The sequence below is a fragment of the Thermodesulfobium sp. genome (genome assembly GCF_053498235.1).
Genome location: NZ_JBRCUV010000038.1, coordinates 1 through 57,671, shown reverse-complemented (window position 1 = coordinate 57,671; position 57,671 = coordinate 1). Strand labels below are relative to the sequence as shown.

Here is a 57,671-nt window from a genome sequence, read left to right as displayed (position 1 = left end):
GTAGATTCAATTAGCGGTATGGTTGCAGCACCATTTGAGATGGATAAGTGGAAGGTAGATGTTGTAGCTGCAGCTTCTCAAAAGGCATTCGGTTGTCCACCTGGTATCAGTCTTCTTGGAGTTTCTAAAGAAGCTCTGAATAGGGCAAACAATTCGAATTTACCTAGATTTTATTTCGATGTGAGGAAGTATCACGAATCGTATAAAAAGGGACAACCACCTTTCACTGCACCGATTTCCCTTTACTTTTCACTTGAGGAATCAATTAAGATGATCTTTGAAGAAGGCCTTGAGAATTTTCAAAAGAGACATATCGTACTAAGAGATGCAGTAAGGAGTGCTGTGAAAGCTCTTGGTCTAAAACTTGTATCAGATGATAAATGCGCAAGTCCAGTAGTTACTGGAGTTTTTTCTCCGGAAGGCATAAAGCCACAAGATATTATAGACAATATGAGAAAGGAATTTGGGATAGTTCTTGCTGGTGGTCAGTCACAGTTTAAGGGTAAAATTTTCAGAATTGGGCATCTGGGATTTATAGGAGCGACTGAAATATTTGCAACCTTTGCTGCGCTTGAGTTGACGCTTGAAAAGTTGGGATATAAATTTGAAAAAGGAATATCAGTTAAAGCGGCACAGAAAGTGTTTGAGGAGAACATGTAAATGAATGAGAAGATATTAATAGCTGATGAAGTTTCTCAACTCGGCATAAGAAGATTAGAATCTGCAGGTTTTCAAGTAGACGTTAAAACTGGTCTTTCCGAAGACGAGCTTTGTGAAACTATAAAAGAATATAACGCTATTATTATAAGATCTTCGACAAAAATTACAGAGAAAATTTTGTCAAATGCAAAAAATCTTAAAATCATTGGTAGGGCTGGTGTAGGGGTAGATAACATAAACGTAGAAGCTGCGACGAAATATGGGATAGTTGTAGTTAATTCTCCTGAGGGAAATATTATATCTGCAGCTGAACATACATTTGGTTTAATTATTTCTCTCCTTAGAAACATTCCGCAAGCTGATCGGTCTGTAAGGAATCTTGAATGGAAAAGAAATAAGTTTACAGGTCACGAGCTTTACAGGAAAACAATTGGTATTATTGGTCTCGGGAAAGTTGGCAGTAATGTAGCAAAATATGCAAAAGCATTTGGAATGAAGGTTATAGGTTACGATCCTTATATAACCCTTGATAGGGCGAGAGAAATGGGTATTGTGCTTATGCCTCTTGATGAAGTATTTAAGGAAGCAGATATTATAACTGTTCATGTTCCAAAAACTAAAGAGACTTATCATCTTGTCAACGAAGAAAGAATTCAACTTATGAAAAAGGGATCATATATAGTTAACGCTGCAAGAGGAGGAGTTGTTGACGAAAATGCAGTTGCCAAGGCTCTTAGATCAGGCCATCTGGCGGGTGCTGCATCTGATGTTTTTGAAAATGAACCTATTGTACCTGATAATCCTTATATTTCAATAGAAAATACCGTTTTGACCCCTCATATAGGTGCCGCTACCAAGGAGGCACAGGTAAACGTTATTCTTGATGTGGTAGATCAAATAATTGCTTTTTTCGATGGCAGGATTCCACATGGTGCAGTTAATTTGCCAGCTTTTAGAGGTGTGTCGGATGACTTATTGCCCTGGATTGATTTGGCAGAAAGACTAGGCAAATTCGTTAAAGACCTGGTTGCTGATAGGGTAAATAAAATTGAAATTGTTTATTATGGTGATATTGCAAAGAAAAACGTAAATTCAATTTCAATTAGCGTGCTTAAAGGTTATTTGATAAAGGTAAAGGGTAACTATGTTAGCTTTGTTAACGCATTAGCGCTTGCGAACGAACTTGGAATCAGGTATACCGAAATTAAAGAATCTGTGGATGTTGACTTTAAGAGCATGATAACTGTTAGAGTGCTAACAGACTCAGGTATTAGATCGGTTTCTGGTACTATATTGTCTGATCAAAAACCTAGAATAATCGAAATAGATTCTTATCGAGTTGATGCATTTCCTGAAGGTTACCTCTTAGTATCTAGACACAGAGATAAGCCTGGTATAATAGGGAGGTTTGGAACTATTTTGGGAAAGAATAACATTAACATTGCAGGTATGCAGCTTGGAAGAAATCTGTCGAGCGGTTTAGCGGTAATGATCTTGAGCGTTGATTCAGAGGTAAATGATGATGTTTTGGAGGAATTGCTCAGTAAAGGGGATATTGAAGAATTGAGGTCAATTTACCTTTCATGAAGATATATTTAATTAGACATGGTGAGACTAAATGGAATAAAGAAAGCAGATATCAAGGAGTAAAAGACGTTCCCCTTTCTGAAAAAGGAATTGAGCAAGTAAAAAGGTTAGGTCGATATTTTTCAGGATTACCTCTTGATATAATAGTTTCATCTCCTCTAAGTAGGACAAAGGAAACTGCAGACTATATAGTTAACTTTTATCCAAAAGAACTTCAAGTTTTCTATGATAAAAGATTTTTAGAGATATCTCATGGATTATGGGAAGGGAAAGTAGTAGACGAAGTAAAAGAGGAATTTAAAGAGATTTACGATTTTTGGAAAACAAAGCCCTATGAAGCAAAAATGCCAGAAGGTGAAGGCTTACATGACGTCTCTTTGAGGGCTACCAGCGCCTTTAAGGAATGGGTTGGTAAGTATAAGGGTAAGGATATTGCATTTGTTACACATGATGTAGTGATTAGAGTTATTATGATGGATATCTTTTCCCTTCCATATGATTTCTTCTGGAAATTTAAACTTGCTAACGCTGGAATTAATATTCTAGAATATGAGCAAGATTATAAGCTCTTGTCAATAAATCTTGTTTGCCATCTAGAAGAATTTAGCGCAGAGGGCGTGATTTAGTTAAGATTTCATAGAACTTCACTGTTATTAGGTGAAGATAATATAAAAAAAATTAGAAGATCAAAGGTAGTAATTTGTGGTCTTGGAGGGGTTGGAGGATTTGCTCTGGAGGCACTTGCTAGATTAGGGGTAGGGAACTTTTTTCTTATAGACTACGATAGATTTGACTTATCTAATCTTAACAGGCAAATATTGGGCGAATTTAACAATATTGGGCTCTTAAAAGTTGATGCTGCGTTGAACAGGTTGAAATCTATTAGTGATTCTAATGTTTTGGTGTCTCAAAAAAGAGTTCAAGAAGCTTTAGTTGAAATTGAAAGTTTTAAACCAGATGTAATTGTTGATGCTATAGATGATTTGGAAGCTAAAATAATTGCTTATTAAACACTTTTATAAAAAAACTAACATTATAGTTAGCGCGGGGGCGGGCAACAGAGTAGATCCAACAATGGTTACCTATGCAGATCTATCAAAAACCTCTAATTGTTCAATTGCTAAAATTTTGAGAAAGAGACTTAAAGGTTTAGGAATTTTTTCTGGAATTGAAGTTGTTTTTTCTAAAGAACCCCCAAAAAAAGAGTTTAACAACTCTAATATTATTGCAAGTGCGGTTTTTGTCCCAATGAGCTTTGGTTGTTTGATATCTTATTTGTCGTATAAATTTATTTGTAATAGTATGGCATGAGCTATTTTTTTTCTAATGTGATATAATCACTTTTTGTGATTCAAAAGTTACAGGAGGTAAAAGATTTGGAAGCAATGGGAATGCATTACATTGTTGAGGCTTCTGGATGTGATCCTGTTATTATAGGGGATCCAGTAAGAGCCAGGGAAATTTTTTTGGCTGCCGCGAAGGTTGCAAATATGGATGTAAAAGCTGTCCACTTTTACAAGTTTTTCCCATCAGGAACTAGTGGCGTTGTAGTAGTGTCGGAGTCACATATTTCTGTACACACGTGGCCAGAAAATGGCTATGCTGCGCTAGACGTGTATACTTGTGGCGATAAAGCACAACCTGAAAGGGCAGTGGAGTTTATTTTGCAAGCATTTCGAGTTAAACATGCTCACATTACAGAAGTTCAACGCGGTGTAAAGGACGAAGATATTTATACTCACACTACAATGACGTGGGAGGAAGACTATTCGGAGGATTAGTTCCCTTAACTTAATATTTGTTTGCTTTAAAGAAATAAGTCAGCTTGATTTTTTTGCTTTATGTTTTTATTTAGCAAAAAAATCAAATAGGAGGAATTCTTTTATTAATTCATCGCAAAGGATATCTAGATCCTTTACGTTGCCTATTTTTTCATATAAAATGCCCTTAGATACTTGCCAGGGCCTATATTCTGACAACTGTCTTCTATAAATTTCCAAGTCAGCATCACTAGATGTGTTTCTTTTTGCAGCTCTTTTGGTTAATCTCTCTTTAACAATTTCAAAATCAGCCTCTCTTTCAATTAAGAACATATCAACTCCAAGATTTTCTTGTAAATCCATGATCTTTTTCCTATAAAAATCTGAATTAAAGGTGGCATCAATAATTACAGACCTATTTGACTCAATCTCCAACTTTGAAAGTTCAAATATTTTGTTATAAACTTTTTCTGTAAATTCATGAGAATAAATACCTTCATTGTAATTGGCTTTTGCGCTCTCATACTTTGGAATTCCTGCTAACTCCTTTCTTATCTCATCTGAAGAAAGTCTTTTTATATTCGTTTTTGCACTTAATCTTTTGGCAAGTGCGCTCTTTCCTGTACCTGAAAGCCCACAGATAACAAATATAGAAGGTAAAGTATTGTCAAAATATTTTGCAGAAAGCCTAAAATACCTTCTTAGCGTTTTTTCAAGTTCCTTGTTCTCTGGTTCATTTAAGAAAGAAAATGATAAAACCTTTCCCCTTACATATGCAAGATATGATTTGAAAAAATTCAAATATGGCATAATTTCTTTGTTGCTTAACTGTTGGTATGTATTTATGTAAATGGATGAAAGATCACTTCTGTTATTAAAATCTAGGTCCATTGAAAGAAATGAAACTTCAGATGCTATGTCTTGAATTCTGAATCTTTCATTAAATTCAATACAGTCAAAAATATAGATATCATCAGGCATTATTGAAATATTCTTTGAATGTAGATCACCATGTCCATCAACGAACAGATTACCTTTCATCCTATCCAAAAAATCAGATCTATGCGTTTCAAAGAAATTTAAAGAGCTCTTCTTTATTAGGTTGTAATTGTGTTTTGAGATTAACCAATTTACGATATTTTCAGTCTGTCTAAAGTTTTCCTCGAGATTATATTTAATAGAATCAACAAATTGGATATCTTTTATCTTGTTAGCTATTTTATGGAAGTCTACGACCTTTTTAGCTATTCTATTTATGTCTTGTTGTGATACTTTATTTTGAAGTAATAAATTCGACATCAAAGATTCTTGTGGTAATTCAATCATCTTAATGCAGTATTCAACTATATTTTCCGTTGAATTTAGAATATATGAGTTATTTATTAAGCTAATAGGTAAAACTCCTAAGTATAAATTTGGATTTATTCGTGAATTTAATAAAATCTCCTTTTCACAAAATTTTTTTCTGTTTTCAAGAGTGGAAAAGTCTAAAAAACCAAAATTGACTGGTTTTTTTATTTTATAAACGTATTTTCCTGTCAAAAAAACATAAGATATATGGGTAGTGATAAGTTTTACCTCTGCCTTATGAGGATAAAAGGCTGGGTCTGACATTGCTTTTATTAGGTCTGACATGTTTCCTCCTAATTTAAAAGATAAAATCTTGTAGTTTATAATATTTTTTGTAAAAAAAAAATCTAACTTTATAATACTTAACTATTATATGCTATCCTTTAACAAAATATAAAAAACTTTTTAGTGGAAGTTCTATAATAACTTTGTTTTAAATAAATTACGGAGGTTGTTATATGTCGTTTAAGGAAGACCTGAAAGAGGTAGCTGCTTTTAGATTCAAAGATGAAAACTTAATGCCAATACATAACGTTGGGTCTTATGACTTAGAAAAGTTTTTAGGTATAGATGAACAAATTAAAGTTTTATTAAAAAATACTCTTAAATTTGTAAAAAAGTTACCGGCAAGCGATGTTCTTTTGTGGGGAGAAAGAGGAACTGGTAAATCAAGTCTGGTTAAGGCAATGCTGAGTAAATTTTTTTCAGAGGGTTTAAGAATTATCCAAATTTATAAATCTCAAATAAGCGATCTATCAATTCTTTATGGATTATTAAGAAATGAGGACTATCGCTTTATACTTTTTTTTGATGATTTGTCATTTACTGTTGGAGAGGATTCTTGGATGGTTTTAAAGGCATTGCTTGATGGGGATATTGAAGAGAGACCTTATAATGTTTTAGTTTATGCTACTTCAAATAGAAGGCATTTGACAAAAGAAGAAGAAACAAATGAAAAATTCGAAAATGATACGTATAGAGAGACCATTTCCTTGATTGAGAGATTTGGTATTAGGCTTTCTTTTCCTTCATTTAGTAAGGAACAGTATTTGGATATTGTCAAAAATTATGCAAAACTAAGGGGATTAGAAATTGACGAAGATACCCTAAACAAGAAAGCTTTAGAATGGGTGCAGATGGGAGGGAGTTTTACAGGCAGGTCTGCCTTTCAGTTTGTAGAATATCAATATGGTGAGGAGATGTTGAAAAAATTAGACTTTGAGTATATAATTAATAAAAAATATATAAATAGTTAGGGGTGTTTAAATGCCGATATTTGAGTATTTTTGTAAAGATTGTGGTGCAGATTTTGATATCTACCTGCCGTCTTCTTCTGATGGCAGAAAGGTAGTTTGTCCAAACTGTAATTCTGAAAACGTAAGGAAGGTTTATAGAGTTAATCACTGGGCAAATGCTAGTAGCTCAGATGATGGCGCAGATTCTGGAAGTTGCTTTAGTGGTGGCTGAGGATTTTAAAAAAAGCTCAGTTTGAGCTTAAAAAGCCTGCTTATGCAGGCTTTTTTTATTTTTTATCTATAATGAAAAATAAGAATTATCTTAGGAGGTAAACTTACATGGATGTTTTTTCTCCTTTTAAAATTAAGAACTTGATTTTTAAAAATCGATTCATCAGATCTGCAACGCATGATTGGATGGGAAACGAAGACGGAACGATTTCTGATAGGCAATTGGCTTTGTATAAAGAATTGGCAAGGGGTGAAATAGGTTTTATAATATCTGGGCATTCTTGTGTGGAATTCCCACGGGGCAGGGCTGGAATAAGGCAAAATAGAATAGATGACGACAGGTTTATAGATGGATATAAAAAATTAGCTGATGTAATACATGAAGCCCGTTCGCTGTTTGCGATTCAAATTTCCCATGCTGGTTTGCAAACGAATACAAATTTTACAAACGGTGTAGAGCCAATTGACCATAACACTATTGATGCAAATGATATCGGCGTTTTAGTTGATGCGTTTACAAGAGCAGCTGTAAGAGTAAGACTAAGTGGTGCAGATGCTGTTTGTGTTCACATGGCTCATGGTTACTTTTTGTGCAGAACCCTCTTTTCTGACTCAAATAAGAGAGAAGACGAGTATGGAAGGAGTATTGTAAATAGGTCAAAAATTGCTCTTGGAATAATTGACTCTATTAGAAAAGCTGTTGGTCTAGATTTTCCGATTTTTGTAAAATTAAATTCTACTGGTGGTGGTGATAAACACATAGAAATAGAAGAACTTGTCGCTGTATCAACGCTTCTTGAAGAACACGGTGTAGACTTAATTGAAATCAGTGGCGGTGTTGTTGGCTCAAAGGATAATCCTATTGACAGACTTAATATTATAAGAATTGAAGATGAGGGTTATTTCTTGGAAAGAGCAAGGGTTGTTAGAAAAAATGTAGGCACTCCCCTAAGCGTTGTAGGCGGCATAAGATCTTTATCTTTGATGAATGAAATCATTAAAAGTAATATTGCTGATTTTGTTTCATTAAGTAGACCCTTTATTAGAGAGCCAGATCTTGTTTTAAGGCTTAAAAATGGACAGGAAAAAGCTTCGTGCATATCGTGTAGCAAGTGTAGAAATTTTGATGGAATAATGTGCGTGTTTAATAAATAAAAATTTGACAGTTTCTTATTAATATTATAAAATTAACCGTCTATGAAATACTTATGGAGGTTTCAATATGGCTAAGGCTGGTGCAAAGGAAAAAAGGATAAGAATAACTTTGGCTTGTCAAGAGTGTAAGGAAAGAAATTATCACACTCAGAAAAATAGGATAAACGATCCAGATCGTTTAGAATTGAAGAAGTATTGCCCTAGATGTAATAAAATTACTGTTCACAAAGAAACAAAATAGTATTATAATACTCTTGTTTTAGGCCAGTAGCTCAATGGCAGAGCACCGGTCTCCAAAACCGGGGGCTGTAGGTTCAAGTCCTGCCTGGCCTGCCATTTTTATTTGCGTAACCACATCGCCTGTTGTGGGAGCATAAAGCTTGTTTAATTTCTTGATACCTCTTGGAGGTGTAATTTGTTATCTTTTAGCGATCTGAAACAAAAAATTAAGACCTTTTATTCGGAAGTTAAAGTTGAAGCCAAGAAAGTAAGTTGGCCTGACAGGAAAACAGTGCTTTCTGCTACTGGTGTTGTTTTAGCTTTTAGCTTGATTATTGCTGTTTTTGTAGGAACAATCGATGCAATTTTCACTGCCATTTTTAACTTTTTGATATCGACATTTGGACACTGGACGTCTTCATGAGAAATTCGAATCCTAATTTAAAATGGTACGTTATCACAACTCTTTCTAATTATGAAAAAAGGGTTGAAGAGGCAATACTAATTAGAGCACAAAGAGAGGGTCTTGAGGATAAGATAACAAGAGTCCTCATACCTGTTGAAAAAGAAGTTAAAATGATAGGACACCAGAAGAAAGAAAGCTCAAAAAAGGTTTTTCCAGGCTATGTTTTGGTAGAGATGGATCTTGATGACGCAACGTGGAACCTTGTAAGAACTACTCCAGGCGTTACAGGCTTTATAAGTAGTAAAAAGAAACCACTTCCGCTTAGTCCAGAGGAAGTTGAAAAGATCATGATGTATGCAAAGTCGGACAAACCTGTAATAAGAGTGGAATTTGAGAAGGGTCAGGTTGTACGAGTTACAGCTGGACCTTTTGCTGAACAAACTGGAGTAATTGACGAAATATTTCCTGAAAAGGGAACTGTTAGACTTGTTATAAATCTTTTTGGTCGTGATACTCCGGCTGAAATAGCTCTAACGCAAATAGAAAAGGTTTAATTTTGATTAATTGATGGAGGTTGTGATTAATGGCTGCTCCTAAGAAAAAGAAAAAGAAGATTGTTGGAGTTGTTAAATTAGCGTTGCCTGCTGGTAAAGCTAATCCAGCTCCTCCTGTTGGGCCTGCATTAGGTCAATATGGCGTTAATATAATGGAGTTCTGTAAGGCTTACAATGCGCAAACTTCTTCTCAGGAAGGGACTATAATTCCAGTTGAAATTACAATATATGAAGATAGAAGTTTCGATTTTGTGCTAAAGACTCCTCCTGCTTCAGTTCTTATTAGAGAGGCTCTAAAATTAGAAAAGGGTAGTGGTGAGCCCAATAGAAAAAAAGTAGGGAAAATATCAAGATCTAAGCTTGTTGAAATAGCTCAAAAGAAACTAAAAGATATGAATGCGAACAGCGTTGAAGGTGCGGTAAGAATGCTAGAGGGTACCGCGCGCAGCATGGGCGTAGAAGTAATTGAAGGGTAGGAGGGTAAGAATGCATAAGAGAAGTAAAAGATATATCCAAGCTTTAAGTCTTTTTGATAGAAAACAGAAATATGATCCAGATCAAGCTTTTGAAATTATACAAAATAGCCCGAAGGCAAAGTTTGATGAAACCGTGGAAGTTTCTGTTAGGACTGGTTTGGACGTAAAGCATGCTGATCAACAAATTAGAACAACGGTTTCTTTGCCTGCTGGAACAGGGAAAAATGTAAGAGTTCTAGTCGTTGCAAAAGGCGAAAAGGCTAATGAAGCTAAAGAGGCCGGAGCCGATTATGTTGGGGCTGAAGATGTTTTACAAAAAATTCAACAAGAAAACTGGTTTGATTTTGATGTAATTATTGCAACTCCAGATATGATGGGTGCACTTGGTAAATTAGGAAGAATACTTGGTCCAAAAGGTCTAATGCCCAACCCTAAAACTGGTACAGTAACTTTTGATATCGCGAAAACTGTAAAGGAGTTTAAAGCAGGTAAAGTAGAATTAAGAACCGATAAAAGCGGTATTTTGCATATTCCGATTGGTAAGGTTTCTTTTTCTAAGGATAAATTGATAGCAAATTTTGCTGCTGTAATGGATACTGTTTTGAGATCAAAGCCATCAGCTGCAAAGGGCACTTATTTAAAGAGTATTACTATTTCTTCAACTATGGGTCCCGGAATAAAGATTGATACAAATAAAGCAGTCGAATCCGTAAAGAAAGTAAACCTTTAAAAAAAGAAAAGAAAACAAAACTTAATAGTGGCCAAAGAAGCAGGTAGGTTTTTCATAAATCCTGCGGAGGCAAAGGAAGATAATACCCAGGTATTGCCTTTGCCTGGGTATGTTTATAATTAATAAGCTTTATTGAAGGGAGGTGAACTAGTGGTAAGTCAAATAAGAAAAAAGAAAGAGGATACCGTTAATAGGATTTTAGAAGATCTTTCCAATTCATCTGCTATTTTTTTGGTTGATTTAAAGGGAATGAACGTAAAAGAAAGTGTTGAATTGAGAGATAGAATAAGAGAAACGTCTTCAAAGCTTAGAGTAGTAAAGAATACTTTACTTGCCTTAGCTCTTGATCGAATTGGTAAGAAATCTTTAGTAGAAAATTTGTTATTTGGACCAACTTCAGTTCTTTTTGTACAGGGAGACGTTAGTGCTGCTGCAAAGGTTTTAAAGTCATCATTGAAGGAATTTGAAAAAGGGACAATTAAAGGTGGCTTTATAGAAAATAAAGCTCTTAGTGCCGCAGAGGTTGAGGCACTTGCAGATATTGAACCAAAGGAAGTGCTTTTGTCAAAACTTTTGTATCTCTTACAGAGTCCTTTGTCAAGATTTGGAGGAGTGCTTGGAGCAGTTCCAAGAGATTTTCTTTATGCTTTGCAAGCACTTAAGGATAAAAAAGAGGCTTCTTGATTATTTTACTTTGGAATATAAATTAAAATTTTTAAAAATTTGTAAAATTTAGGAGGATAAAATGGCTTTGAGTAAAGAAGAAATTTTAGAAGCTATATCTCAAATGACTGTTCTTGAACTTTCAGAACTTATTAAGGCTTTTGAGGAAAAATTTGGCGTTACAGCTGCTGCTCCAGTTGCAGTTGCAGCAAGTGCTGGGGTTGCTGCAGCACCACAGGAAGAAGTTGAGGAACAAACTGAGTTTGATGTAATACTGACTGACGTAGGAGCAAAGAAGATTGATGTCTTGAAGGTAGTGCGTGAGATTACTGCACTTGGGTTAAAAGAGGCGAAAGAGTTGGTTGATAATGTTCCAAAGCCTATCAAAGAAAAGGTGAAAAAAGAAGAGGCTGCTGAAATTAAAGCAAAGATCGAAGCAGCTGGCGGTAAAGTTGAAGTAAAGTAGTAAATATTAGTTGAATGATATTTTGGTCGGACTTAGGTCCGACCTTTTTTATTTTGAAAAAATAATCTGGCTTTTGTAGCAAATAGAATAAAAAAATCTATAAATGTCTTTGTATCAATCCTTTATGGGCTTTTATTTTTACATAAAGTTGTTGCATATTCAGGGTTTCTTTGTGTTTTAAAAAATGATCTTAAGTTTTAACTGCAAAATTTAGGATAATTAATTGTATTTTATTGACAAATATAAATTTACAACTAAGCTATTTGTATTATGGTAAGGCGAAAAAATACTTTAAATACAATGAACACACTTAATCAGAAATTTTATCCAGTTTTAATTGCAAGTGTTGCATTTTTTTTGAGCTATTATACTAGGCTTACATGGAGTATTTTGTCTGTTTATGTTCCTTTTAAACCATCTGTTAATCAAGACGCCCATATTTTCGCTATATATTTTTTCAGTTATATTATTATTCAAATTCCAGCTGGTTTTTTGTCTGATAAATACTCAGGCGGGAGGATAGTCTTTTTTTCATTAATTGGGTTGGCAATAGCTTCTTTTATGTCGGGGCTTGCTTTAAATATAGAACAAGAGTATATTACAAGTTTTTTGATGGGGTTTAGTTCTGGTTGGGTTTACCCTGCAACTATAAATATTATGAATTATTATTATAAAGAAGATAGGTCGATATATTTGGGTTATTATTCAGTAGCTTGGCCTCTTGCTATTGTTATAGCTGGGATTATAATTGCTCCAATAGCAATATATTTTAGCTGGAGATGGGTCTATTTTCTATCTGGATTTTTTAGCATAATATTTGCAATTTTGTCTTATCCGTTAAAGACCGATTATCAAGAAAAGAAAATTGATTTATCCGTTATCAAAGATAAGAATGTTATTTTAATATCTATAGCTGGTTTTTTGTTCTTTTTTTCTTATTGGTCAATTGTTTTATATGCCTATAAATATTTTGTGTCAATTGGTATAGATAAGGTAATAGCTGGTTTTATTTTTTCAGCTATGGCTCTTGCAGGCTTATTTTCTTCTGCAATTTCTGGTTTTATTATAAATAAATTTGGGTTAATGCGCACAATGGTTTTAATGTTGTTTTTGTATTCAATTCTAACCGTTTCTTTTGCTTTTACTGCTTCTGCTATTATGTTAATAATTATTTCTTTATTAATGGGAATTGCAAGATTTTCATTAGTCCCAATACAAGCAAATTTTTTAACCATAATAGGAAAACAAAATACTGGCAGTGTTACAGGTATTGCGAATATGTTTTGGCAATCGAGTGGTATTTTTGGCCCACTATTATCATCATACTTAATAAAAAGTATGGGCTTTGAGTATTTTTGGATAGTTTTGGGCATAATTGTTTTAGTATCGATATTTTTTTATAAAGCAATTAAAATTTGTTAATAGTAAATTATTCGAAAAAGTTTAAAAACTTAAAAGTATTAAAGAATCTTTAGTTCAAATCAAATCAAAGATCGAAGCAGCTGGCTGTAAAGTTGAAGTAAAGTAATAAATATAAGTCAAATGATATTTTGATCGAACTTAGGTAATCTTTTTTTTTATTTTCAAAAAATGTTAAACTAATATGAAATATATAACTTGAGGTGTATTTAATGGAATATAGAAGGTTAGGAACGTCCGATATTATGATTTCTGTAATAGGTCTTGGCACGTGGGCTATAGGAGGATGGTCTTGGGGTGGGACTGATGTTGAAAAATCAATTGAAGCGATAAGGGCATTTATCGATAATGGTGGTAATTTCATTGATACTGCTCCTGTTTATGGTTTGGGACTTGCAGAAGAGATTGTTGGAAAGGCTATTAAAGGCAAGCGGGAAAAAGTTATCTTGGCTACAAAATGTGGATTAGTGTGGGATACAGAGAAGGGATCGTTTTTTTTCCAGGAGGAAGATAAAGGTGTACATAGATATCTTGGTAAAGAATCTATAAAGAAAGAGGTTGACGAAAGTCTCAAAAGGTTAAATACTGACTATATAGATCTTTACCAAATTCATTGGCTTGATAGAACTACCCCTGTTGAAGATATTGTTGATGCACTTCTAGAGATTAAAAAGGCAGGAAAGGTTAGAGAAATTGGAATTTGCAATGCTGGAACCTTGGAAATTGAAGAATTTATAAGGCATATAAAAATTCAATCGGATCAAGAAAAATTTAATATGATTGATATGGAAGCAAGGTTTGACAATATTCCTTATTGTGTAAAAAATAATATTTCTTTTATAGCATATTCTCCTCTTGAGAAAGGGCTCTTGAGTGGAAAAATTACTATGGATAGAACTTTTCCAAAAGAAGATGCTAGATCTTATGAATCTAGATTTAGTCCACAAGTAAGGGGGAAAATTTTAAATTTGTTGAGTGAGTTTGATAAGTTAAAAACGAAGTATAATATAACAACAGCTCAACTTACTTTAGCATGGACTAGAATGATTCCTGGAGTTTCGTGTTTGCTTGTCGGGGCAAGAAATGTTGAACAAGTTTTAGAGAATTTAGGTTCTTCTGAGGTTTTTCTTGAACAAAAAGATTGGAACTATATATTTGATTATATAGAGAGAAAGGCTGAAAGTATACTTTAGAGGATGGGTGATTTGGGAAGGGTAGAGATCGTTAAAGATAATTTAAAAAAGGTTGTTCTAGAAAAAATTAAAGATATGCCTGTATATTCTTGGGTTGATAGCTTTCACGATGTATTTAGTTCTTGGGATGAATTTTTTGAAGCTTTAAAAAGGTACGATAAAAACATTTTGCCTATTATCAAGGATCTTACAAGCGAAGAGTTGGAAACTATAGAGAAAGAGATTGTAAAGGTATCGGTAGAGGCATTAAAATATAGAATTAGAGAAGAAATTGAAAGGGAACTTGCCAAAGTAGAAAGGTTTTGGATTATTGTAGACAAAGAAGGCCTAAAACTCCCAAGATTTATCGTTTATGACGATAGTGAGAATAAGAAAAAAGACTTTAACGTTTTTGATTGCTTGAGGGCATATGGGTTGCACCCTGAAGGAGGTAGTTCTTGGGAAGAAGTTGCAAGGGCGATTTTGTACTCTCAACAGAATAAAGAAGAATGGGATTTAGATCTTTATGCTACCTATCTTGAAGCTGAAGCTCAAGAACTAAATGAAGTTCAAAGCTGCTCTACAAAATATATGAATATGGTCTAATTTTTATAGTCAAAATATATAATTAAGCTAGGGGGTAATATGAGGCTTTTACGTATTTTCTTAAATGCTGCCCTTCGTAAAAAGATGGGCATAATGGTTCTCTTTAGTTTCTTTGTTTTTGGTTTGCTTTTATCGGGTGGTGGATTAGTTCAAATTTATAATTTTAGTAATGAGATTCTATTTAACGATATAACTAGTGCTTCTAAAGGTCTTAATTTCTTTCTTGACTCAAAAATTGCTGATTCAAAAAGAATTGCTTTAATTCTCTCTGATGAACACGAACTGATTAATGCTATAAAAAATAAAGATTTTGCTTTACTATCATCATTTATTGAGAAATTTTCCCAACTTTATCCTGGCTCATACATAACTATTACAGATTCAAATGGCATTGTTTTGGCCAGAAGCGCTAATTCTAATCTTAAGGGCGATAATTTATCTGATTTGCCGGAAGTTGCTAGTGCTTTAAACGGTAAAGTTGAGTCTGGTATTGCAAAGGGGCATGCTGCTGGTTTATCAGTTAGATCTGGAGCACCAGTTAGGGACGAAAGAGGAAAAATTATTGGAGCTATTTCAACAGGCTTTAAGATTGCTGGTACTAAAGATATTGTAAATCAGATTATGAATAATTTGGGAGTAGAAGTAGCCTTTTTTGAAGGAGATAAAATAGTTTCTTCATCTATCAAATCCAATGAATTATCTTCCTTTAGTAGATTTTTTAATCCGTCTATTTACAATCCTGTTTTGTATGAGGGGAGACCAGTTAGTTACGGAAAACCTCAGAATATATCAGAACTGTTTAGTTTTGCAAAGGAAATTTTATTTGGAAAACCTTATTTTGCTTATTATTATCCTTTGAAAGATGTTAATGGAAATGTCATTGGAATGTATTTTATAGCAAAAGATACGTCGTTTTATAATAATATGTTAAAAAGATTTACTATAATGCAAGTTGTCCTAAATATTGTCGCTATCATAATAGGAATAATTTTACTGTTGTTATCGATGGAGTTTTTCTTTATGAGGCCGATTGGACTATTAGTTAGAGACATTAAAAGAGTTGCATCTGGAGATTTAAGTCAGCCATTAAACCCAGTCTTTAACGATGAATTGGGAGTTGTTGTTAGGGCTGTAGAATCAATAAGGTCGAATTTTATTAACGTCATTGGAAAGATTAATTACGCGATTAAAGATTTAACTAACGTCTCAAACGAGCTTATAGTGGTTTCTTCTTCTCTTACAACCTATTCAAAAGAGGTTTCAGATTTATCTGAAATAAATACTAAGGGTGCTGAAAGCTTATCAGATATTTCTTCTAAATTAAATGAAGATAAAGATGTGCTCATAAAGAGTATCCAGGGTATTTCTAAAGGTGTAGAGGAACAAGCAGTTGCTGCTTCTAGTATTGCTCAAAATGTTAATAAAATAGCAAAGAGTATAGAAGATTTTACTGCCAGACTCAAAGACTTAAGTGATATTTTGTTCCAAGTAGATGCTAAAATTAAAGATATAGAAAAAGGTATTTTTGAAAAAAAGGTTGTTGTAAAAGAAGTTGTAGATATGATGTCTAATATAGATAGTTTCTCTCAGACAATAAAAGGAATCTCTGAAAAGATAAAGATCTCTTTAATTCCTATTCAAACGCTTGCAAACCAAATCCAACTATGGTCTAATAATGCTGTAATTGAGATTTCAAAATTGGGCGATCAAGGAAAGGTCTTTAATACAATTGTAGAAGAGATAAAGGGCTTATCTGAAAAACTTTTGTATATTTCAAATGAAACTTCTAGTAATCTGGCTGATAACTTTTTTAAATTTGGTAATTTTGACCCTAATCTCGACAAAAAAGTCGTAAATAGTGAGGATGTCAAGAATTACTTTTCTGAAATTGAGAATGCTGTCGAAGTTTTAAAGAATAATATTAGTAGTTTGTATCAGAAATTTGAAAGTATTAAAAATGAGGCCTTAGAGATAGTGTCTTCAAAGGATATCAAGAACATTGAAATAAGTTTAAGCAATCTTGCAGCTTTAGCAGAAGAGGATCTTTCTAATATACACGATCTTAATAAGGCATCTTTAGATGTTCAAAGAGCAATTGAAAATTTAGCTGAGATTTCGAAAGAAACCGTCTATTCAACAAATAATATTTCAGAAAAGGCTGTTCAACAACTAAAGGAAGCTGGTAAACTGGATGAGATATCAAATGATATTAAAATAAAGTCAAACGAACTTGAAGACGAGATTAGAAAGTTTAAAATATAGAAGATGATTTAAGGAGAAGGTAGAGTGCTAAAGGTAAATCTGAAGACTCATAGGAAGAGGTTGTTAGCAGAAACTGCTGGACAGAAGCTTTTTGTTTTGCTCAGCATTGAAGCAGAAAAAATTTTTGAAGAACGTGGGAAGCTTTTTATTTCCTTTGTACTTGATACCTCTGGCTCAATGAAAGAAACGGTAAACGATAAATCGAAGATCGAAATCGTCATTGAGTCTTTAAAAAAGATATTCGAATCTAATATTTTAAAAGATGAAGACGAGATAAGTATTGTAACTTTCGATGATGAAGCAAGGGTAGTCCTACCATTTACTGAGGCAAAGGAAAGAGATAAAATTTTTTCATCCTTTGAACTAATTAAGACGGGGACGGTTGGTACAAATCTTGGTACAGGAATGCAGCTTGCTTTAGAACTCCTTAAGGAAAAAAATGGTATAAAAAAGATGGTCGTTTTGACTGATGGGAACGTATTTGATATGGATTTAGTTGAAAAGATTTTAGATGAGCTTGTCTTTTCTAATATCTCAGTAATTTCTGTTGGAGTTGGAGATGAATGGAATGAAGACCTTCTGTGCAGGATTTCTGATAGAACTTTAGGCAAGCCACTTCACCTTTGTGATAATGAGACTAATTCTATGTATTCAAATGGTATTAGCGTTAGTAAATTGCCTTATGTTTTTTTGAATGAGTTGGGTCACGTAACTCAGGAGGTAATTACGAACCTTGAACTGTTAATAGAGTTAAAAGAAGGTTTTTCTCTTGAAAGAATAACGAAAATTTTTCCTGTTCAATATGAAATTATGACCGAATCACAGCCATATTTGTTGGGAAATTTGGAAGCGAGAAGAAAAAACGTTTACCTTTTAGAATTTGATGTCCCTTCTATGCCGGTTTCGAAGGTAGAGGTAGCAAGGATCGAAATGTTTTACCAAATTTCAAATAGCAATACAAGAGAAAAGGTTGATCCAATGGAAATTAGTATTGAATTTACAAAGGATCAACTGTTAGCTGTTCAAACTGATCAAGAGGTTATGGATTGGGTTCAACAAAGAAATATTGAAAAGATTGTGAATCAAGCAATTAACCATGCTCTCAAATCCCCTGAAGAGGCTGAAAAAATTTTGGCTTTAGCAAGAAGTCTTACTATAAAGTTGAGAAATGATGATTTAACGGCTTTAATAGATAAAGCAATTGAAGAGATAAGAGTTAAAAAGTATATAGGTTCAAATATAGCTAAGACGCTTAAAATTGGAACAAAGACCCAATTGTTGGATCATTCAAAAGAAGACGTACCTACAGATGATGATATAAGAAAGGCGACAGGTAGATAATTTGGCTAAAAATTTGGAGAAGTTGTATGGACGATGAATACTTTAAGAATTTAGATTTCAGGAAAATAGTAAATTATTTTAAAGTAATTGAGGTTTTTGGGGATGGTTGGAACAAATGTGAATATGATTCTAAATTTTTTCTTCTCTATAATGGAGATAAGACTAATCTTTATGAAAAGTTACTAAAAAATACGAATATTTTTCCTGAAGTAATTGATTGTTTTGAAAATAATATAATCTGCAAGTTTTATTCAGATATGAAAGTTAATTTGCCTTTACTTCCTGAGCAATCCTTATTTTTTATAAGGGATATTTGTGAATCCTTTATTTTTTTAAAAAAAGAGGGATTCACTTTTAAAGAGATTAACACTGACGATATAATTAAAACGAAAGATGGATTAAAATTTTCAAAAATTCCACCCATTGTGAGCTATAACCTCCTAGATTTTGAATTTACAAATCAAAATAACGATATTGAAGATTATGGAATTAAATTATTAGGTTCTCTTTTGTATGAATTATTAAGTGGTATGTCTATAAAAAACGGTTTTGATATCAAAATTATTTCACGTTATGATATACCAGGAATTCCTCAATTTTTGTCATTTGCTCTTCCAGGCAGCAAAGAGAAACTGTCACTAAATGACGCTCTTAATATGTTAAATCAAATTTGCTCTACAACTGAAATGAATCGTTGTAAATATAGTATTGGTTCAGCTTCTACAATAGGTTTGAATGTTTCAAGGTCAATTAATGAGGATTCTTATGGATATGCCCAGATGTATTTTTATAACCATTTTGGGAAACATAACGTATTAAAGGCGTGTGTTGCTGATGGTATGGGTGGAATGGAAGCGGGAGAAATTGCTAGTAAAGCAGCTGTGGACGCATTTTTAACTGAAGGATTCGAATTAATCGATGATGACGAGTATATCTCAAATCAAACGATCGAGCTTGCATGGAAGGCAAATAAAGCAGTTTTAAATAGTTTGAACGGAAAAAGTGGTGGTTGCACTTTCAGTGGAGTTTTCATTTATGACAACAAACTTTTTATGGCTCACGTTGGAGATACGAGAATTTATCTATATAAGGACAAAAGGCTTGAGAGATTGACAAATGATCACTCGCTTGTAGAAACATTAATTTTGGGTGGAATTATGACAAGAGAAGAGGCTTTAAATAGTCCTGATAAAAATAAACTTTTAAGGTCTATGGGATCTTTATTTGAAAGACAAGAGAATTATATTGATGGTTTGTTTCAAAAATTTGGAAAGCATTCAATTCAACTGGTTAAAGGAGACCTTATTTTGATTGTAACTGATGGAGTATGGGGTGAATTAGCTGACGATGAGCTATATTCTATAGCAAGTTCTTTGACGAATAGACCAGATGATTTGGTTAACGACCTGATCTCTATTGTTTTGAAAAGAGGGGCGCCTGATAATGCTACTGCATTAGCTATTTACAAAGAATTTTAATAAAAATTTAAGGAGAGGTTATGATCTTTTGTAGAGTTTGTGGGTACGGACCTATATCGGAAGAAGTAAAGGTTTGCCCAGTTTGTGGGACAACTATAAATGAGAAGACTTTTTCTGGAACAAGAACTCTTTCAATAATGTCATTGGCTTCTGGTACAGTTCTTCAAAGTGGCAAATATGTGATTGAAGACGTAATAATACAAGGTGGTTTTTCTTTTACTTATTCTGCTATTCAGACCCTGCTGGATACGAAAGTTGCTATAAAGGAATTATTTGCTTTGGGTGCTACGCGACAGGGTAGTGTAGTGATTTTTGAGGGCGAGGCGTCTGAAAGCATTGGCGAATTTTTAAATGAGGGAAGAATCCTTGCGAAACTAAATCATCCAGGAATTGTAAGAGTTCTTGATTTTTTTGAAGAAAACAATACTGCATATCTTGTAATGGAATTTCTAGATGGGGAGCCTTTATCGTTGCTTATTAATAGGGTAGGAAAGGTGTCGGAAGATGAAGCTTTAAATTATATAAAACAGGTTGCTCAAGCTTTAAAGGTAGTCCATGATGCTGGATTGTTGCACCAAGATATTAAACCTGACAATTTGATATTGACAAAAGAAGGAAGGATCGTAATTATAGACTTTGGATCGGCCAGACAATTTATTGCAGAAAAGACTGGTAATTATGACAGAATAGTTACTCCGGGATTTGCTCCTTTAGAACAATATGGTCAAAGAGTAAGAAGAGGGCCTTATACAGATGTTTATTCTCTTTGTGCTAACTTTTATACTTTAATTAAGGGTTTTCCTCCACCACCAGCTCCTGATAGATTGCAAACTTTAAAAGAGTTGGATTTATCTGGAATTAGTCCTAAAATTGCTAAAATTATTTCTAAGGGATTAGAGGTTAACGTAAACAATAGGATCAGGTCGATGGATGAACTTCTGTCAATGATCTATGAAATAGAGAATAGTAGTCTTTTAACAAAGGAAGACATCTCAAAGGATATATTGCAAAGAGTAGAAAGTTTAAGCTCAAATGAAGAAAGATTGAATTTAAACAAAGATAATATTACAGTTCTAGGAGATTTAACTAATATTGATATTTTAGATATAGAAGGTCAAGAAGACGCAACATTGCTTCATGAACTTGGTTCGAAATACTTTTTGGGTTTTGGCGTAGTAAGAAATTTTGATATTGCCTTTAGGTGTTTTAAAAAGGCTTCAGAAAAAGGTAACGCCGATGCAATGTATCATCTTGGACTTATGTATCTTCACGGTCAAGGCACATCTCAAGACGATAAAATGGCCTTTAAATACTTTAGAGAAGCTTCAGAAAAAGGTAATGCCGATGCAATGTACAGGCTGGGTTGGATGTACGAATATGGTAGAGGCACATCTCAAGACGATAAAATGGCAAAATATTGGTATGAGAGGTCAAAGGATTTGGGAAACATTGACTCAAAAAATAAACTAGAAAGTTTTTTGCCTGGATTAAGTCCAAAAAGGAATAAAGGTGGATTTTTTGGAAAAATATTTAAAAATATTTTTGGAGGTTAAGCTTTTTAATTTTAGAAAAGTTTGACAATTTAAATTTAAGGTTTATCATATATAGAATTAATATATTGAAAACCTAATACAGTTAAAGGCTAAGAACAGGAGTAGTAGAAAGCTTAACTTTTTAAGAGAGCCGAAGGTTGGTGCGATTCGGTAAAGGGCGCTTTCGAACTCGCCTGGGAGCTTTTCTGGTGAAAGTAAGTAATCAGAAACGTGAGGCTGCGTTAATGCTTTGAGTGAACCATCCATTTGGATGGTTAATCGTGGTGGTACCGCGGAATTTCCCTCCGTCCTCGTGATGTGAGGGTTTTTTTTTAAACAATCTTGGAAGGAGGGATTTTATATGAAAATGAGAGGAACTGCTGCAATCTTAAAGGTTCTTGAGTCACAAGGCGTTAAAAATGCATTTGGCATTACTGGTGGGGCAATAATGGGTCTTTATGATGAACTTTACAAAAATCCAGTTTTTAAACATTATATGATGAGGCATGAACAAGGGGCAGCCCACGCTGCAGATGGTTATGCGAGAGCTTCAGGTGAAGTTGGAGTGTGTATTGCCACTTCAGGGCCTGGAGCGACAAATCTTGTAACGGGAATAGCAAATGCTTATATGGACTCGATTCCTATTATTGCGTTAACTGGTCAAGTGCCGACAAGCGTTATGGGTACCGATGCGTTTCAGGAAACCGATATATTTGGTATAACTTTGCCTATTGTAAAGCATAGCTATATTGTTAAAAATCAACAAGAAATACCTACTATTTTTAAAGAAGCTTTTTATATTGCGTCTACAGGAAGGCCTGGACCAGTACTTATCGATCTTCCAAGAGATATTTTAATGAATGAAAATGAGTTTAATTTTAATAAACCTATTAACATTCCTGGCTATAAACCAACGACCGAAGGACATCCTTTACAGATTAAGAAAGCAGTTAAAGTTATACAAAAATCAAAAAGACCAGTACTTTTAGTTGGTGGTGGAGCAAGGGATTGCGTTGATGAGATTAAGGAATTTGTTGAAAAAACTCATATTCCTGTAGCTCATACATTGCATGGCAAGGGTGTCTTGCATCCTGATTCTGTTTATCATCTTGGGATGCCTGGTATGCACGGTTTGCCCTGCGCTAATAAGGCACTAATGGAATCTGATTTGATCATTGCAGTTGGAGCACGATTTGACGATAGAGTCACTGGCCATCTTGCTTCGTTTGCACCACACGCAAAGGTGATTCATATTGACGTTGATCCAGCTGAAATTGGGAAAAATGTTCCGGCATTAATTCCTATAGTGGGGTTAAGCAAGAATGTTTTAGCACAATTAAATAAAGAACTTGAGCAAATGCAACCAAAGAACGAGTGGATGAAACATATTGAAGAATGGAAAAAAGAGTTTTGCCTTGAATATAAACCACCTAAAGCTCACGATGGTATTTATCCGCAAGAGTTTTTTTATATTTTTAGTCAGATTTTGGATACAAACGGTATTGTTGTAACCGATGTTGGCCAGCATCAGATGTTTGCAGCCTTGTATCTCAGAAGATTTGATCCAAGGACATTTATTTCTTCAGGTGGTCTTGGAACTATGGGATTTGGACTTCCAGCTTCCATAGGTGCCCAGGTTGCAAAGCCAAATCAGCTAGTGGTTTGTATTGCTGGAGATGGTGGATTTCAGATGACTATTCAAGAGTTGGCTGTTTTAAACTCTTACAAATTGCCGGTGAAGATAATCATTGTTAATAACGGTTATTTAGGAATGGTTCGTCAGTGGCAAGATTTGTTTTTCGAGAAGAGATATGCTGAAACAGATCTAATATCTGGAAACCCAGATTTTGTAAAAGTTGCTGAGGCTTATAGCATTCCAGGAAGAACTGTGAAAAAAAATACTGAACTAAAGGAAGCAATTGAAGAATGTCTCTCTTCTTCTGGTCCCTACTTATTAGATGTTTGGGTAGAGAGGGAGGAGAACGTCTTTCCAATGGTTCCTCCAGGTGTTGATATAACAAAGATGATTTTTGGGAGGGAAAGCAAATGAGACACACTCTTAGTTTGGTAGTTATTAACAAAGCAGGTGTTCTTGCAAGAGTTGCTGGATTATTTGCTAGGCGCGGTTACAATATTGAGTCTTTAACTGTAGCTCCTATGGAGAATGAAGGCTATTCACGAATGACAATACTAGTTGAAGGCGACGACAAGGTTGTTGAACAGATAGCGAAGCAACTTCACAAACTTATTGATGTGATTAAGGTGTTTGATTATTCGCAAGAAAATATTGTTGAAAGGCAGCTAGTTCTTATAAAAACAAAGGCAAGTGGGCCAGTACGATCTGAAATTCTGCAAATAATAAATATTTTTAGAGCCCGCGTAGTGGATCTTTCTAGGGATACTTTAACGGTTGAAGTAACAGGGGATGAAGAGAAGGTTTATGCTTGTCTTAATTTGCTTAAACCGTATGGAATTATAGAAGTTTTGTTTAGTGGTAGAGTTGCTATGAAAAGAGGGTAATTTAAATTTTTACAAAAATAATGGGAGGTTATAGGAATGGTTAAAGTGTATTATGATCAAGATGCGGATTTAAAATTCTTAAAAGACAAGAGAATTGCTATTTTGGGTTTTGGGAGTCAAGGGCATGCTCATGCTTTAAATCTTAAAGATAGTGGTCTTGACGTTATAGTAGCTTTAAAACCCGATTCAAAGAGCGCTCAGAAGGCTATTAATTCTGGCCTAAAAGTGACAACTGTGTCTCAAGCAACACAAGATGCCGATATTATAGTGTTTTTGATTCCTGATGAACTTCAGTCAAAGATATATGCAAACGAAGTAAAACCCTATCTCAAGGCTGGTAAAGCTTTAGTTTTTGCTCATGGTTTTAACATCCACTTTAATCAAATTATTCCACCTGCTGATGTAGATGTTTTTATGGTAGCGCCGAAGGGGCCTGGACATCTTGTTAGAAGACAGTTTGAGGAGGGGAAAGGTGTTCCATGTTTGTATGCTATTTATCAAGATGCAAGCGGGAATGCTTTTGATATGGCGCTTGCTTACGCCAAGGGAATTGGTGGTACTAGGGCTGGAGTTTTGAATACAACTTTTAAAGAAGAAACCGAAACTGATTTATTTGGTGAACAAGCCGTTTTATGTGGTGGTCTTACTTCTTTGATAAAAGCTGGGTTTGAGACTCTTTGTGAGGCGGGATATCAGCCTGAACTTGCGTATTTTGAAGTCTTACACGAAATGAAACTTATAGTTGATTTGATTTACGAAGGCGGATTTGGATGGATGAGGCATTCAATTTCAAATACAGCGGAATATGGTGACCTAACTGTAGGACCACGAGTAGTAGGTCCTGAGGTTAAAGAGAACATGAAAAAAGTTTTAAACGATATTCAAAGTGGGGTATTTGCTAAAGACTGGATTTTGGAAAATGCTGCAGGTCAGCCTGTGCTCAATGCACTTAGAAAAAAGGCAAGGGAACACAAAATCGAAGAAGTAGGAAAGAAAATTAGAGCAATGATGTCTTGGTTGCCAAAAGTTGAATACTAAGGAGTGAGTATCTTGAAAAGAATTAAAATTTTTGATACAACTCTCCGTGATGGGGAACAATCTCCTGGTGTAAGTCTAAATAGTGAAGAAAAGTGTGAAATTGCAAAACAATTGGCTAGGCTTAACGTCGATTGTATTGAAGCTGGATTTCCTATTGCTTCTGAGGGTGATTTTAGAGCCGTACAACAGATTGCGAGGGAGGTAAAGGGACCAATAATCGCAGCCCTTGCAAGGGCGAAAAAGGAAGATATAGACAAAGCTTGGGATGCAATAAAGGAGAGTGAAAAGCCAAGAATTCATACTTTTTTGGCTACGTCCGATTTGCATCTTGAAAAGAAACTTCAGATTTCGCGTGAGGTTGCTTTATCTAAAATAAGAGAATCTGTAAAATATGCTAGCTCTCTATGCTCAGACGTAGAGTTCTCTGCAGAAGATGCTTCTAGAAGCGACCTTGAATTTCTTGCCCAGTGTGTTAGTGTAGCTATAGAGGCAGGTGCAAAAACAATAAATATACCTGATACTGTTGGATATGCCACACCAAGTGAAATGGCTGATATCATTCGTTATTTAAAGGAAAACGTAGTAGGAATAGAAAAGGTAGATCTCTCTGTTCACTGCCACAATGATCTTGGTCTTGCTGTTGCTAATTCTTTGGCTTCTATTGAAGCAGGGGCTACTCAGGTAGAGTGTACAATTAATGGGATTGGAGAAAGAGCTGGAAATGCAGCTTTAGAAGAGATAGTAATGGCACTATTTGTTAGGAAAAATTTTTACCAAAGTTACACTGGAATAAATACTCAGGAAATTTATAGAACTAGTAGGCTTGTATCTTCATTGACTGGCATGAATGTACAGGCGAATAAGGCTATTGTTGGTGCAAACGCCTTTGCACACGAGTCAGGTATACATCAAGATGGAGTTTTAAAGGATAAAAGGACATATGAGATACTTGACTCAGAACTGATAGGACTTACCGGTTCACAAATGGTACTTGGTAAACATTCAGGCAGACATGCCTTTAGAAAAAGGATTGAAGATTTAGGATTTAGACTATCTTCGAGTGATCTTAACAAGGCATTTATAGCTTTTAAAGAAATGGCTGACAAGAAACAACAAATTCACGATATGGATCTAATTACTCTTATAAGTGATATCATTTTTCAGGGTGAAGAATTTTATAGGGTTGATTATGTTAGTGTCTTTTCAGGCACTAACTCCTATCCTACAGCTACTGTAGTTTTGGAGAAGAATTCTGGAGAAAGGTTGATAGATTCAGGTATAGGCAATGGCTCAGTAGATGCAATTTATAAGACAATTGAAAAAATAGTAAATTTAAAGCTCAATTTAGTTGACTTTAACATTAAAGCTATCACAGGCGGAACTGATGCATTAGGAGAGGTTACGGTTAGAGTTCAAGATTCAGATAAGAGAGTTTTTATTGGTAGAGGTTCGGATACCGATATTCTTGTAGCGTCTGCGAAAGCATTTGTAAGTTCTGTAAATAAGATGATTAGCTATAATTCAATGCAAACTTAAGAAAAGAAAAATGTGGGGGGGATAAATTTTAGAATATGCTTACTATTGACAAAATCTGTATTGAAGTATACTGTATATAAAGTATAATAAATACAATATTATAAACTTTTTTTGGGTGGAGGAAGAGTTGTTTTTATTTAGAAAGAAAAAGATATATTGTGGCATAGAGATAGATGGCAATATATTAAGATTTTCTCAGGTTGAAAATCGCAAATCTTCCTTTCTTTTAAAGGATTATCAAGAAGTTATATTGCCGCAACCTTACACCAAAGATTCAAATATTGAAAGCGTAAAATCATTTTCTTCTCTACTCGAGCAACAATTTGGAGGTTTGAAAAATGTTGATTTTGTATTAGGATTACACGGTACTCAAGTTATTCTAAAGAATGTTAGACTTCCTATGTTGCCTGCTGAGGAAGTTCCTCTTGTAGTAAGATCTGAAGCTGATAGATATTTGCCGATACCACCAGAAGAGGCATATCTTGATAGCTGCTTTTTACGGGATATAAGTATAGGAAATGACAGTTTTGTTGATGCTCTCTTGGTTGCTATTCCTAGAAGGATTGTTGACCCATATATAGACTCCTTTAATAGGGCTAATTTAAACCTCAGTAAAATTGACATTTCAATTTTAGCTCTTGCAAGAGCGCTTGGAGAACAGCTTCTTTCCGGAATACAAATGATTATGAAAATATTTTTTGAGGGAGTTAATATTTTAATTCTTGATGAGGGATTTCCTGTATATCAGCGTTTTATTCTAATTCCTTATGATAATCTCGTGAAAAATGAGAGCGGGAGTTTGGATTTACTTCTATCTGAGATTGAGAGAACAATTAACTTTTACCTTTCTGATAAGGTTAATAAAGAAATTAGCAAATTAAGCTTTGTTGGAAGAAGTGAGAATGATAAGTCTTTGTTTAATAATATAAAAGAAAAAATTGGTATTTCCTTTGGAGAGGCAAAAATTATTCCAAATAAATTACTGAAGGGAAAATTTGATGAAAATGCTCTTATTTATTCTGGTATTTCAGTGGGGTTAGGGATGAGAAATGAAAGATAACGTCTATTTAAGATATGTAATAAATTTACTGCCAGAGGAATTTGTAGAAAAGGGCAGCGAGTTTAACCAAAATTTGATTTTTCTAGTTCCTGTTATTGTTCTTTTTTTTATGCTAGTTTTGACAGGCGTATCTTTCGCTTTAAATTTTTATATTTCAGCTAAGATAACTAACGTAAACAACCAAATTACGATGTTAATGCCGGATGCTTTAAATTATGACGTTCTTTTAAAGAAGAAAAATGAATTACAAGAAGCTAACAGAATTTTGCAGGGGATAGACCAAAGATCAAAGGTGGACATTGATGTGTTAGAAGATCTAAGATCTAATATACCTGCTGATACCTGGATTACCTCGTTAAAAATAAATGGTTCGCATTACACTTTAAATGGTTCTTCACTTAGCTCTACCTCGCCGCCGTATTTTTACTATTTAATTTCAAAATCAAAAATACTCTCTAATCCAAGATTAGATGAAATTATAAGAGTATCTAATAAGGGCAAAGAGAACTCAGGTGATGTCTTCAATTTTATTTTTGATTTTGAGGTTTTAAGATGAAAAGCTTTATATTAAATTACTTTAAAAATTTAAGCTATAGAGAGAAAAAATTGCTTTCCTTTACGCTCTCACTTTTGCTTATTGTCTTTTTTGGCATGTTTTTTATATTTCCTCAGATCCAACAATTTTTGGTACAGAAATCAACTTTTGATACTAAACTAGCTCAGTTAAATGAGTATAAAAATAAATCTATTGCTCTAGCCGCTTTAAGAAGGGATTTTAATGAGGCTAGTTCTGAGATTGATAAAATTAGATCAAGATTTATAGTTCAGAACGATATGCCCAAGATGTTTGTGGATTTATCGAATTTAATAGAGGCGTCAGGAGGTACTCTTGTGGAATTTAAACCAGAAGGAATATCCGAAACTCCTAACGTTCAACAAAATAATAAACAACCAGCAAATAGCGGCGAAGCTTTTAGTAAGACGGTTATGCAGCCGGCTAATCAACCTACAGCTGGTAATGTAGCACAACCGTTATCAAATACTAATCCTTACTTAAATGCTGAAAAAATTCTTAATATTAAGACTATAAAGTTTGCGCTTAAGGTAGATTTTCATGGATATGAGGCAATGAAAAAATTTATGCAAAGTTTAAGTACATTTCCTAAAATACTTACGTTGGATAACTTCCAAGTAGTTGGATACTCAGAGAAGGATAAAACTTTGAGACTTGATATGACTTTAGACGGGTTTTACGATATGTCAAAGCCTAAATAGGGAGAACGAATATGGATAAAGAAAAGAGAATGAAAATTATATTGGGAGTTCTTGTTTTAATTCTGATAATAGCTGTAGGAATTAACCTTTATCCTCAAATATTTCAATTAAATGCAAATAAACCAAAAGTTTCTACTAATGCTATTCAGCCTTCTGAAGTTAAAAAAGAAAACGTCGTGACTTCGAGTAATATTTTTAACCCTGAAACTCTCCAAAAACCAAACGTGCCGATAGGTAGATCTGATCCTTTTATTCCTCTTATTAGCTCGGAAAGCAATACAAATAAAGTTCAAGGTTCATCTGGTTCTAGCATTAATTTGCCTATGATTAAAGCAAGTCCTTTTCCACCTACTCTAAAGTTGGTAGGAGTGTTAAGAGTAGGAGACAAAATGATGGCAGTTATAGAAAATGGACAGCAAACATATACTGTTAAGCGCGGTGATATTATATTGGGAAACATAAGGGTCGAAAATATATACCTTAATAGTGTTGTTTTAACTTCTTCTGGCCAAACAAGAATCTATCAACTATAAAATATGTGAGGTGAGTCTTATGAAATGGTTTTTAAGTTCCTGTTTTTTTATAGTTTTTTTATTTTTATCTTTTATATTTACAAATTTGTCGTATGCAGATGATAAAGTTATGCTTGTTAATATAGGAACGAACAATCAAGATACTTATGACGAATTAACCCTTACTTTTAATGGTTCTATAGATCTCAATAGCGTTAAAGAGGAAAGACTTAATTATCCAGATTGCATAAAATTTACCTTTAAAAACGTAGGTCTTTCACTTAAACCAGGACAAAAATTTTTTGCAAATCTCTCAAAAATAGATTATCTTTCCTATTACATTGTTCCAGAAGGAGTTGAGCTTTATGCTTATCTTAGGGATCCTGATACTAGCGTAAATTTCCAAAAGACTGCAGATAATGTTTTGGAATTGAAGTTTCAATCAAAAGAGATATCAAAATCTGAGCAAACTAAAACTTCAGAAAATAAAGGTACTGAGAATAAATCTTCTAACCAAAGCGCTTCGAGTTCTTCTAATGAAAACGATTTAGATTCTGGACTTTATCCAAAGGGTTACAATCCTTCTGAGTTAAAGTCAAAGATTGAAAATACACAAAATGAGAGTGCTTACAACTTTCAGACTAATAATTCTCCAATGATCTCATATATGGCTTTTAAGGGTGCAGATATAAGGGACGTTTTGGCGACGTTGGCGAGGTTGGGTGGATATAATCTAGTTGCAGCTGATTCTGTTAAAGGCTCAGTTACCGTTGATCTTAAAGATATAAGCGTAGATGATGCAATTAAGCTCGTTACGAAAATTAATAACTTCTCGATGCAAAAAGTTGGCAACGTTCTTGTAGTGGGAACTGATAAGGATCTGAGTAATTTTGGTGTGATCAGGGTTTATAAACTATATAATGTAGGAAATAAAACTGTTATTGAAACTTCTACTTCAGCGACTTCGGGCGGTACTACCGGTGGGGGTGCATCAGGACTAACTATAAATAAAGTGACTACCATGAGACAAGGAGTTGATGTTGCAAAATTGATAGCAGAAGGTATTGGAGCAACCTTTTCATCAACAAAGATTGCCTCATCTTCTGGTGGTGGTGGAGAGTCAACATCAACAAGTAGTTCGAGTAATAGCTCTGGAAAGGTCCTTTATGATGACAGGACTAATACAATTACTGTTATAGCGCCAGAGGATAAACAAAAAATTGCAGAAGAATTGTTACAAAATCTTGATAAACCTCTTAAACAAATTGAAGTTCAAGTGATGGTGATTGAACTTGATAACCAGGGAATTAAAGAGCTTGGTATAAATTGGCCAAATAATATTCAGTTTTCTGGAACTGTTACTGGTACAAGAACTTATGGAACTTCGAAAAGTAAGTCTACTGTTTTTACGGGCACAATTTCAAACATTACTGCTTCCCTATATGCACAGTTGGATAAAAGCAATGGAAAAATACTTTCAGATCCAAGAATTCTTGCTTTAGATGGACAGGATTCATATGTTTTTGCTGGTGATAAACTATATATTCCACAGGTGTCTTCAGCAACAGGCGGTAATGTAACTTATACCACGAATGAGTACGACGTAGGAGTTCTCTTGAAAATTACACCCTTTATTGGTGAGAATAACGAAATTACTATTCATGTTACTCCTTCTGTTTCTGCATTTAACGGTAATATTTCTCAACTTCAGATTAATCAGCCATTTACTACGACTATAAGAGAGGCTGATGTTACTGCAAGGGTAAAGGATGGACAAACTTTTTATATTGGTGGCCTTATAAGTGACGAAGAAAGAAAAGAAACAATATCTATTCCGGGGTTAGGCAATATGCCTATTCTTGGGCCAATGTTTAGATATGATTATAATTTGAAAAATAGGACAGAAATAATATTTTTACTTACACCTCATATTGTAAAAAATAGCTAGTGTTAAAAAGATATTCTTTTGTCCTCTTATTAATTTTTGGCTTGCTAATATTTTATTTTGGTAATAGGATGCAGGATGAAACAAAGTTTAAAAACAAAGATGAAACTGTTAAAGAAAATGTTTCAAAAAATCAAAATGAAAACCAAGTTTTTAAAACTAATCCTCAAGAAAGAAACAGCGAAAGAAAAAATGATGAGATATTAAAAAAATATAGCTCAAACTACGAAATTGACAGAGCCAAAGGTAAAACTGTAGTTTTGACTTTTGATGCTGGTGCCGATGGTAGTAGATTGCCAGACATCTTAAACATTCTTTCTGAAAATAAAGTTAGAGCAACCTTTTTTCTTACTGGTCCCTTTTGCGAAAAGTATCCAAGTTTAGTCAGAAAAATTACAGAATACGGTTTTGAAGTTGGAAACCACTCTTATGCACATAATGATATGACAAAAATGTCTAATGAAGCAATTAAGGAAGATATTCTTAGGGCTCAAGACATAATTATTAAAACTACAGGTCAAGATCCAAGACCTTGGTTTAGGCCGCCTTATGGAGCTAGAAATGATAGGGTAAGGGGAGTATTAAAATCTCTAGGTTATGAAACAGTATATTGGACTATTGATTCTCTTGATTGGGAAGATAATATGACTGTTGAAATGGAAAAAAATAGAATATATAATAACTTGGTAGATGGAAGTATTATTTTACTTCATATTGGCAGTAAAACGACTCCAATAATTCTTTCAGAGATGATAAAGTATTTTAAAAGCAAGAATTATAGGGTTACTGATTTATCTGGTGCTCTTAGATGAATGAAGGAGGCTATTTATGAAAATTCTAGTAGCTGTCGATGGTTCTAAGTATTCTAGAGAAGCAGCTTTGTGGGCAGTAAAAATAGCTAGAAAAGAAAATGAAGCTAAGATTATAGCAGTTTATGTAGAAAGGCTCTTTTCAAGAGAGAATTATTTATTAAATGATGAAGAATTTGATCTAAGTATTGAAAAAAAGGCAAATGATATATTTGAAAAATCATTTGAGAATATAGATATTGAGGGCATTAAACTTGAAAAAGTAGTAGAAAAAGGTAGCCCTGCATCAAAGATATTAGATGTTGCTGATAGAGAAGATGTTGATTTAATTGTAGTCGGCAATAGAGGAAGTTCTGGTATAAGCAATTTCTTTTTAGGATCTGTATCTGATAAAGTTTTTACTTATTCAGTTAGACCTGTTCTTGTTGTAAAGATTAGAGAAAAGGAACCAATAATAGAAACTGTAGCTATAACTTAGTTTTGAAATTCGCTATTGCCTCTTTATAAAGCTCAACAACTGCACTTGTGATTTTTTCCCATGCAAAGTTAATTGCATAGGGTCGTGCTTTTCTCTCTAATTCTTTCCTTGCGTCTATATTTTTAATTAGATAGCATATTTTACTTGCAAGGTCATTCGAATCGTTTGGTTCAACCAATAAACCGTATTGTCCATTTTTTAATAGGCTTCTGTAACCTGTGATATTTGATGCTATTACTGCTGTGCCACATGAAAGAGCTTCTAAAATAGTCATTCCAAAGCTTTCTCCGCCTAATGCTGGTGAACAGAATATCCAGGCTCTAGCATACTCTTTTGCCAGATTTTCTTCGCTTAATTCCCCTAGAAACACAATACCATCAAGGTCTTGAAATTTATTAATTCTTTTTTCTGTTGAGTATCCAGCAATCCTAAGTTGAGCATTTGGGAATTTTTGAAAAATTTTATTCCATGCTCTTAATATTACGTCAAGTCCTTTTCTTTTTTCAAGTCGGCCTACAAAAAGTATTGTAGGTTGTTGATATTTTTCTAAAGGTGCAAATATTTCAATATTAACTCCGTTAGGTATAATCTTAAATTCACCAGAAATATATTGTTCTGCAAAGTGCATTGATGCTTCAGAAACTGCGATTTTAATGTTTATTTTGTCAGAAAATCTTTTTGAAATCGGTTTGAACCATTCGAATGGAAATGGTATGTCAGAATAAGCGTGAAAGGTACCTACAATAGGCTTATTTATAGTAAATATAGAAAAAAGAGATGGGCCAGGGGCGAAGGGTTCGTGAACATGCCATAAATCAAAGTTTTCTTTTAACAAAAGTATTTTACCGATTGCTCCTGGTGTAGGAGCAAGTCTTGCTATTGAACCATTTGTCATAAATGGGAATGATCGACCTACAGTGTGAAATTTAGAATGTTCAACATTATAGGCAAGTGGTTTTCCTGGTTCTGCAGGAGCAATTATGTGTGCTTCTATATCATATTTTTCTAAATATTTTTGTAGGAAAAACAGATGGCTGTTAACTCCACCTTTAAAAGAGAAGGAATATGGGCTGACTAAGGCTACTTTCATTGAAAATCATCTCCAATCCAGTTCGGCTGAAAAATAAACCATTGTGTTGGGCTTTTTTTTACCAGTTCTTCTATATTTTTTATTAATAAATTTGTAATTTCTTCTATTGAACTTTCGCTTTTATAGTTTATTTCTTTGAAATATATGTCATATTTTTTATTTGTTCTATACAAACTTGCTACAAAAAGTAAAGGTTTGGCTTTTTTTATTAAAAATGAAGGTCCGTCATTGAAGATGCATTCTCTACCGAAAAATAAAGTTTTTTTGCCATGCTTTGTTAAATTTCTATCCACTACTAATGCCATTATGTTGCCATTTTTTAATTCTTTTAGTAATTTTACTCCGGTAAATTCATCTAGTGGAATTACGTTTAATCCAGCTTTCTCTCTAATCTTTTTAAAAAAAATAAACAACCATTTGGGTTTTATTGGTTCAACTACAGTAAAAACCTGTTTATTACATTCCTTTCCTATCGAAGCAATTATATATGAGCCCAAATCCCAGTTTCCAAAGTGTGCAGTAATTACAATTATACCTTTGCCATTTGCTTTTTTGAAATGTTCCTTTAGTTTTAAGTAAGATAAATCATAGTCATTAATAAAATATTTAACAAGTTTAATTAAGATTGGCAATAAAATTATTTCAAGATAATAAACAGAATAGTTATAAAAATTTTGGCTTACTAAACGGTTTATTTCCTTTTCACTTAAATTTTGAAAAAGGTTCTTAAATCTTAATTTTGCTAGATAAACCCCCTTTTTGTGGATTAATCTCATAAAAAGTGAGATGGGATATGCAATTATATTTATAAGTATAAAAATAAAACTACATAAAAGATTTTTAGCCTTTTCTTTGCAGGACATAACATCTCAATTCCCCTTATATCCTTTGAGGGCTATTAAAATCCTTTGAAAAGTTGTAAATATTGATAATAGTGTAAGTATTATAAGTCCTACTAACAAATAGCCTGATGCAAGAGCAATAATTAACAATAAGAGTCTTTCTGGTCTTTGCATAAGCCCCCCCTTAATAGGAACATTATCACATTCTGATCTTGCTTTTGAATAAGAAATCATAAAGGAAAAAATCATTGATAAAAAAGAGAAAATTATAATCAGGTTACTATTATTAATTATTCCGTATATAGCTATAAAAGTAAAAATAAAACCTTCTGAAAGCCTGTCAAGAGTGGAATCTAAAAAACCACCAAATTTGGTTATCTTTCCAGAAATTCTTGCGACTAACCCATCTATTGAATCAAATGAAACTGCAATTAATAAAAGTAAAGCGCTCAAAATATTTGGAAGAAATATAATAGATAATGAGGAAAAGAAGGTGAATACAGTGCAAAAAATCGTGATAGAGTTTGGAGAGATGTTCATTTTTGATAGTAGTTTTGCTATTGGGTAAATAATTGGTTTTATTAATTTTCTCTTATCTATATCCATTTATTAGCTTCTCACTTATTTTTTGTGCAAAACTTTTAATATCTGAATTTAGTCTTGTTTTAGCAATTCTAAGATGTTCTTTTATGCTCCAAAAATCTCCATATGCCCTTGTCTGTCTGTTTATAATAGCTCTCTTTACGTCTTCAAGTGTTTTTGTATTCTCTGGGAATAAAGTGTATGCACTTCCTATTGTGTCTAGTGTATGAGAATCAGTTCCAGCAACTTCTGCTAAATTTAAGATTTTATTTAGCTCTAAGACCTTTTGTCTGATAACTCTTCCTGCTAGTGTTGGATTTATGATTTCTATTGCATCAGGTTTTGGGAAGTGCTCCCTTTTAAATATTTTCTTAATGCAATGAAGAGGAATACTATAAGTTAACGGGCTCATCGGATGGGGCAGTACTATTATTCCTCCCGATTCATACGTTATTTCTATTGTTTTGTAAAGACTGGTAAACTTTCTAATGTGTTTCTCTATAAACAGGCATATTACATGTCCTTGAAGAGTAGTTACCTCAACTCCTGGAACCACAATTAACCCGTATTTGTCACCTAATTCGGCTGCCTTAAGAGAACCCTTTATGTTGTCGTGATCGGTTATGGCGATTATTTTTAGATCGGTATTTTGTGCTGCATATTTAACAATCTCTTCTGGTGAAGCTATTCCATCGCTAAAGTTGCTGTGTATATGCAGATCGGCCTTGATAAGTTTTCTATCCATTTTTTACCTCTATTGGTAAAAAAATATACCATTGTTGCGGATAAACTTTTACGTATTTTTCAAAAGAATATGCCCATTCTTGCATTGCTGCTTTGTAGTCTTTTTTTGGTTTAATGCATTCTTCTATGTGACAATCGAAGTTAAATGTTGCTTTTCTAATTATAAATACTGGTAAAATTGGACATTGTCTTGAGGTTGCAATTTGAAAAGCTGCTTTTGGAAAAGCAATTTTGTGATTTAAAAAATTTACGTAGTCAGATGGATGGTTTATTGATATATCGCTTAGCATGCATAAAATTTGATTTTCTTTAAGTGAGCGTATTATTTCTTTAACGCCATTCTTTGCAGGAATTACGTCAAAACCGATTCTTGAACGTATTAGTTTTATTAAATTACCCGCAAGAGGGAAATCAAGATTGGCAACGACTTTCAATCTTTTGTTATTGTATATAAATAGGCTTCCAACATCCCAGTTGCCTATATGCGCTGTGCTCACTATTACCCCCCTTTTTAATGATAGGGCTTCATCAAGCCGTTCTAAGTTAAGAAAATTTATATTAAATTTTTTTTTGTTTATAAACAATATTAAGAGTTCATATAAATAATCACTATAAGAGAGAAGGGCTTCTTTGGCAAGTTGCTCAGGATTGTTATGGTTTGATGCTTCGCCTATTATTTTATAATTGTTGAGTATGATCTCTCTTTTGTTTTTATTATCCCAATATATACCAAATATTACTTTTCTTATTAGTTTTTTAACTAAAGACAGCTTATTCTCCCTTTATGAAATCTTCAAGCATTGCCCTTGCTTGTGTGTCTGGATATTGTACAGGAGGACTCTTCATCAGATATGCACATGCGCTAATTATTGGCCCTCCCAACTTTCTGTCTTTTGCTAATTTCGCTAACCTTACTGCATCAACTATTATTCCAGCTGAATTTGGAGAATCCCACACTTCTAACTTACATTCTATATTCAAAGGAACCTCCCCGAAAGCCTTACATTCCATTCTTATATATGCCCACTTTCTATCGTGTAACCATGGAATATAGTCTGAGGGACCAATATGAATATTCTCTTCTGACATCGGTTCTGGCATTAAAGAGTTTACTGCATTCGTTTTACTAATTTTTTTTGATTCTAACCTTTCTCTTTCAAGCATGTTTAAGAAATCTAAATTTCCCCCTACGTTAAGTTGAAACGTTCTCTCTATTTCAAGTCCTCTATCAAGGCAAATCTGTGTAAGAGCTCTGTGTAAAATTGTAGCTCCAAGTTGAGATTTGATGTCATCGCCGATTATCGGTAAATTTTTATCTTTGAATTTTTTTGCCCACTCTTTATTGCTTGCTATAAATACTGGAATTGCGTTAATTACGCCAAGATTTGCTTCTAGCGCACAGTCCATATAGAATTCTGTAGCTTTTTGGCTTCCTACAGGCAAGTAGTTTATTAGAATATCTGCTTTTGATTCTTTTAAAACTCTAACTACATCAACTGGTTCGGATTTTGATTCTATGATTGCCTTTGCTGCGTATTTACCTATGCCATCGTTGGTATGTCCTCTCATGACTGTTACGCCTAAATTTGGGACGTCGTGAAGTTTAATAGTGTTATTTGGTGATGCAAATATAGCTTCCGAAAGATCTTTACCAACCTTTCTTTCATCAATGTCAAAAGCGGCTACAAAACGAATATTTTCTAACTTATATGGTCCTATCTTGTCATGAATTAAACCAATAGGTTTTTTCGTTGAATTTTTGTAAAATTCAACCCCTTGTACGAGAGAAGAGGCGCAATTTCCAACCCCGACTATTGCAACTCTTATTTCTTGCATTTTATAACTCCTTTCTTTTTTGAAAACTTGCTGATATTTTATAAAAAATATTTTCTATAAAAAAATATTTTCCTACAATTTTAGCTTTACTTAAAATTTCTACCAGATTTTCTCTCGAAATTTCTGATTCTGTTTCGACATAAGAATAAGTTTTGCCAAACCCTTCTATTGAATGCGCATCACTTCCAGCTGCGACTATCTTTCTGTTCTTTGCCGCAAACTCTTCAGCGAGAAAATTTTCATAAGGTAATGACTTAGCATTAAACGATTCAATTATATCAAATTCATCTATTAGAGAAACTTTGGCAGAATTTTTTATAGCATTTCTAAAGAAGGAAAAAGGATGAGGAATATATACAAGACCCCTTTGTTCTCTAATTTGTTTTATAGTTTCAGAGGCACTTAAAAAAGGTTCTATTTCACTATCTAGAAAGAGTCCGATTATTTCACCTTCTTTAGTTAGAATTTCCTCACCTACAATTATTTTAATTTCTTTTATTTCGTTTTTCGCAATTAAGGCTCCCTTTATGGTGTTGTGATCTGTTATAGCAACTACATTTATACCGTGTAATAAAGATTTATTTCGTAGTTCTTCAATAGTAATATTCGAATCTCTTGAAAAATTAGTATGAACGTGCAAGTCAATTTTATATTTCATTTTTCTTTTGAAACTCCAACCTTTGGACAGATATCGTTTAAAATACAATTCGAACATTTAGGATTTTTTGCAGTACATATTGCTCTTCCATATTGATTTAAGGCATAAGAAAATCTAAACCAATTTTTTTCTTCAACATTTTTAGCTATCTCTTTTTCAACGATAAGCGGATCGCTTTTGTTTACAAGACCCAAGCGAAAAGCAATCCTTTTTACATGCGTATCAACAATTATAGAACTTTTGTTGAATATATAGCCTAAAATTGCATAAGCCGATTTTCTTCCAAGGCCTGGGATCTTTATTAAGTCATCGAAATTACTTGGCAGATTTGAATTAAAGTTTTCAATTACAAATTTTGCCCCCTCCTTAAGAGCTTTAGCCTTGTTATGATAAAAGCCCGTTGGATGAATTAAATTTTCTAAATCTTCTAAAGGAATTTTTCTTAAATCTTCGAAGTTTTTTATACGCTTAAATAAATCTTTTGTTACTAAATTTACTCTTTCATCTGTGCATTGGGCAGCAAGAACAATAGCAACGTAGAATTCAAAAGGGTTGCTAAAGTTTAGATTGCTTTTTATTTCAGGATAAAGCGACTGAAACCTGTTTAAAATTTCAGAATAGATGTTATTGTTATTTAAACCCATTTTAGTTATTTGTTTGTTCCCTTTTGCTTTTTTGAATATTTATCCTTTTTCAAATCTGAAAAATCTTCTGAGAGAGCCTTAATACTTAGGTTTATTTTGCCATTACTTTCAAGATCGAGAACCTTTACCGCTACCTCGTCACCTAATTTTAAAACATCTTCAACGTTCTTTACTCTTGTTTTTGAAAGTTCTGAAATATGCACTAAACCCTCTTTTCCTGGAGATATTTCAACTAGAGCTCCGAAGTTAAATATCTTAGTTACCTTACCAATATAAACTTGTCCAGGAACTATTGGCTTGACTATATTTTGTATGATTTCGATAGTCTTTTTTAACCCTTCTTTGGATGTAGAAGCTATAAAAATTTTGCCGTCTTGTTCAATACTGATTTTTGAGCCCGTGTCTTCTATGATTTTTTTTATTATTTTTCCTCCTTGCCCTATTATATCGCTTATCTTTTCAGGATTTATCTGGATCATTTCTATTCTGGGAGCATAATTTGAAAGCATTTCTCTTGGACGAGATATAGCTTGATTCATCTTTTCTATAATTATTTTTCTACCATCGCCTGCCTTTTTTATTGCTGTTGAAAGAGCACTGACAGATATTCCTGAAACTTTCACATCTAATTGGAGAGCGCTAATCCCATCTACTGTACCTGTAACCTTAAAGTCCATATCTCCTAACGCGTCTTCTAAGCCTGTGATGTCTGATAGTACAACAATTTCATCTCCTTCGTATATAAGTCCCATGGCTATCCCACCAACGTGTTTTGAGATTGGAACACCTGCATCCATAAGGGAAAGAGATGAACCACATGTAGATGCCATAGAAGAAGAGCCATTTGACTCAAGTATTTCAGAAACGACCCTTATGGTGTATGGAAAATCTGATTCTTTTGGTAAAACAGGCAATAGGGCTTTTTCTGCTAACGCACCATGTCCAATTTCTCTCCTACCTGGCCCCCTTGATGGTTTTGCCTCGCCTACACTAAAACCTGGGAAGTTATAATGATGCATGTATCTTTTTCTAATTTCATTGCTCGACTGATAGAGTGTATCTATTATTTGTGAATCTTCTTGTGTACCTAGCGTTGTAATACTAAGAGCTTGCGTTTGACCTCTAGTGAAAAGGGCTGAACCGTGTGTTCTTGGTAACAAACCTACTTGAATAGATATTGGTCTAATTTCATCCAATCCTCGACCATCTACTCTTTTTTTGTTTTTTATAACGTAATTTCTAATTATTTTTTTTAGTCTATTTTGAAAAGCTTGGCTAATTAATAATATGTTTGATTCTACGTATTCTAAACCAAATTTTTCAGATAGATTAGAGATAACTTCCTCTTTTAATTCCCTTTCTAAATTTTCAAAGTCTTGTTTTGTCTTTAAGGGAAATTTTTCTGTTATTTTGTCAGTTAAAATGGAATTTATTGCGCTAACAATATCTTCTGTAGGTTCTTGTAAATAGACTGAACTTTTGGTTGGATTTACCATTGAGATTAATTCTTTTTGGAGGTTGCATATATTTATTATTGCAGGAATAGCAAAGTTGATCGCCTCTATTATTTTATCTTCGGGGATTTCATTAAAACCTCCCTCTATCATTAAGATATTATCCTCTTTACCAACAACTACAATGTCAACGTCGCTTTGTTCGATCTGATCGATTGTGGGATTTAAAATAAATTCTTTGTTAATTCTACCTACTCTAACGGCACCTACAGGTCCATCAAAAGGAATATCTGAAATGCATAAGGCTGCACTGGAAGCAATAATGGCAAGTACATCCGCCGGGAAATTATTATCTATTGAAAGAGGAAAGGAAGAGATACAAACGTCATTTCTCAATCCCTTTGGAAATAGAGGCCTAATAGATCTATCTATAATTCTACTGTAAAGAATAGCCCTTTCACTTGGTCTTCCTTCTCTTTTAAAAAAGCCGCCTGGAAATTTTCCTGCAGCGTACATCTTTTCATCAAAATCAACTACTAGAGGCATAAAATCAATATCATTTCTAGTTTCTCTAGACATAGTTGCTGCGCTGAATACAATAGTATCTCCCGATCTTACTGTAACTGAGCCATTTGCCTGCTTTGCTAAAAGTCCTGTTTCTATGCTAATTGTTATACTATCTGCTATTTCTTTGGTAACACTAAGCACTTCATCCATTATGCAGTTTCTCTAAGACCAAGTTTACCGATCAGCTTTCTATATCTATTTACGTCTTTATTTTTTATGTAGGTTAATAGCTTTTTTCTTTGATTTACCATCTTTAAAAGACCCCGTTTTGAATGAAGATCTTTTTTGTGCTCTTTTAGATGTTCTGCAAGTTTTTCGATGCGATAAGTTAATATTGCCACTTGTACTTCTGCTGATCCAGTGTCGTTTTCGTGTAAACCAAACTCTTCTATTACCTTTTTCTTGAGCTCTTTGTCTAACATATAATCCTCCTTTAAATAATAAATCCACTATCCAAGCACTGTTTATTGCCATCTCGCAGTGCCTAGACAGGGCAAATTTGAAAACATTTATGATATATTTAGTAGTCAAATATTCAAAACTATTTTATCATAAACATGTAGCATTCTAAAAGTGAGGTTTATAAATTTGATTTTAGGAATTGATGCCGGAAGTCATAAAGTTGGTTATGCAATTTTAGATGAAAAGAATAGTGTTTTTTTAAAGGGCATAATATTGCTTAATGATTTTAGAAATGAACTTTTAAAACTTTTAAATGATTATAAAATTGAGACCATTGTTGTAGGAAGTGGAACTGGACACAAAAGAATTGTGGAATTCATAGGAGAAATTAATCCAAACTTAGAAATCGTAATAATATCTGAAAAAAATAGTTCTGTGGAAGCCAAATGGAGATATTTAAACTCATTAAAAGGATTGAAAGGTTTTTTTTATAAATTGATTGGTTATGCGGACAAACCACTTGATGATATTTCTGCTCAAATAATAGCTGAAAGATATTTAAAGGAAAGAGGAAAAAAGAAGTGAGACCTGATTGGGATTCTTATTTTATGAAAATTGCTTATCTTGTTGCTACGCGTTCAACTTGTATAAGAAGAAAAGTAGGAGCTGTTATTGTGAAGGATAAAAGAATATTGTCAACTGGCTACAATGGTGCTCCATCAGGACTTTTACACTGTCTTGACATTGGTTGTCTGAGGGACAAAATGAATATACCTTCTGGAGAACGTCAGGAACTATGTAGGGGGTTACATGCTGAGCAAAATGCGATCATCCAAGGCGCTATGTATGGAGTTAGTTTAATGGGTTCTACTATATACGTTACAAATCAACCTTGCATAACTTGTGCAAAAATGCTGATTCAAGCAGGTATTGTTAAAATAATTTATCAAGGAGATTATCCTGATACCTTTGCTTTAGAGTTGCTTAAAGAAGCTAAAGTAGATCTTATAAAATTTATTCCTAATGACAAAGAGGTGTAGTTCAATTTGTTATCTCTAATATGTTTGTTTTCCTTCTTCTTTTCACTACTGAATACAAAGTTTGTAATTTTTTTATCCGAGAAATTAAAAATTTATGATAGACCAGATAAGAGAAAAATTCATAGTGAATTAACATCTCGACTTGGTGGAGTTGGTTTTTTTATTCCTTTTGTAATCACATTAATTTTATATTCATTTTTAGTTAAAGGATTTGAAATTGCAGATTTTTTAATTTGCGTTTTACCAATTTTTTTTCTTGGATTATACGATGATCTCTTTGGAATTAATCCTATTGTGAAATTGGCAGCTCAAATCTTTGCTTCTTATATAGCCTTTAATTTAGGGTTTCATATAGATTTTATTTATTTTCCTTTTGTGGGCTATCTTTTTTTTGGGGGCATGTCATTATTTTTAACAATTTTTTGGTTAGTAGGCTTATCTAATGCGCTTAATTTAGTTGATGGTATGGATGGGTTGGCATCAGGAGTTGCTATTTTAATACTCTTATCTATGTCAATAGTTTCATACGTTTTAGATAGAGATTTCGTTTTTTTGATTTCGTTAATGCTATTATTTTCTATGATAGGCTTTTTTGTTTTCAATATAAATCCTGCCAGGATATTTATGGGAGATAGTGGGTCATTAACTGTGGGCTTTATAATTGGCTTGCTTTCCATTTCTGGATTTATGAAAGGTCTTACATTGGTAACATTATTTTCAATTGTAATTATGCTAATAATTCCAGTAGCAGACACCCTTTGGGCAATCATAAGGAGATCTATATCAGGGAAATCAATTTTCTCACCAGACAAAGGGCACTTCCATCACATGCTTTTAGAAAAGGGATGGAGTGTAAGGAAGATTAACTTTTTATTTAGGGGAATTACTGTAGCAGGGTCTTTAGTTTTCTTTTTTGTCTTTTTGCCTCAAGAATATTTCTTATTTACTGCCTCATTTTTGATATTTGGATATTTGTTTTTGTTTTTACTTGAATATATTGTTATTGGAGTGAGAAAAGGTGCATAAAGCATTGTTAATTTTTGGAACTAGACCTGAGGCCATTAAAATGGCGCCCCTTTTTTTGGAATTGAAAGACTCAAAATACTTTGATCCTGTTGTAGTTGTTACTGCACAACACAGGGAAATGCTCGACCAAGTTTTGAAGATTTTTGATATTGAGCCAGATTTTGATCTTGATATAATGAAGCCAGGTCAGAGTCTTGAAGGAATAACTATTAGGGCTCTTGAAGGTTTATGCAATATTATAAAGAGAGTTAATCCCAATATTGTTCTTGTGCAAGGAGATACAACAACCACCTATGTAGGTGCTTTAGCTGCTTTTTATTACAAAATACCAGTTGGACACGTGGAAGCAGGTTTGAGAACTTATGATAAATATAATCCGTATCCCGAAGAAATTAATAGAAAGATGACTACTTGTCTTGCGGACTTACATTTTGCACCCACTGTTACATCCTTTAATAACTTGATTAAGGAAAACGTCAAAAAGGAAGCTATTTATATTACGGGTAATACTGTTATAGATTCCTTGCTTTATGTGTCCAAAAAGGATTATTGTTTTCCACCAACTTTGAATTCAATAATGAATTCTCATTTAAGAAAGATATTGGTAACTGCTCACAGAAGAGAAAATTGGGAAGAAATGAAAAATATATTTCAAGCAATAAAAAGATTAGTTGAAAACTTTGATGATGTACATGTGATTTTTCCTGTACACATGAACCCAAAGATAAGATTTGACGCTCAAAATATTCTTGGCAACAATTCAAGGGTGTCTTTACTCGAACCTCTTGATTATGAAGCGTTTATTCACGTTATGAAAAATTCTTACCTTATACTTACTGATTCTGGTGGTGTTCAAGAAGAAGCTCCATCTCTTGGAGTGCCCGTGGTTGTTATGAGAAAAACTACAGAAAGACCTGAGGCGCTCAGAGCAAATGCGGTTATTTTAAGCGGAACTGAAGGCGAAAAAATATACAACACTGCTGCAAGACTCTTGAGCGATAAAACCTTTTATCTTTCAATGAAAAAGAAGCTCAACCCTTATGGTGACGGGAGAGCCTCTTTTAGAATTTTAAAATCACTGGAATACTTTTTTAAATTTAGTCAGGAAAGACCTGAGGAATTTAAATATAATTATGAAGATACCCTATCTTTAGAAACCTAATTGTTCGTTGATAATAAAAACGCTAAAGGGGGTAAGGGATGGTCTTTTCATTAAAATAGTGGTGATATTACATATTCTTGTAGGACCTTGGCAGTCCATACACTCTCCAGTTACGGTGCATGGATTTGGTTTATTGAGCCTTTTATTGTTGATTGGCGCTGCAATAGTTCTAATTCTTTTTCTTGCTTCTTCTTCATCCTTTACTATTTTGTTTATGCCAGATATCAATATTACTTGTTTAGGGCCAAATATCATAGAAGCAACTCTGTTTCCCACTCCATCAGTATTTATAATTTTGCCATCAAGCGTTATTGCATTAGACCCAGCTATAAATGTATCGCAAGTAAGTTGCTTTTTCCTTAGTTCTAAGACATCTTCAGGGGATAAACCTGGTTTGTTGTGATCTAAAATTATATTACCTCTTTTAGATAATATTTCTAGTATTCCAAGACTTTGTACAGTTGTTGAACCACCAACTCCGATAGTATCCTTTTCTGGGATAATTTCTAGAAGTTTTTTTATCAGCTCTTCTTTAGTATTAAAAAAGTCTGCGTTAAAATTATTTTTTCTTAGAGCCTCTACTGCTCTTTTACCTAATACCTCACCGTGCCATTTTACATTTTGGTCCATTTTTTTCTTTCCTCCATTTCAAGAAATTATTTTAAAATATTATAAAAATAATACCATCAACTTTTTTAAAAATATAATTTATTCAGAGTATTTGATTTTTTCTGTTAATTTCACGATAAATTTTTTATTTGTATAAGCTTTTTTTATTTAAAAAATTAAGACTTTTCTGACAAAGGTAGTGACATGTCAAGCTAGTGAAACTAAAATATCTATTAAATAATTTTCGAATTAGTCAATTTAAGGAAAGACTTTATTATTGACATGATAAGAAAAATCTATTAATCTATAAATGATTTTTTTAGTTAGGGGTGAAAGAAATAAAAAAAATAAAAGATGGTATGAACTTGCCCCTACATATTGTGCAATTAGGTTTTAACGTTTTAGGTACAACATTAGGAGGGTTATTATTAGGGTGGTTTTTGCAGGAGAAATTAGGTTTTGGGTTGATAGGTTTTTTGTTTGGCCTTTTATTAGGCGTTTTTTCTGGTTTGTGGATAATTTTAAAACAAATTTTAAATCAGAATGAAAGGGGGTGAAAAGAGTTGCACATTGCTGAAGAATTTATGTTGCACAAGATTATACCAATAAACATTGCAGGTTTTGACCTTAGTATTACTCAAGCAGTTTTGTGGATGTGGATAGCATCTGTTATTATGCTTCTGTACTTGTTTTATTGCAGCAGAAACATGACGGTAATACCCTCTAATAGATTGGTTACAGCGTTTGAAGTTCTTGTCGACTTTGTTAGGAAGGACCTTGTAGAGAGTTTTATGCATGGAAAAGACGTGGATAGATTCTTCCCGCTCATAGCATCTATGTTTTTCTTCATTTTTGCTTCGAATTTTATAGGGATTATTCCTGGAACTTATACTCCAACAAGTAATATCAATACAACAGCTAGTCTAGCTATATTTGTGTTTATCCTTTATAACGTCCTGGGAGTTTTTAGGAACGGTTTGATTGGATATCTAAAAAGTATTGTTGTCCCTGGTCTTCCAGCTGTGCTTGTACCTGTTGTTTTCGTTATAGAAATATTTAGCCATCTTGCAAGACCACTTTCATTAGCTGTCAGGTTGTTTGCGAATATGACTGCTGGTCACATTATTATTGGTGTTTTTGTTTATCTATGTTTAATGGCAACAGGTGCTTTTGTGGGAGGTTTTATTTTAGGAGCATTACCTTTTTTGGCATCAATCGGCATGTACTTTTTAGAAGTATTTGTCAAGTTCTTACAGGCAGTAATTTTTGCCGTTTTGACTGCTATGTATATTGCTGGTGCTGTTGCTCCTGAACATTAATCATTTATTTTTTAAATTTATAAAAATTTTATAAAAAATTCTGGAGGTGTTTTTAGATGGATGTAGTAAGCATAAATCTTGGTTTGGCTCAATTAGGTGCAGGTGTTGCTATTGGATTTGCTGCTGCAGGTGGTGGTGCAGGAATGGGTATTTTGGGTGGATACTTTTTAACTGCTCTTGCAAGACAGCCAGAACTTCTTGGACCGCTTCGTACCTATATGATTTTGGTATTGGTCTTTATCGAAGCTCAGGTTCTTTACGGCTTTGTTGTGTCTATGATCCTTCTGTTTGCTGCTCCTAAGCACTAGTATTTCATTCTTTTGAGGGAGAGCTAAAAAAATGATGAACTTTGAATTTGGTTTAGAGTTTTGGACTATTGTCTCTTTCTTAATATTCTTCTTTTTATTTGCAAAGTTTGTTGTTCCGCCAATAAATAATGCTCTTAAAGAAAGGGAAAAGGCTATTGCAGGGGCAATAGAACAAGCTCGAAAGGAAAGAGAAGAGGCAGAAAAACTCTTGCAAGAATCGAAAAAAGAGCTTGAGGAGACACGAGCTCGTTCTGCAAAGATTGTTGAAGAGGCAAGAGCCTATGCTGAAGAAGTGAAAAAAGATATAATACAAAAAGCTAAAGAAGAATCACAAAAGATTATTGATAGTGCTGCAAAAGATGTTGATAGAGCTAAGGCAGAGGTTATTGCAGAGCTAAAGGTTGAAGTTGTTAATCTCACTATTTCTCTTGCAGAGAAACTCCTTGAGAAAGAATTGGATAAAAAAGAACAATCAAAATTTGTAAAAGAATATCTAGAAAAAATAGGAAAGAATTAAAATGAGCAGTAATTACGTGCTAGCAAAGAGATATGCGAGGGCTTTTTTGTCTATTCTCAAGGAAAATAAAAGAAACCTGCAAGAAGTTGTTGACGAAACAAAGACTATACTTAAGAGTTTTAGAGAGACAGGACTTGACAAGGTGATGTTAAATCCAGTTTTAGATCTTGAAACAAAGAAGGAATTTATAAAACCTTTAAAGGACAAGATTTCAAGCGATATTTTTACTTTCCTCGAATTTCTTATTGATAAAAATAGATTTTCTTTGCTTTCTTTTGTATTACAGTCATTGGAAGAAACTCTAAATGAAGAAAGTGGAAAAATTATTGCCAATCTTGAAGTAGCTATTCCCTTAACTGATGAGTTAAAGTCGGATTTTGTAGAATATTTCAAGAAAAAGTTTAACGCCAAGACTGTAGAAATTGTTGAGTCCGTCAACGAAAAGATTATAGGCGGTTTTAGGGCGAAAATTGGAGACTATCTTATTGATGCAAGTATCAGGGGTTCCTTGGAAAAAGCCAAGAGACTTCTTTTAGCTAATTGAAGGGAGGTGTTGTTTTTTTGAAGATAAGGGCTGAGGAAATTACTGATGTAATAAAAAAGCAGTTATCTAATATAAAAGCTGAGCCAGAGTCTGCATTGGTTGGTACGATTATATCTGTTGGTGACGGGGTAGCTAGGATTTGGGGATTGAAAGATGCCATGATGTCTGAGCTCTTAGAATTTCCGAATGATGTTTATGGTATAGTATTCAACCTTGAAGAGGATTCTGTTGGCGCAATTATTTTAGGTGATGACTCGAAATTAAATGAGGGGGATACAGTTAAATCAACAGGAAGGGTTATTTCAGTTCCTGTCGGGCCAGAATTGATAGGTAGGGTGGTCGATGCCTTAGGAAGACCACTTGATGGAAAAGGACCCATAAATGCAAAGAAGTTTAGAGTTATAGAAAGGGTTGCACCAGGTGTTATCACCAGACAATCGGTAAACCAACCCGTGCAAACAGGTATTAAGGCTATTGATGGTATGATTCCTATTGGTAGGGGCCAGAGAGAGCTTATAATTGGTGATAGACAGACTGGTAAGACTGCAATATGTGTTGACACGATCCTCAATCAAAAGGGTCAGGATATGATATGTATTTATGTCGCAATTGGTCAAAAGGCTTCAACTGTTGCGACTATTATCAAGACACTAGAAGATAACGGAGCAATGGACTATACGATTGTTGTAGTAGCAAATGCTTCTGATGCAGCAGCTCTTCAGTATATTGCCCCATTTAGCGGTTGTGCCATGGGCGAGGAGTTTATGGAGCAAGGTAAAGATGCGTTAATAGTTTACGACGACCTTTCGAAGCATGCTTGGGCTTACAGGCAGGTTTCGCTGCTTTTAAGAAGACCACCAGGGCGTGAAGCTTATCCTGGCGACGTTTTTTATTTGCATTCTAGACTTCTTGAAAGAGCTGCAAAACTCAATAAAAACTATGGAGGTGGTAGCTTAACCGCTCTACCTATTATTGAAACTCAAGCAGGAGACGTTACGGCCTATATTCCAACTAACGTTATTTCAATTACCGATGGTCAAATATACCTTGAGCCGGAACTTTTCTACGCTGGTATCAGGCCTGCTATAAACGTAGGTCTTTCTGTATCTCGTGTAGGTGGTTCAGCTCAGACAAAAGCAATGAAGCAAGTTGCAGGAAGACTAAGACTTGAGTTAGCACAATATCGTGAACTGGCTGCATTTGCTCAGTTTGCTTCTGATCTTGACCCAGCTACAAAACAGGTTTTGACTCGTGGAGAGAAACTTGTAGAGCTTTTGAAACAGCCTCAATACTTAACCTTCCCCCTTTGGAAGGAAGTTTGTTCAATTTTCTCAGGGGTTCGTGGATTCCTAGATGATATTAATACCGAGGATATCCAAAGATTTGAAAAGGAACTCCTATCTTATATTGAAGCTCATAATCAGGACATAATTGAAGCAATAACAAAGGAAAAAGTAATTTCAAAGGAAACCGAAGAAAAACTTGAAAAAACAATTAAAGAATTTAAAGCACTTTTTGTAGGCGGTAAATAAAATGCGCCCTAATGATGTAAAGAGAAAGATAAAGGCTGTTCAAAATATTCAAAAAATTACTAAAGCAATGAAATCAGTAGCTGCGGTTAAGGCAAGAAAAGCTGAAGAGAGAGTTAAAAAAGTTAAAGATTATTCAAGAGAGATGTTTGAGCTGACAAAGAGGCTTTCAAGCGAAATTGCTGGTTTTAAGCATCCACTTTTGGAAAAAAGGGAAGTTAAAACTGTAGGTATCCTTGTTGTGACTTCTGACAGGGGGCTTTGTGGATCTTTTAATGCAAACATTCTCAAGGAAACTCTTAAGCTTTATCAAAAATATAAATCCGAAGGCAAAGAAGTCAGACTTTTTGCTGTAGGTAGAAAGGCTAAGCAATTCCTCGAACGAAGATTTCCAGTGGTAATTGCTAGCTTTACTAAATTACCTCAACCCCCAACTCAAGCAGAAGCTTCATTGATAGCGTCTGAAATTACAAAGTACTTTTCTGATGGGACCATAGACGCTCTAAAAGTCCTTTACTATAACTATAAATCAATGGCTAAATATTCAATTGTTGAGGAAGAGGTATTGCCATTACTCCATATTCAAGAGAAGTCAGAACCTAAAGCAACTTATATTTTTGAGCCAGAGGAAGATGTGGTAGCTTCATACCTTTTGGAAAGAGGTTTAATGGCAGAGATTTTAAGAGTAATTCTTGAAACTGCAGCTGCAGAGCAGGCTGCAAGAATGCAAGCTATGTCTCAAGCATCAGAGAATGCACAAGATCTAATTAGGCAACTTACGCTTGCTTTCAATAAAGCGCGTCAAGCAATAATTACCCGTGAGCTGAGTGAAATTGTAGGAACCACTACAGCTCTCGGTTCTTAGGAGGTGGACATTGGCGAACGTTGGTAAGGTTGTACAAATTTTAGGAACAGTAGTGGATATAGAATTTGAGCCGGGAAAGATACCCGCACTTTTGAATGCCCTTAAAATACAGGGGAAGAACCAATATGGACAGGAATTTAATATTACCTTAGAAGTGATGCAGCAATTAGGAGATAATAGGGTAAGAGCTATTGCAATGTCTTCTACTGATGGTCTAGTGAGGGGAACAGAAGTTATTGATACAGGTGCTCCAATTATGATTCCTGTAGGTAATGAGACTCTTGGTAGGATATTCAACGTTTTGGGAGATACAGTTGACGATGGTCCAAAGGTTGAAGCGAAGAACTTCTCACCGCTGCATAAGGCCCCTCCAAGCCTTAAGGATATCAACCCTGTACCTCAACAGCTGGAAACAGGTATTAAAGTAATAGACCTTTTAGTACCATTTCCAAGGGGTGGTAAAATAGGCTTGTTTGGTGGCGCAGGGGTTGGCAAGACAGTTATCTTGATGGAGTTAATTAGGAATATTGCAGCAGAACATGGTGGGAAATCTGTTTTTGCAGGTGTTGGAGAGAGGACACGTGAAGGTAACGACCTTTATCACGAAATGAAGGCATCTGGCGTTATTGATAAAACTGTAATGGTTTTTGGACAGATGAATGAGTTACCTGGCGCTCGTATGAGAGTTGGAATAACTGGGCTTACAATGGCAGAATACTTTAGGGATGTAGATAAGGCAGACGTTTTGTTATTCATAGACAACATATTTAGATTTGTTCAAGCTGCTTCCGAGGTATCCACGCTTTTAGGAAGGCTACCTTCTGCTGTAGGTTATCAGCCTACTTTGGGTACAGACGTTGGAAGCTTGCAAGAACGTATTGTAACTACAAAGGATGGTTCAATTACATCTGTTCAAGCTGTTTATGTGCCAGCTGATGACTTGACTGACCCGGCACCCGCAACAACGTTTGCTCACCTTGATGGTACTGTTGTTTTGTCAAGGCCTCTAGCGGAGCTTGGAATTTATCCTGCTGTGGATCCCCTCGATTCAACATCCCGTATACTTGATCCGAGGGTAGTTGGTGAGGAACACTATCAAGTAGCCCGTGGAGTTCAAAAGGTATTGCAAAAGTATAAAGATCTTCAAGATATCATTGCTATTCTTGGAATGGAAGAGCTTTCAGAGGATGATAAACTGACAGTTGCTAGAGCAAGAAAGATTCAGAGATTTTTATCTCAACCGTTCTTCGTTGCAGAAGCGTTTACAGGGATGAATGGTAAGTATGTAAAGCGTGAAGATACTATTAGAGGCTTTAAAGAGATCCTTGATGGGAATTGTGATGAATTACCAGAACAAGCATTTTATATGGTTGGAACAATTGAAGAAGCTCGTGAGAAGGCAGCGTCTATGCAAGCATCACAAGCTAGTTAGGGGTGAATTAAATGAGACTGTTGATTTTAACCCCGGAAGGCGTTGTTGTTGACGAGGAAGTAACTTTTGTCTCAGCAATGGGAGAAGAAGGTTCACTTGGTATTATGCCTAGACATGCACCCCTTGTTACTACTTTGAAGGTAGATGTGTTAGAATTTGTTAAAGAGAATTCCGACAGGGAGGTAGTTGCTGCTATTGGGGGAATTCTCGAAGTTAAAGATAATAAGATCTTGGTTTTGTCTGATGCTGCGGAGCTTGCTGTAGATATAGACGAACTGAGGGCGAAAGAAGCTGAGAAAAGAGCTAGAGCAAGGTTAACCATGAAGACAGAAGAGGTTGATGTTAAAAGAGCAGAGGCTGCACTTGCTAGAGCTCTTGCAAGGCTTAAGGCAATTGAGTTGTTGAACAGAAGAAGCGGAAGTAGGAAAAGAGGTGCTTAAGGAGTATTTTAGAAATAAACAATTGTAATGGGAATTTCCCAAAGCAATACTATAAGATCTTCGGTGGTAAATCTTTATTTGGTTCTGTAAAAGTTAGTGGTTCTAAAAATGGGTCGCTGCCTGTTATGGCGGCGACTCTATTATTTAATTCACCTGTTTTTTTGTCGAACGTCCCATATTTGTTGGACGTAGATACAATGGCCAAAATAATTTCTAGTCTTGGAGGAAGAGTCGAATTTAAGGGCAACTCACAAGTATTAATTGATCCTTCAAATGTATCGAGTTATGAACCCCCCTTAGAGCCAGTTATAGCTATGAGGGCATCCTTTTTAGTAGCAGGAGCACTATTAGCAAGATTTGGTAAAGCAAAGGTGGCTCTTCCAGGAGGTTGTGCTATCGGTTCAAGACCAGTAGATATACACCTGAAAGGTTTTGAAATGCTAGGTGCAAAAAGGTCAATTGAGCACGGATTTGTAAATTTGGAATGTGAAAAATTAAAGGGTGCAAATATTTATTTGCCTTATCCTAGTGTTGGTGCAACTGAAAATTTAATTATGGCATCTGTCTTTGCTGAGGGAATGACGGTTATTGATAATGCTGCAAAAGAACCAGAAATAGTGGGTCTTTCTGATTTCTTAAATCTATGTGGTGCAAAAATTAAAGGGGCTGGTTCAAGAACTATAGAAATTGAAGGGGTAAGATCTCTTCATTCTATTGATAACTACACGATAATTCCTGATCGTATTGAAGCTGGTACTTTGATGCTTGCTGGAGCAATTACGAAAGGTGATATCTTCTTAGAGAAAATAAGTTGTGACTTTTTAGAATCAGTCATAGAAAAGATGACCGAAGCGGGTATTGAAGTATTACCTGAAAAAAACGGTATAAGAGTTAGATGTAAGTCTAGGCCAAAACCAGTAACTATAAAAACTTCTCCACATCCTGGCTTTCCCACAGACATGCAAGCTCAATTTATGGCACTTTTATCAGTTGGTGACGGTACCTCAGTTATAACAGAGATGGTATTCGAAAATAGATACTTACATGCAGAGGAGCTTAATAGGTTGGGAGCAGATATTAGAATAGATGGAAGAACTGCAGTTGTTGTTGGAGTTGATCACTTATCTGGTGCGCCAGTAAGGGCTCTTGATTTAAGGGCAGGTGCTGCGCTTGTAATTGCAGGGTTAGTAGCTGAAGGAGAAACGAGAGTTTTTGGACTTTCTCATTTAAATCGTGGTTATGAAAATTTGGAGTTTAAACTAAAGAATCTCGGTGCATCCATTTCTAAAGAGGTTTTGTCTTGATCAAATATTCAAAATCCTTCTTTTGTATAATTTCCCTATGTTTTTTGTTATTTTTTTCTTCAAATTCTTGTAATGCTTATACATTTAGCAAATATGATATAAATCAGGCACATTTGTATGTATTTAAATTTAATCCAAAAGAAGTTAGATTGGTACCATATCATAGCGAATATCCTATTGAGGCAAGAGATGTTATTAATTACTATAATCCATTTATATTAATAAATGGTACATTTTTTTATTCCAACAAGCTTTTAGGTGCCTTATACATGCACGGTGAGCCCCTATCCTATATGGGTGACAAAAGGGCAACTTTTTATTATTACAAGAATAATATGGCAAGTATAAACTATTTAAAATACAAGGTAAGACTTGATGTCTGCACTTCGGCATCCAGGTGTAAGGTTTTATATCTTGATGGTTTAAATAGACCCCAAAACTACTATGAAAATATATTATACACAAACGGCTACTCTAGGCCGGTAACGCCTACTTCTGGCATTCTATTAAGAATAAATAAAGATGGAACATTTGAATATTTATATACGAGAAGTGCAATACCATCCCCCGGAGAATATATATTGTTAGCTAATCATGATTTGGATATATTAAACAACCTTGAGCCCTCAGACAGAATTAAAGTAAGCATTGAACCTGAAATAAGTAGTAATGTTGACTTTTATATTTCTGGTGGGCCGATGCTTTTATTAAATGGTCAAGACGTTGTCTTTCAATCATGCAAAGAGGAATACATAGCAAGCGACATAAAGATTGGCGATCGTATGAGAACAGGTTTAGGGATTGATGCGTCTTCTAATATTTATGTTTTTGCTGTTTCGTATCCAGGATGTACTTTAAACGAACTTGCAAAAGCATTAAAAAATCTAAACTTAAAGGATGCCATGCTTTTGGATGGCGGTTTTTCTTCTATTTTATACGCAAAAGGTGAGTTTTTGGTTGGAAGCTATGCTAGAGCCAATATTTCTTATTTAATGTTTTTTAATAATTAATGTGTATTATAATTAATAATAATATTATTAAGTATTCTTTAAATTTCACATCCTAAGGTATAGAGGGGTAGCAAATGAATATAAAATTTGGCACTGATGGTTGGAGAGCAAAAATTGCTGAGGGATACACCTTTGAAAATCTTGAGAAAGTTTCTCTTGCATTGGCTATTACCTTAGAAGAAGAGAACCCATCAAATAAGACTTGTGTTATTGGCTATGATACGAGATTTTTTTCTGAAGAGTTTGCTATGCATGTTGCCGAAGTTTTATCAAGTGTTGGGTTTGATGTAATAATTTCTGATAATTTTATACCAACGCCCACACTTGCATTTTCTGTTAAAGATATTGGATGTGCTGTTGGGATAATGATAACTGCAAGTCACAATCCTTATAATTACAATGGTTTTAAAATAAAACAAAGTTTTGGCGGTTCGGCTTCTGAGGAATTTACTTCCAAAGTTGAGTTTAATCTTGAAAAAATAAAAAATTATAATTTTAGCAAAGAAAAAAAGAAAATTAGAGTTCGTAACCTTTTCGAAAATTATAAAAACTCTTTGCTAAAATTTGTTGATACAAACGCTATTAAGGAAGCAAATATTAGAGTTGCAGTGGATTGCATGAACGGTGCTGGCTCAGGGTATTTAACAAAACTTCTTTCAGAACTTAATGTAGAAGTATTTCCCGTAAGGAATGAGAAGGATCCATACTTTAAGGGATCAAGACCAGAACCAATCCCTCAACTTTTAGGCCCTCTTTCGTATACAGTTTTTTCTAATTCCCTAAATTTAGGTACGGCTCTTGATGGTGATGGGGATAGGGTAGCATCTTGTGATACTTTGGGTACTGTTTTTACTTCTCAGCAAACTTATGCATTGTTGCTCCACCATCTGATTGAAAACAGAAAATTGAGAGGAAAAGTTTTAAAGAATTTTGCTGTGAGCGTGTTAATTGATAAACTAAGTAAATTATACAGTATAGACTGTGAAATTTTACCTGTTGGTTTTAAATATATTTGTTCTAAAATGATAAGCGAAGCAAACGTTTTAATGGGGGGAGAAGAAAGCGGTGGATTTGGTTTTCGTGGGCATATTCCTGATAGAGACGGCTTTTTATCTTCTCTGTATTTAATAGAATCAGTTGTTATGACGAAAAAATCTTTGATGGAACAGCTTGATGAAATATATGACAAAGTAGGCTTTTTTGAATATGACAGGTATGATCTAAAATTAGAAACATCAGTTGACGAAGTAAAAAAGAAAATCAAAGATCTAATCGAAAATCCAAAAAAGAAAATCAACGATAAGACAGTATATAAGATTTCTACGATTGACGGAATTAAATACATTTTAGAAGATGAAAGCTGGCTTTTGATAAGGCCATCAGGAACCGAACCAGTAGTTAGGATTTATGCTGAGGGGAAAAGCATACACGAAGCTAAAGCTTTAATAAAGTTTGGTAAAAAGCTTTTCCAATGAAATCAATTCAAATAAATTAATTATTTTCTATATTTATTTATCGTTCATTAAGCGACATAGCGTGGACAAAGACGGCAGGATATTTCCTATACTGGGCGAACACAAGATCTTTTATTGAGTTAGAAATTTTGTCTTCAAGTTTTTCAGTGTTTTCTATCTTTTGACTTTTTAAAAAGAAAGAGTATATAGCTGATTCTATTTCCTTTTGAAGCATATTTTCATGGCTATTTAAACCTATTGTTTTTATTTTCGGCGAATTTAATATTTTGAATTTTTCTGAATCAAAGATTAGAGATATTAAAATTAATCCATCTTCGGAAATTCTCTTCCTTTCTAAAAAAGAACTCTTATTGAATTCAATTATCTCTGAACCACTTGCAATCATATTTCTAATGGGAATTTCGTCAACTATCTTAACTTCTCCATTGTTTAATTCAACTACTGTACCATTTTTTGCTAATATAATATTTTCTGTTGAATAATTGAGGTTTTGTGCTAAGTCAGAAAAGTGTTTCATATGTCTAAATTCACCGTGAAAGGGTAATAAATTTTTTGGTTTTACTAAATTTATGAGAAGTTTTATATCTTCTTTTGAACCATGACCCGACACGTGTACTTTATAATTTGGTTCATATAAAACTTCAGCTCCTAGTTTAAAGAGTTTATTTATTGTCTTGTTAACTAAGGTTTCGTTACCTGGAATTGGCGATGCTGAAATAATTACAGTATCGTTCGGGAAGATCTTAACATCTTTGTGGTTATTGTTAGCTATTCTCGTTAAGACTGAAAGCGGTTCTCCCTGGCTACCAGTTGTGATTATAACAGTTTTTTCGAGTGGATGATTTTTTAGTTCGTGTTGTTTTAAAAGATATTCTTCTGGGAAAGATAAATAACCCAATTCTTTTGCAATCAAGACAGTGTTTACCATACTTTTTCCGAGTATACAAAACTTCCTGTTAAAAGCAATCGAGGCGTTAATTGCCTGTTGTATTCTGTGAATATTTGAAGCAAATGTTGTAAGGATAATCCTACCATTCACTTTCCTAAAAACGTCATAGAACTTTTCTCCTACTACCTTTTCCGATGGTGTAAAGCCTTCTCTTTCTACGTTTGTGATGTCAAGCATTAAGAGGTCAATGCCCTTTGAGCTAATTGAAACTAATTTATTGTATTCTGTGATTTTTTTATCAATGGGAGTTTGATCGAATTTGAAATCTCCAGAATGAATTATTGTTCCGTGTGGAGTATGAATTGCATATCCAACTCCATCAGGAATACTGTGATTGACATGAAATGACTCTACAAACATATCGTCAACAAAGATAATCTCATTTGAATTGATTTCATGAAATACAATATCTTTTGAAGATATTTTGTAGTCTTTTAATTTTGCTCTAACCATTCCTAGAGTCAACTTTGTACCATAAATAGGTATATTTATTTTTTTTAATAAAAAAGGGATCGCTCCAATGTGGTCTTCGTGTCCGTGTGTAATAAAAAGTGCCTTTACTTTATTCCATTTATCAATTACATATTGGAAATCGGCTGTTAAAAGGGAAGATTCAAAACTCGGATCGGGAAATTTTATTCCACAATCAAGTATGATAAGCGATCTTTCACTTTCAATAAGCGTCATGTTTCTACCAATTTCTTCAATTCCACCTAGAGGTATAATCTTGATGGGTGAACTTCTTTTAGAAAAATTAAAAATAGATATCCTCCTATTAAATTTTAACTATTATGATATAATATTTTAAAATAAGTTAATTTATTATAGCATTTAGAGTTGTTGTAGAG

General features: G+C 34.1%; 63 protein-coding genes, 1 tRNA gene and 1 other annotated feature (1 of these 65 running past the window's edge). Of the genes, 51 read left to right on the top strand and 13 right to left on the bottom strand.

Annotated elements, in window-relative coordinates; translation table 11 throughout:
- The 6 genes from ACWIUX_RS05450 to speD form a co-directional block, all read left to right on the top strand.
- A protein-coding gene (locus ACWIUX_RS05450) for a pyridoxal-phosphate-dependent aminotransferase family protein (protein WP_448589714.1) crosses the window boundary here: on the top strand, positions 1-660 show its 3' portion. Its footprint begins 510 nt before the window's first position; the window shows 660 of its 1,170 coding nt (coding positions 511-1,170); the start codon falls outside the window, past its left edge; the stop codon is at positions 658-660.
- The gene (gene serA, locus ACWIUX_RS05445) at positions 661-2,247 is read left to right on the top strand and encodes a phosphoglycerate dehydrogenase (protein ID WP_448589713.1); all 1,587 of its coding nucleotides are present in this window, start codon (positions 661-663) and stop codon (positions 2,245-2,247) included.
- Positions 2,244-2,873, top strand: a complete 630-nt coding sequence (locus ACWIUX_RS05440) for a histidine phosphatase family protein (RefSeq protein ID WP_448589712.1) — start codon at positions 2,244-2,246, stop codon at positions 2,871-2,873. Before serA ends, ACWIUX_RS05440 begins: the two co-directional genes overlap by 4 nt.
- A 21-nt stretch (positions 2,874-2,894) precedes the next feature.
- A complete protein-coding gene (locus ACWIUX_RS05435) occupies positions 2,895-3,257 on the top strand; it encodes a ThiF family adenylyltransferase (RefSeq protein WP_448589746.1) in 363 nt (120 codons plus the stop codon).
- Positions 3,247-3,558, top strand: coding sequence for a hypothetical protein (locus tag ACWIUX_RS05430; RefSeq protein ID WP_448589711.1), 312 nt, complete (start codon positions 3,247-3,249; stop codon positions 3,556-3,558). Before ACWIUX_RS05435 ends, ACWIUX_RS05430 begins: the two co-directional genes overlap by 11 nt.
- Before the next feature lie 65 nt (positions 3,559-3,623).
- Positions 3,624-4,028, top strand: a complete 405-nt coding sequence (gene speD / locus ACWIUX_RS05425; protein ID WP_448589710.1) for an adenosylmethionine decarboxylase — start codon at positions 3,624-3,626, stop codon at positions 4,026-4,028.
- Positions 4,029-4,094: 66 nt separating this feature from the next.
- On the opposite strand, the gene ACWIUX_RS05420 is transcribed toward speD, so the two are convergent.
- On the bottom strand, positions 4,095-5,642 hold the full coding sequence (locus tag ACWIUX_RS05420; protein WP_448589709.1) for a bifunctional aminoglycoside phosphotransferase/ATP-binding protein: 1,548 nt from the start codon (positions 5,640-5,642) through the stop codon (positions 4,095-4,097).
- Positions 5,643-5,815: 173 nt separating this feature from the next.
- Between ACWIUX_RS05420 and ACWIUX_RS05415 the strand changes: the two genes are divergently transcribed.
- The 29 genes from ACWIUX_RS05415 (at position 5,816) to ACWIUX_RS05275 (ending at position 32,475) form a co-directional block, all read left to right on the top strand.
- The gene (locus ACWIUX_RS05415) at positions 5,816-6,613 is read left to right on the top strand and encodes an ATP-binding protein (protein WP_448589708.1); all 798 of its coding nucleotides are present in this window, start codon (positions 5,816-5,818) and stop codon (positions 6,611-6,613) included.
- 10 nt (positions 6,614-6,623) lie between these two features.
- Positions 6,624-6,824: an FmdB family zinc ribbon protein gene (locus ACWIUX_RS05410; protein ID WP_448589707.1), complete on the top strand. Its 201-nt coding sequence runs from the start codon at positions 6,624-6,626 to the stop codon at positions 6,822-6,824.
- A gap of 107 nt (positions 6,825-6,931) precedes the next feature.
- On the top strand, positions 6,932-7,978 hold the full coding sequence (locus ACWIUX_RS05405; protein ID WP_448589706.1) for an NADH:flavin oxidoreductase: 1,047 nt from the start codon (positions 6,932-6,934) through the stop codon (positions 7,976-7,978).
- 67 nt (positions 7,979-8,045) lie between these two features.
- Complete coding sequence (rpmG, locus tag ACWIUX_RS05400; RefSeq protein WP_448589705.1) at positions 8,046-8,219, top strand: 50S ribosomal protein L33; 174 nt, start codon at positions 8,046-8,048, stop codon at positions 8,217-8,219.
- Positions 8,220-8,239: 20 nt separating this feature from the next.
- Positions 8,240-8,314: transfer RNA gene (locus ACWIUX_RS05395), tRNA-Trp, on the top strand.
- Between the two features lie 79 nt (positions 8,315-8,393).
- Positions 8,394-8,621, top strand: coding sequence for a preprotein translocase subunit SecE (gene secE, locus ACWIUX_RS05390; RefSeq protein WP_448589704.1), 228 nt, complete (start codon positions 8,394-8,396; stop codon positions 8,619-8,621).
- Positions 8,618-9,157: a transcription termination/antitermination protein NusG gene (gene nusG / locus ACWIUX_RS05385; protein WP_448589703.1), complete on the top strand. Its 540-nt coding sequence runs from the start codon at positions 8,618-8,620 to the stop codon at positions 9,155-9,157. Before secE ends, nusG begins: the two co-directional genes overlap by 4 nt.
- Positions 9,158-9,186: 29 nt before the next feature.
- The gene (gene rplK / locus ACWIUX_RS05380; protein ID WP_448589702.1) at positions 9,187-9,633 is read left to right on the top strand and encodes a 50S ribosomal protein L11; all 447 of its coding nucleotides are present in this window, start codon (positions 9,187-9,189) and stop codon (positions 9,631-9,633) included.
- Between the two features lie 10 nt (positions 9,634-9,643).
- Positions 9,644-10,363 (top strand): 50S ribosomal protein L1, encoded by a 720-nt coding sequence (gene rplA, locus ACWIUX_RS05375; protein ID WP_448589701.1) that lies wholly within the window; start codon positions 9,644-9,646, stop codon positions 10,361-10,363.
- Positions 10,364-10,513: 150 nt separating this feature from the next.
- Positions 10,514-11,047, top strand: coding sequence for a 50S ribosomal protein L10 (gene rplJ / locus ACWIUX_RS05370; protein ID WP_448589700.1), 534 nt, complete (start codon positions 10,514-10,516; stop codon positions 11,045-11,047).
- A 61-nt stretch (positions 11,048-11,108) separates the two neighbouring features.
- The gene (rplL, locus tag ACWIUX_RS05365) at positions 11,109-11,492 is read left to right on the top strand and encodes a 50S ribosomal protein L7/L12 (RefSeq protein WP_448589699.1); all 384 of its coding nucleotides are present in this window, start codon (positions 11,109-11,111) and stop codon (positions 11,490-11,492) included.
- Between the two features lie 492 nt (positions 11,493-11,984).
- Positions 11,985-12,914 carry an MFS transporter gene (locus ACWIUX_RS05360; RefSeq protein WP_448589698.1) on the top strand — a complete coding sequence of 310 codons (930 nt, stop codon included), beginning with the start codon at positions 11,985-11,987 and terminating at the stop codon, positions 12,912-12,914.
- Between the two features lie 209 nt (positions 12,915-13,123).
- Positions 13,124-14,104, top strand: coding sequence for an aldo/keto reductase (locus tag ACWIUX_RS05355; RefSeq protein ID WP_448589697.1), 981 nt, complete (start codon positions 13,124-13,126; stop codon positions 14,102-14,104).
- Positions 14,105-14,116: 12 nt separating this feature from the next.
- Complete coding sequence (locus ACWIUX_RS05350; RefSeq protein ID WP_448589696.1) at positions 14,117-14,689, top strand: hypothetical protein; 573 nt, start codon at positions 14,117-14,119, stop codon at positions 14,687-14,689.
- 39 nt (positions 14,690-14,728) lie between these two features.
- Positions 14,729-16,951 carry a cache domain-containing protein gene (locus tag ACWIUX_RS05345; protein ID WP_448589695.1) on the top strand — a complete coding sequence of 741 codons (2,223 nt, stop codon included), beginning with the start codon at positions 14,729-14,731 and terminating at the stop codon, positions 16,949-16,951.
- Between the two features lie 24 nt (positions 16,952-16,975).
- Entirely contained in the window at positions 16,976-18,292 is a 1,317-nt protein-coding gene (locus tag ACWIUX_RS05340; RefSeq protein ID WP_448589694.1) for a VWA domain-containing protein, read from the top strand.
- A 26-nt stretch (positions 18,293-18,318) separates the two neighbouring features.
- Positions 18,319-19,770 (top strand): PP2C family protein-serine/threonine phosphatase, encoded by a 1,452-nt coding sequence (locus ACWIUX_RS05335; RefSeq protein ID WP_448589693.1) that lies wholly within the window; start codon positions 18,319-18,321, stop codon positions 19,768-19,770.
- 20 nt (positions 19,771-19,790) lie between these two features.
- A complete protein-coding gene (locus tag ACWIUX_RS05330) occupies positions 19,791-21,323 on the top strand; it encodes a protein kinase domain-containing protein (protein ID WP_448589692.1) in 1,533 nt (510 codons plus the stop codon).
- Between the two features lie 82 nt (positions 21,324-21,405).
- Positions 21,406-21,618, top strand: a binding site (T-box leader).
- A gap of 45 nt (positions 21,619-21,663) precedes the next feature.
- On the top strand, positions 21,664-23,352 hold the full coding sequence (gene ilvB, locus ACWIUX_RS05325) for a biosynthetic-type acetolactate synthase large subunit (protein ID WP_448589691.1): 1,689 nt from the start codon (positions 21,664-21,666) through the stop codon (positions 23,350-23,352).
- Complete coding sequence (gene ilvN / locus ACWIUX_RS05320; protein ID WP_448589690.1) at positions 23,349-23,822, top strand: acetolactate synthase small subunit; 474 nt, start codon at positions 23,349-23,351, stop codon at positions 23,820-23,822. Before ilvB ends, ilvN begins: the two co-directional genes overlap by 4 nt.
- Positions 23,823-23,858: 36 nt before the next feature.
- Positions 23,859-24,860 carry a ketol-acid reductoisomerase gene (gene ilvC, locus ACWIUX_RS05315; protein WP_448589689.1) on the top strand — a complete coding sequence of 334 codons (1,002 nt, stop codon included), beginning with the start codon at positions 23,859-23,861 and terminating at the stop codon, positions 24,858-24,860.
- Positions 24,861-24,872: 12 nt separating this feature from the next.
- Positions 24,873-26,396, top strand: a complete 1,524-nt coding sequence (locus ACWIUX_RS05310; RefSeq protein WP_448589688.1) for a 2-isopropylmalate synthase — start codon at positions 24,873-24,875, stop codon at positions 26,394-26,396.
- A gap of 127 nt (positions 26,397-26,523) precedes the next feature.
- Positions 26,524-27,456, top strand: a complete 933-nt coding sequence (gene pilM / locus ACWIUX_RS05305) for a type IV pilus biogenesis protein PilM (protein ID WP_448589687.1) — start codon at positions 26,524-26,526, stop codon at positions 27,454-27,456.
- Complete coding sequence (locus ACWIUX_RS05300; protein WP_448589686.1) at positions 27,446-28,012, top strand: PilN domain-containing protein; 567 nt, start codon at positions 27,446-27,448, stop codon at positions 28,010-28,012. The genes pilM and ACWIUX_RS05300 overlap by 11 nt, the downstream gene beginning before the upstream one ends.
- Positions 28,009-28,731, top strand: coding sequence for a hypothetical protein (locus ACWIUX_RS05295; protein WP_448589685.1), 723 nt, complete (start codon positions 28,009-28,011; stop codon positions 28,729-28,731). The genes ACWIUX_RS05300 and ACWIUX_RS05295 overlap by 4 nt, the downstream gene beginning before the upstream one ends.
- A gap of 11 nt (positions 28,732-28,742) precedes the next feature.
- Complete coding sequence (locus tag ACWIUX_RS05290; RefSeq protein WP_448589684.1) at positions 28,743-29,264, top strand: hypothetical protein; 522 nt, start codon at positions 28,743-28,745, stop codon at positions 29,262-29,264.
- Positions 29,265-29,283: 19 nt separating this feature from the next.
- Positions 29,284-31,191, top strand: a complete 1,908-nt coding sequence (locus tag ACWIUX_RS05285; protein WP_448589683.1) for a type II secretion system protein GspD — start codon at positions 29,284-29,286, stop codon at positions 31,189-31,191.
- Between the two features lie 68 nt (positions 31,192-31,259).
- Positions 31,260-32,000 carry a polysaccharide deacetylase family protein gene (locus ACWIUX_RS05280; protein WP_448589682.1) on the top strand — a complete coding sequence of 247 codons (741 nt, stop codon included), beginning with the start codon at positions 31,260-31,262 and terminating at the stop codon, positions 31,998-32,000.
- Positions 32,001-32,016: 16 nt separating this feature from the next.
- On the top strand, positions 32,017-32,475 hold the full coding sequence (locus ACWIUX_RS05275; RefSeq protein WP_448589681.1) for a universal stress protein: 459 nt from the start codon (positions 32,017-32,019) through the stop codon (positions 32,473-32,475).
- Here ACWIUX_RS05275 and ACWIUX_RS05270 read toward each other — a convergent pair.
- The 10 genes from ACWIUX_RS05270 to rpsO are packed head-to-tail and all read right to left on the bottom strand — an operon-like array spanning position 32,465 to position 41,314.
- On the bottom strand, positions 32,465-33,565 hold the full coding sequence (locus tag ACWIUX_RS05270; RefSeq protein ID WP_448589680.1) for a glycosyltransferase family 4 protein: 1,101 nt from the start codon (positions 33,563-33,565) through the stop codon (positions 32,465-32,467). The two genes, ACWIUX_RS05275 and ACWIUX_RS05270, sit on opposite strands and share 11 nt — an antisense overlap.
- A complete protein-coding gene (locus ACWIUX_RS05265; protein ID WP_448589679.1) occupies positions 33,562-34,428 on the bottom strand; it encodes a lysophospholipid acyltransferase family protein in 867 nt (288 codons plus the stop codon). Before ACWIUX_RS05265 ends, ACWIUX_RS05270 begins: the two co-directional genes overlap by 4 nt.
- A gap of 6 nt (positions 34,429-34,434) precedes the next feature.
- Positions 34,435-35,013 carry a CDP-alcohol phosphatidyltransferase family protein gene (locus ACWIUX_RS05260; protein ID WP_448589678.1) on the bottom strand — a complete coding sequence of 193 codons (579 nt, stop codon included), beginning with the start codon at positions 35,011-35,013 and terminating at the stop codon, positions 34,435-34,437.
- Positions 35,000-35,734, bottom strand: coding sequence for a PHP domain-containing protein (locus tag ACWIUX_RS05255; RefSeq protein ID WP_448589677.1), 735 nt, complete (start codon positions 35,732-35,734; stop codon positions 35,000-35,002). The genes ACWIUX_RS05260 and ACWIUX_RS05255 overlap by 14 nt, the downstream gene beginning before the upstream one ends.
- A complete protein-coding gene (locus tag ACWIUX_RS05250) occupies positions 35,727-36,461 on the bottom strand; it encodes a lysophospholipid acyltransferase family protein (protein ID WP_448589745.1) in 735 nt (244 codons plus the stop codon). Before ACWIUX_RS05250 ends, ACWIUX_RS05255 begins: the two co-directional genes overlap by 8 nt.
- A 43-nt stretch (positions 36,462-36,504) precedes the next feature.
- The gene (locus tag ACWIUX_RS05245; protein ID WP_448589676.1) at positions 36,505-37,569 is read right to left on the bottom strand and encodes an inositol-3-phosphate synthase; all 1,065 of its coding nucleotides are present in this window, start codon (positions 37,567-37,569) and stop codon (positions 36,505-36,507) included.
- 1 nt (position 37,570) lies between these two features.
- Positions 37,571-38,227: a PHP domain-containing protein gene (locus ACWIUX_RS05240; RefSeq protein WP_448589675.1), complete on the bottom strand. Its 657-nt coding sequence runs from the start codon at positions 38,225-38,227 to the stop codon at positions 37,571-37,573.
- Entirely contained in the window at positions 38,224-38,871 is a 648-nt protein-coding gene (locus ACWIUX_RS05235) for an endonuclease III domain-containing protein (protein WP_448589674.1), read from the bottom strand. Before ACWIUX_RS05235 ends, ACWIUX_RS05240 begins: the two co-directional genes overlap by 4 nt.
- Positions 38,872-38,876: 5 nt before the next feature.
- Complete coding sequence (locus tag ACWIUX_RS05230) at positions 38,877-41,042, bottom strand: polyribonucleotide nucleotidyltransferase (RefSeq protein ID WP_448589673.1); 2,166 nt, start codon at positions 41,040-41,042, stop codon at positions 38,877-38,879.
- Positions 41,042-41,314, bottom strand: a complete 273-nt coding sequence (rpsO, locus tag ACWIUX_RS05225; protein WP_448589672.1) for a 30S ribosomal protein S15 — start codon at positions 41,312-41,314, stop codon at positions 41,042-41,044. Before rpsO ends, ACWIUX_RS05230 begins: the two co-directional genes overlap by 1 nt.
- Before the next feature lie 166 nt (positions 41,315-41,480).
- On the opposite strand from rpsO, the gene ruvX reads away from it, so the two are divergent.
- Genes ruvX through wecB form a run of 4 tightly spaced genes read left to right on the top strand, consistent with a single transcriptional unit; the run spans position 41,481 to position 44,522 of the window.
- Positions 41,481-41,879 (top strand): Holliday junction resolvase RuvX, encoded by a 399-nt coding sequence (gene ruvX, locus ACWIUX_RS05220; RefSeq protein ID WP_448589671.1) that lies wholly within the window; start codon positions 41,481-41,483, stop codon positions 41,877-41,879.
- Entirely contained in the window at positions 41,876-42,334 is a 459-nt protein-coding gene (locus ACWIUX_RS05215) for a deoxycytidylate deaminase (protein ID WP_448589670.1), read from the top strand. Before ruvX ends, ACWIUX_RS05215 begins: the two co-directional genes overlap by 4 nt.
- Positions 42,335-42,340: 6 nt before the next feature.
- Positions 42,341-43,360 (top strand): glycosyltransferase family 4 protein, encoded by a 1,020-nt coding sequence (locus ACWIUX_RS05210; RefSeq protein ID WP_448589669.1) that lies wholly within the window; start codon positions 42,341-42,343, stop codon positions 43,358-43,360.
- Positions 43,353-44,522 (top strand): non-hydrolyzing UDP-N-acetylglucosamine 2-epimerase, encoded by a 1,170-nt coding sequence (wecB, locus tag ACWIUX_RS05205; protein ID WP_448589668.1) that lies wholly within the window; start codon positions 43,353-43,355, stop codon positions 44,520-44,522. Before ACWIUX_RS05210 ends, wecB begins: the two co-directional genes overlap by 8 nt.
- Here wecB and ACWIUX_RS05200 read toward each other — a convergent pair.
- Positions 44,511-45,152, bottom strand: a complete 642-nt coding sequence (locus tag ACWIUX_RS05200; protein ID WP_448589667.1) for a lactate utilization protein — start codon at positions 45,150-45,152, stop codon at positions 44,511-44,513. The two genes, wecB and ACWIUX_RS05200, sit on opposite strands and share 12 nt — an antisense overlap.
- A 308-nt stretch (positions 45,153-45,460) precedes the next feature.
- On the opposite strand from ACWIUX_RS05200, the gene ACWIUX_RS05195 reads away from it, so the two are divergent.
- The 12 genes from ACWIUX_RS05195 (at position 45,461) to ACWIUX_RS05140 (ending at position 55,874) form a co-directional block, all read left to right on the top strand.
- Positions 45,461-45,688 (top strand): AtpZ/AtpI family protein, encoded by a 228-nt coding sequence (locus ACWIUX_RS05195; RefSeq protein ID WP_448589666.1) that lies wholly within the window; start codon positions 45,461-45,463, stop codon positions 45,686-45,688.
- Positions 45,689-45,694: 6 nt separating this feature from the next.
- Positions 45,695-46,450, top strand: a complete 756-nt coding sequence (atpB, locus tag ACWIUX_RS05190; RefSeq protein WP_448589665.1) for a F0F1 ATP synthase subunit A — start codon at positions 45,695-45,697, stop codon at positions 46,448-46,450.
- A gap of 56 nt (positions 46,451-46,506) precedes the next feature.
- A complete protein-coding gene (gene atpE / locus ACWIUX_RS05185; RefSeq protein WP_448589664.1) occupies positions 46,507-46,758 on the top strand; it encodes an ATP synthase F0 subunit C in 252 nt (83 codons plus the stop codon).
- A 31-nt stretch (positions 46,759-46,789) separates the two neighbouring features.
- Entirely contained in the window at positions 46,790-47,275 is a 486-nt protein-coding gene (atpF, locus tag ACWIUX_RS05180) for a F0F1 ATP synthase subunit B (protein WP_448589663.1), read from the top strand.
- Position 47,276: 1 nt separating this feature from the next.
- The gene (gene atpH / locus ACWIUX_RS05175) at positions 47,277-47,819 is read left to right on the top strand and encodes an ATP synthase F1 subunit delta (protein ID WP_448589662.1); all 543 of its coding nucleotides are present in this window, start codon (positions 47,277-47,279) and stop codon (positions 47,817-47,819) included.
- A 17-nt stretch (positions 47,820-47,836) separates the two neighbouring features.
- Complete coding sequence (gene atpA / locus ACWIUX_RS05170) at positions 47,837-49,351, top strand: F0F1 ATP synthase subunit alpha (protein WP_448589661.1); 1,515 nt, start codon at positions 47,837-47,839, stop codon at positions 49,349-49,351.
- Between the two features lies 1 nt (position 49,352).
- Entirely contained in the window at positions 49,353-50,213 is an 861-nt protein-coding gene (atpG, locus tag ACWIUX_RS05165; protein ID WP_448589660.1) for an ATP synthase F1 subunit gamma, read from the top strand.
- A 10-nt stretch (positions 50,214-50,223) separates the two neighbouring features.
- Complete coding sequence (gene atpD / locus ACWIUX_RS05160; protein ID WP_448589659.1) at positions 50,224-51,645, top strand: F0F1 ATP synthase subunit beta; 1,422 nt, start codon at positions 50,224-50,226, stop codon at positions 51,643-51,645.
- 11 nt (positions 51,646-51,656) lie between these two features.
- Positions 51,657-52,085, top strand: a complete 429-nt coding sequence (atpC, locus tag ACWIUX_RS05155) for an ATP synthase F1 subunit epsilon (RefSeq protein WP_448589658.1) — start codon at positions 51,657-51,659, stop codon at positions 52,083-52,085.
- A 56-nt stretch (positions 52,086-52,141) separates the two neighbouring features.
- Entirely contained in the window at positions 52,142-53,389 is a 1,248-nt protein-coding gene (gene murA / locus ACWIUX_RS05150; RefSeq protein WP_448589744.1) for a UDP-N-acetylglucosamine 1-carboxyvinyltransferase, read from the top strand.
- Positions 53,386-54,399 (top strand): phosphodiester glycosidase family protein, encoded by a 1,014-nt coding sequence (locus ACWIUX_RS05145; RefSeq protein WP_448589657.1) that lies wholly within the window; start codon positions 53,386-53,388, stop codon positions 54,397-54,399. The genes murA and ACWIUX_RS05145 overlap by 4 nt, the downstream gene beginning before the upstream one ends.
- Before the next feature lie 74 nt (positions 54,400-54,473).
- Positions 54,474-55,874, top strand: coding sequence for a phosphoglucomutase/phosphomannomutase family protein (locus ACWIUX_RS05140; protein WP_448589656.1), 1,401 nt, complete (start codon positions 54,474-54,476; stop codon positions 55,872-55,874).
- A 37-nt stretch (positions 55,875-55,911) separates the two neighbouring features.
- Here the strand turns inward: ACWIUX_RS05140 and ACWIUX_RS05135 are convergent, their stop codons facing one another.
- Positions 55,912-57,546: a ribonuclease J gene (locus tag ACWIUX_RS05135; protein ID WP_448589743.1), complete on the bottom strand. Its 1,635-nt coding sequence runs from the start codon at positions 57,544-57,546 to the stop codon at positions 55,912-55,914.
- Positions 57,547-57,671 lie beyond the last annotated feature (125 nt).

Bases quoted from the DNA above. Each gene is read 5' to 3' on its own strand.
- ilvC (WP_448589689.1), top strand. From the start codon at position 23,859: ATGGTTAAAGTGTATTATGATCAAGATGCGGATTTAAAATTCTTAAAA.
- rpmG (WP_448589705.1), top strand. From the start codon at position 8,046: ATGGCTAAGGCTGGTGCAAAGGAAAAAAGGATAAGAATAACTTTGGCT.
- ACWIUX_RS05440 (WP_448589712.1), top strand. From the start codon at position 2,244: ATGAAGATATATTTAATTAGACATGGTGAGACTAAATGGAATAAAGAA.
- ACWIUX_RS05415 (WP_448589708.1), top strand. From the start codon at position 5,816: ATGTCGTTTAAGGAAGACCTGAAAGAGGTAGCTGCTTTTAGATTCAAA.
- ACWIUX_RS05345 (WP_448589695.1), top strand. From the start codon at position 14,729: ATGAGGCTTTTACGTATTTTCTTAAATGCTGCCCTTCGTAAAAAGATG.
- ACWIUX_RS05355 (WP_448589697.1), top strand. From the start codon at position 13,124: ATGGAATATAGAAGGTTAGGAACGTCCGATATTATGATTTCTGTAATA.
- serA (WP_448589713.1), top strand. From the start codon at position 661: ATGAATGAGAAGATATTAATAGCTGATGAAGTTTCTCAACTCGGCATA.
- ilvB (WP_448589691.1), top strand. From the start codon at position 21,664: ATGAAAATGAGAGGAACTGCTGCAATCTTAAAGGTTCTTGAGTCACAA.
- ACWIUX_RS05335 (WP_448589693.1), top strand. From the start codon at position 18,319: ATGGACGATGAATACTTTAAGAATTTAGATTTCAGGAAAATAGTAAAT.
- rplA (WP_448589701.1), top strand. From the start codon at position 9,644: ATGCATAAGAGAAGTAAAAGATATATCCAAGCTTTAAGTCTTTTTGAT.
- rplL (WP_448589699.1), top strand. From the start codon at position 11,109: ATGGCTTTGAGTAAAGAAGAAATTTTAGAAGCTATATCTCAAATGACT.
- rpsO (WP_448589672.1), bottom strand. From the start codon at position 41,314: ATGTTAGACAAAGAGCTCAAGAAAAAGGTAATAGAAGAGTTTGGTTTA.
- ACWIUX_RS05420 (WP_448589709.1), bottom strand. From the start codon at position 5,642: ATGTCAGACCTAATAAAAGCAATGTCAGACCCAGCCTTTTATCCTCAT.
- ACWIUX_RS05260 (WP_448589678.1), bottom strand. From the start codon at position 35,013: ATGGATATAGATAAGAGAAAATTAATAAAACCAATTATTTACCCAATA.
- ilvN (WP_448589690.1), top strand. From the start codon at position 23,349: ATGAGACACACTCTTAGTTTGGTAGTTATTAACAAAGCAGGTGTTCTT.
- ACWIUX_RS05410 (WP_448589707.1), top strand. From the start codon at position 6,624: ATGCCGATATTTGAGTATTTTTGTAAAGATTGTGGTGCAGATTTTGAT.
- ACWIUX_RS05300 (WP_448589686.1), top strand. From the start codon at position 27,446: ATGAAAGATAACGTCTATTTAAGATATGTAATAAATTTACTGCCAGAG.
- ACWIUX_RS05140 (WP_448589656.1), top strand. From the start codon at position 54,474: ATGAATATAAAATTTGGCACTGATGGTTGGAGAGCAAAAATTGCTGAG.
- ACWIUX_RS05275 (WP_448589681.1), top strand. From the start codon at position 32,017: ATGAAAATTCTAGTAGCTGTCGATGGTTCTAAGTATTCTAGAGAAGCA.
- ACWIUX_RS05405 (WP_448589706.1), top strand. From the start codon at position 6,932: ATGGATGTTTTTTCTCCTTTTAAAATTAAGAACTTGATTTTTAAAAAT.
- ACWIUX_RS05270 (WP_448589680.1), bottom strand. From the start codon at position 33,565: ATGAAAGTAGCCTTAGTCAGCCCATATTCCTTCTCTTTTAAAGGTGGA.
- ACWIUX_RS05285 (WP_448589683.1), top strand. From the start codon at position 29,284: ATGAAATGGTTTTTAAGTTCCTGTTTTTTTATAGTTTTTTTATTTTTA.
- nusG (WP_448589703.1), top strand. From the start codon at position 8,618: ATGAGAAATTCGAATCCTAATTTAAAATGGTACGTTATCACAACTCTT.
- ACWIUX_RS05290 (WP_448589684.1), top strand. From the start codon at position 28,743: ATGGATAAAGAAAAGAGAATGAAAATTATATTGGGAGTTCTTGTTTTA.
- ACWIUX_RS05245 (WP_448589676.1), bottom strand. From the start codon at position 37,569: ATGCAAGAAATAAGAGTTGCAATAGTCGGGGTTGGAAATTGCGCCTCT.
- ACWIUX_RS05235 (WP_448589674.1), bottom strand. From the start codon at position 38,871: ATGGGTTTAAATAACAATAACATCTATTCTGAAATTTTAAACAGGTTT.
- ACWIUX_RS05230 (WP_448589673.1), bottom strand. From the start codon at position 41,042: ATGGATGAAGTGCTTAGTGTTACCAAAGAAATAGCAGATAGTATAACA.
- ACWIUX_RS05265 (WP_448589679.1), bottom strand. From the start codon at position 34,428: ATGTCCTGCAAAGAAAAGGCTAAAAATCTTTTATGTAGTTTTATTTTT.
- ACWIUX_RS05200 (WP_448589667.1), bottom strand. From the start codon at position 45,152: ATGGACCAAAATGTAAAATGGCACGGTGAGGTATTAGGTAAAAGAGCA.
- ACWIUX_RS05240 (WP_448589675.1), bottom strand. From the start codon at position 38,227: ATGAAATATAAAATTGACTTGCACGTTCATACTAATTTTTCAAGAGAT.
- rplK (WP_448589702.1), top strand. From the start codon at position 9,187: ATGGCTGCTCCTAAGAAAAAGAAAAAGAAGATTGTTGGAGTTGTTAAA.
- ACWIUX_RS05330 (WP_448589692.1), top strand. From the start codon at position 19,791: ATGATCTTTTGTAGAGTTTGTGGGTACGGACCTATATCGGAAGAAGTA.
- atpE (WP_448589664.1), top strand. From the start codon at position 46,507: ATGGATGTAGTAAGCATAAATCTTGGTTTGGCTCAATTAGGTGCAGGT.
- ACWIUX_RS05255 (WP_448589677.1), bottom strand. From the start codon at position 35,734: ATGGATAGAAAACTTATCAAGGCCGATCTGCATATACACAGCAACTTT.
- atpF (WP_448589663.1), top strand. From the start codon at position 46,790: ATGATGAACTTTGAATTTGGTTTAGAGTTTTGGACTATTGTCTCTTTC.
- ACWIUX_RS05280 (WP_448589682.1), top strand. From the start codon at position 31,260: ATGCAGGATGAAACAAAGTTTAAAAACAAAGATGAAACTGTTAAAGAA.
- atpG (WP_448589660.1), top strand. From the start codon at position 49,353: ATGCGCCCTAATGATGTAAAGAGAAAGATAAAGGCTGTTCAAAATATT.
- ACWIUX_RS05295 (WP_448589685.1), top strand. From the start codon at position 28,009: ATGAAAAGCTTTATATTAAATTACTTTAAAAATTTAAGCTATAGAGAG.
- atpH (WP_448589662.1), top strand. From the start codon at position 47,277: ATGAGCAGTAATTACGTGCTAGCAAAGAGATATGCGAGGGCTTTTTTG.
- atpC (WP_448589658.1), top strand. From the start codon at position 51,657: ATGAGACTGTTGATTTTAACCCCGGAAGGCGTTGTTGTTGACGAGGAA.